The following is a 41152-nucleotide window of genomic DNA, read 5'->3' on the forward strand; positions in this document are numbered from 1 at the left end:
CACGAAGGGTGCGGCGGCGGCGGCGAATTTCGCGTCGCCCGCGCCGATGGCCTGCTGGTCCAGCAGCGCCTGGATCGGCCGCCCCGGCAGGGTTGCATCCAGCCGTGCCAGCGCCGCGTCCCGGCCGGGCCAGTGAAACCGGCGGATGCCAAGGGCGAAGGTGACGATCAGCGCCAGCAGGCTCAGCACCCCGCCGCCCCAGACCAGTTCGACCGGGGCCAGGTCCTGCAACCCCAGCATCAGCACCGCCAGAACCAGCATGGCCACCGTGAAGAACGGCCAGAACCTGCGCAGGATCTGCTCGGCCACCAGCCCCATACGGGTCAGCGCCAACGGCACACGCAGCGATTTCAGGATCGGTTCGGCGCCGAAACGATTGGCCATCCGCAACTCCACGCGGCCCCGCCGCTGGATTGCGTCAAAGCCATGCGGGGATGGTATCTCGATTTATCAGTTCGTCAAAGGTCGGGCGTCGGCGGATTACCGCAAATTGATCACCCTTCACCAGAACTTCGGGCACCAGCGGGCGCGCATTATATTCACTGGCCATCACCGCGCCATAGGCGCCGGCGCTGCGAAACGCCACCAGATCGCCCGCTGCCAGCGGCGGCATCATCCGGTCGCGGGCAAAGGTATCGCCGGTTTCGCAGACCGGCCCGACAATGTCATACGGCCGCTGCTCGACCCCGGCCGCCGGTTCGACCAGCGGGACGATGTCGTGCCAGGCTTCGTACATGGCCGGGCGGATCAGGTCGTTCATCGCCGCGTCCAGGATCAGGAAATCGCGGCCTTCGCCGGCTTTGACATAGATCACCGAGGACACCAGGATACCGGCATTCCCGGCGATCAGCCGGCCCGGTTCGATCTCGATCTCGCAGCCAAGGTCGCCCAGTACCTCTTTGATAAGTTGACCATATTCCGTGGGCAGCGGCGGTGCCTCGTTGCTGCGGGTATAGGGGATGCCCAGCCCGCCGCCCAGATCCAGCCGCCGGATGTCATGGCCATCGGCACGTAACGCCTCGGTCAGTTCCGCCACCTTCTGATAGGCCTGCCGGAACGGCTCCAGCCGGGTCAGCTGGCTGCCGATATGCACGTCGATGCCAACCACCTGCAGCCCCGGCAGCGCCGCCGCCTGGGCATAAACTTCGCGCGCGCGCGCGATCGGGATGCCGAACTTGTTCTCGGATTTCCCGGTGGCGATCTTGGCATGGGTCTGCGCATCGACATCCGGATTCACCCGCACGGTGATCGGCGCAACTGTCCCCAGGGATTGGGCAACCTGGTCGAGCAGCAGCATCTCGGGTTCGGATTCGACATTGAACTGCCGGATGCCGCCCAGCAGCGCGGTGCGCATTTCTTGGGCGGTTTTGCCGACGCCGGAAAACACGATCTTGTCGCCCGGCACCCCGGCGGCGCGGGCGCGGCGGTATTCGCCTTCGCTGACCACGTCCATCCCGGCTCCGGCCTCGGCCAGGGTCTTGATGATCGCCTGGTTGCCGGCCGCCTTCATCGCGTAGCAGACCAGATGCTCGGTGCCCTTCAGCGCCTCGTCGAACAGGCGGTAGTGCCGCAGCAGGGTGGCGGTGGAATAGAGATAGAACGGCGTGCCAACGGTGGCGGCAATCTCGGCCACCGGCACGTCCTCGGCATACAGGGCGCCGTCGCGATACAGAAAGTGATCCATTCCGCGCGTTTAGACGCGATTCGGGGGCCAGATCAAACGGATTTGGCGGCGCTGGCCTATTGTTCGGCGCGGCGCTTGCGGGCGCGGCCTTTCTGCTGCGCCAGTTTCATCTGCGACCAGGCCGCAACCCGTTCGAAGATCGGCAGGAACTCGGCGTTGCGGATGCCGCGTCCGAAAGCGCGCTGGTAAATGGTGTGCAGCGGGTTGTCGCGGCATTCGATGATCACCGGTCCGCTTTCGGTGATGGCGATATCCCAGCCCAGGATGCCGTATTCGGGGAACAGCGCATGGGCGTTCCGCGCCATCTGCCGCAAATCCTCCCAGAACGGCAGCTGGAACCCGGTGATCGCGCGTCCGGTAACCGGATGGGTCTCGATCGCCTCCGCCGACAGGCCAAAGCCGGCACAGGCGCGGCCAACCTGCCCCGTGCAGGTATTCACCGGCGCCACGAGCGCGCCTTGCTGGCGCAGATCGTCGGACATGGTGCCGGGTGCAGGGATTTTCCACACCGAATACAACGCATCGGGCATGTCGGCCTTGCGGATCGTCACCACCCGCACGGTCCCGACCGCACGGCCGGTGATGACCTCGATCTCGGGGTGCTGACGCAGAGCGCTTTGGAACACCACGCCATCGGCGCTGTTGCGCACCACCTGAGCACAGAACTCGTCCAGCGGCACCTTGCGGCCATCGGCAAATTCCAGCACCTCGCCGTCCAGCCGTTCCAGCAGAACGGTCAGCTGGCTGTCGCAGGTCAGTTGCGGCTTGCTGAACAGCGGATAACGCGCCTTGCCCTTGAGAAAGCGGCGCAACTCTTCGACGCTGGTCAGCGCCGGGACCGCACCGAAACGCCGCGCGGTGGTCACCACCGCCTGGGTCTCGGTGGCGGCAAAGCCAAATTGGCGCAGCAGCGAGGAACACATGACCTTGTCGGCGACCAGGCTGCGCAAGGTCAGCAATTCGTCATGGGACAGTTCCGCGTTCAGGTTGCGGCTGCCGCGGGTGCCGACATAGTCCAGCTTGTCCTCGAAGGGGATCGACGGATCGAACAGGCCCGAATCGTAATATTCACGGAAATACAACCGGCCCCGCCCGAATTTGAGACGCAGCATTTCGCTGATCTGGCGCAGCTTGCCAACACCGTGCTTGCGTGCGACCTCCGACGCGAGAGAGGCTGGCGGGATCGTCGGGCGCGGCGCTTCGCCGACAAACGCCTCGTCCAATACGCTGGCTGTCGTCATGCCGGTTTTCCTTTTGCCTGTTCCTGCTCTTTCAACGGCCTTACTGGTTAAAAATGGCCTAAATCTGACAAGAATGCAGGAAATGCCGACCGGCAACGTCTTATGACATCTTCGTGACCGGCGCAGGCGGAGAGGCCACGCGGAGTGGCTAAATTCTGCCCGCGATGCCGAAGCCTGGCGTCAGAACCCCAGGAACAGCGACAGCGGCCCCTGGTGCAGGCCGACCCCACCGCCGACATGGACACCGCTGTCCGACAGGGACAGCCCGGCATTCAGCGTCGGCTGCACCGGCTCGCCATCGGCGCCACATCCAGCCAGAAGGGCGGCAATCAGCATCAGACAGACCTGTTTCACGCGTGTCACGCCAACCTGTCCTTCCACCTCGCGATCTGGGCCCGGACCTGCGCAGGCGCGGTCCCGCCATAGGAGATGCGCGAGTTTACCGAATTTTCGACGCCAAGCACAGCAAAGACATCGCTGGTGATCCCGGCATGGACGCTTTGCATGTCGGCCAGGCTCAGATCCGGCAGGTCGCAGCCCTTGGTCTCGGCCAAGGCGACCAGCGCGCCGGTGACGTGATGCGCCTCGCGGAAGGGCAGGCCCAGCACCCGCACCAGCCAGTCGGCCAGGTCGGTTGCGGTGGAAAAGCCGCTGCCGGCGGCCGCGGCGAGCGCGGCGCGGTTGGCCGACATGTCGCGCACCATGCCCTCCATCGCCGCCAGTGCCAGCATCCAGTTGTCGGCGGCGTCGAAGACCTGTTCCTTGTCTTCCTGCATGTCCTTGGAATAGGCCAGCGGCAGCCCCTTCATCACCATCATCAGCGCGGTGTTGGCGCCAAAGATACGGCCGATCTTGGCGCGGATCAGTTCGGCCGCGTCGGGATTCTTTTTCTGCGGCATGATCGACGAGCCGGTCGAGAACCGGTCGGACAGCACCACGAAGCGGAACTGCGCCGACGACCAGATCACCAGTTCCTCGGCCAGGCGCGACAGGTGCATGGCGCAGATCGACGCGACCGACAGGAATTCCAGCGCGAAATCACGGTCGCTGACCGCGTCGAGCGAATTGGCGCAGGGTGCGTCGAAGCCCAGCGCCTTGGCCGTCATGTCGCGGTCGATCGGGAACGAGGTGCCGGCCAGCGCCGCCGCGCCCAGCGGACTTTCGTTCATCCGCGCACGCGCGTCGCGCACCCGGCCCAGGTCGCGCCCGAACATTTCGACATAGGCCATCATGTGATGGCCCCATGTCACCGGTTGCGCGGTCTGCAGATGGGTAAAGCCCGGCATCACCCAGTCGGCCCCGGCCTCGGCCTGCCCCAGCAGCGCGCGGATCAGGGCGATCAGACCGGCCTCGGCGGCGTCCAGCTGGTCGCGCACCCAAAGGCGGAAATCGGTCGCCACCTGGTCGTTGCGGCTGCGCGCCGTGTGCAGCCGCCCGGCCGGATCGCCGATCAGTTCCTTCAGCCGCGCCTCGACATTCATGTGAATGTCCTCCAGCGCGGCGGAAAATTCGAATTTCCCGGTCTCGATCTCTGACAACACCGTGAGCAGGCCTTCCCGAATGACCTTGGCGTCGGTATCGCTGATCACGCCTGTGGCGGCCAGCATCGCCGCATGGGCCCGCGAGCCGGCGATGTCCTGTGCCGCCATCCGCTGGTCGAACCCGATCGAGGCATTGATCGCCTCCATGATCGCGTCCGGTCCGGCGGAAAAGCGGCCGCCCCACATCTGGTTTGCGGTCTTGTCGTTCATCGGTTTGCCCCAGGAGAAAACATGCGTCTGTTTCGTTTGCTGACCGTTTATATGGCCCTTGCCCTATGTGCAAATGCCGCACTGGCCGACACCGCGGCGCTGGAGGCGCTGCGCGAGGGCGACCTGAAAAAGCTGATGTTCCATCCGACACCCAAGCCCGCATCCGAGGCCGAATTCCAGCTGGCCGACGGCGCCGGCACCGGGACGCTGGACGAGTACCAGGGCAAATATGTCCTGCTGAATTTCTGGGCGACCTGGTGCGCGCCCTGCCGCGAGGAGATGCCGACGCTGTCCGCGCTGCAAACCGAGTTCGGCGATGACAGCTTTGAGGTGGTCACACTGGCCACCGGGCGCAATTCACCCGCGGGCATCGTGAAATTCTTCGACGAGCAAGGCATCACCAACCTGCCGCGCCATCAGGACCAGAAACAGGCCATCGCCCGCGACATGGCGGTGCTGGGCCTGCCGGTCACGGTGATCCTGAACCCCGAGGGCGAGGAGATCGCCCGCCTGATGGGCGAAGCCGACTGGTATTCCGACAGCGCCAGGGCGATCATCAACGCCTTGAAAAGCGGCAGTTAGCGCCGAATGGCGGAAGAGTCGGCACGACCATCGCCGCGGACTTGCTGCAAGTTCGCGGGCTGTACAGAGTGTTTGCCACATGCCCTGCCGCTATACACTCCACCCCGATATCGGCATCCTGCACTGCCGCTTCTCGGGCCATCTTCATCTGGATGACATCCTGGGGTTTGTCGATCGGGCGCTGCGCGATCCCGGCCACCGCGACGGCACCAACATCCTTGCCGATGCCCGCGCGCTGACCCGGCTGGACATCGACGGGCCGGCGCAGCGGCGGCTGTCCGACCGGCTGGTCGCCCTGGAACGGTGGCGCGGGATGCCGCGCAGCTGCGCCATCATCGCCGCGGGCGAGCCGGTCTGGTCGCTGGTCGGCAGCATCGTCGCCACCACGTCGCTCGAGTCTCCGGTGGTGTTCGACCGTTTCCGCAACCCGTCCGGCGCGCTGGCCTTTGTCGGGCTGAACCCGCGCCTGCATAGCGACCGGTTCGGGTATCTCCCGGTGCCCTGACCGGCTCAGCCGGGCTGGGCCAAGTCGGCATGGCGCGGGCAGGTCACGACATGGTCATTCACCATGCCCACCGCCTGCATGAACGCATAGACGATGGTTGGCCCGCAGAACCGGAACCCGGCCTTCTTCAGATCCTTGGAAATCTGTTCGGAAAGCGGGGTGAAGGCCGGCACCTCGGCCAGCGTGGCCCAACGGTTTTGCAGCGGCGCCCCGCCGACATAATCCCACAGGAAACGGTCAAAGCCCTGCGCGGCTTCGATCCGCTGCCAGGCCTGTGCATTGCCGATCGTCGCCGCGATCTTGCCGCGATGCCGGATGATGCCGGGATCGGCCAGCAGCCGTTCGATCTCGGGCTCGCCCCAGCCGGCAATCGCGTTCGGATCGAACCCGGCAAAGGCGCGGCGGAAATTGTCGCGTTTCTTCAGGATGGTGATCCAGCTGAGACCGGCCTGGAACCCGTCCAGGATCAGCTTTTCCCACAGCGCCCGGCTGTCATATTCCGGCACGCCCCATTCGGTGTCGTGATAGGCGATGTAGATCGGGTCTTCGCCCACCCAGCCACAGCGTTTCATCGCCCCTCCTCCGGACATGGCTCAGTCCGGATGCCCCGGCACCTTGCCCGAAGGCGCGCGATAGGGGCGGGTCACGTCCTTCAGCGTCACTTCCAGCGCCTCGATGCGCAGGCGGATCGCCCCGTCCCCGGCCAGGGTCAGCAACACATGGCCGGCACCATCCTCGCCCGGCTCGAAGGTCACCGACAGCAGCGACAGGATCACGTCCTTGTCGCCGCGGTCGATGCCCTGGCTCGCCACCCCCAGCACGTTGTCGACCACCAGCAGCGATTGCACCCGCTCGGCCCCGCGCCGCTGCACCGCCGCGCCTTCTTCCCAGCGGAACCGGTTGACCAGAAGGGCAAAGCGGCGCTGCCGCGCTCGCCAGGAAATCTCGGTGATCGGAAAGATTGCGTCCTGGACCAGCGACGAGATCACCTCCAGATCCGCCACCTCCAGCGCGCCGAGATTCAGCGGCGCCTCGGCACCATCCTCGAATTTGGCATCCTCGGTCACGCGCCCGGCACCCGTTCGATCAGCGCGCCGACTCCCTGCAGCTTGCGCACCACATGTTCATAGCCCCGGTCGAGGTGATAGACCCGGCTGACCGTGGTGGCGCCCTCGGCGGCCAGCCCGGCCAGGATCAGCGAGACGCTGGCGCGCAGATCGGTGGCCATCACCGGCGCACCTTTCAGCCGGTCCACCCCGGTGACCGTGGCGGTGCCGCCATGCACGTCGATCTTCGCCCCCATCCGCATCAGTTCGGGCGCGTGCATGAAACGGTTTTCAAAGATTTTCTCCTCCAGCACGCTCACCCCGTCGGCGGTGGCCAAGAGCGCCATCATCTGCGCCTGCAGATCGGTCGGGAACCCGGGGAACGGTTCGGTGGTGACATCCACCGCCTTGATGTGGTCCTCGCGCCGCTTCACGCTGAGGCCGCGCCCGGTTTCGGTGACCTCAATGCCCGCCTCGTCGAGCTTGTTGCAGAAGGCGCCAACCAGGTCGCGCCGCCCGCCCAGCAATTCGACTTCGCCGCCGCAGATCGCCGGGGCCAGCATATAGGTGCCCAGCTCGATCCGGTCGGTCACCACCGGATGGGTGGCGCCATGCAGCCGGTCGACCCCCTGCACGGTGATCGTGTCGGTGCCCTCGCCCTCGATCTGCGCCCCCATCTTGCGCAGGCACAGCGCCAGGTCGACGATCTCGGGCTCTTTCGCGGCGCTCCGGATCACCGTGGTGCCCTTGGCCAGCGTCGCCGCCATCAGCGCGTTTTCGGTGGCGCCGACCGAGACGAAGGGAAATTCGATCACGCCGCCTTTCAGCCCGCCCGGTGCCTTGGCATGTACATAGCCATCGCGCAGGTCCAGTTCGGCCCCCAGCGCCTCGAGCGCGCGCAGATGCAGATCCACCGGCCGCGCGCCGATCGCACAGCCACCAGGCAGCGACACCACCGCCTGGCCATCGCGCGCCAGCATCGGCCCCAGCACCAGGATCGAGGCGCGCATCTTGCGCACGATATCGTAATCCGCCTTGTGGCTGGTCAGGTCGTGGCTGGACATGGCCAGCACCTTGCCGTCCTGCAGGCTCGACACCTCGGCCCCCAACGAGGCCAGCAGCGCGGTCATGGTGCGGATGTCGCTCAGCCGCGGCGCGTTGGTCAGCGTCAGCGGTTCGTCGCTCAGCAGTGTCGCCGGCATCAGCGTGAGGCAGGCATTCTTGGCGCCCGCAATCGGGATCTGCCCCGACAGCGGCCCGTTGCCGGTGACGATGATCGAATCCATCTGCTTAGTCCTCGCTTCTGCCTGTTTTGTCCGCCTCGGCCCCATCCCGCGCCCGGGCCTGCGCCTTGCGCCGCCCCAGATTGGCCTTCAGCGCCGCCTTCAGCCGCTGCTCGCGGCTTTGCTTTGGTTTCTCGCCTTTGGCGGGGGGGGATTTCTCTGCCATGCCCCCTCTTATATCAGCCGCCAAAATGCGTCCAGATTACCCTTGCACCCCTGCCGGATTGCGTCTAATGACCCGCGCACGATGCTGCCGTAGCTCAGGGGTAGAGCACTCCCTTGGTAAGGGAGAGGTCGAGAGTTCAAATCTCTCCGGCAGCACCATCTCGCAGAACAAGCTGATCGCGATACCGGATTTCGACTCTACCGCCTGCGGCCGGGGCGACGGCGTTTCATTGGTTCATCGTTTTATCGAGGAGAACGCGGGCCGGGATCTTCCCGCCGCGGCTTGGGCGGCTGTGGTATTGAGCCGGTCCCAAGGTATTTTGATCTGGTGGTCTGAGACCGTGCTGGTCGCGCGCTGCCGGGCAGGTCATTGCCGCAGGCTGTGCCCCCTGCCCGCCGCCAGCCGCCATATCGCGACGGCGCTCTTTGCCGGGCCGCTTGGGACAGGCCCGGCAGTGATCTTCAAGGGCGGGCCTGAAACCTGGCGCGTGATCAGCGCCTCGGAGAGGCCCGCAGGGTGGCAGGGCGGGCGCGATCAGCCCGGGGGAATGTCCTGCACGAATTTTGGCTGGTGATAGCCACGCTGCACTGCGGGCCGCTCTCGGATCTGGCGATACCATTGGCGCACATTGGGATAGTCGGCCAGGTCGACCTCGTGGAATTCATAGCGCGAGACCCATGGCCAAACTGCCATGTCGGCAATGGTGTAGGTGCCTGCGCCTTCGCCTGCGACGTATTCGCGTCCGCTCAGCCGGGTATCCAGCACCCGGTAAAGGCGATGTGCTTCCTTGGAAAAGCGCTCCTCGGCATATGGAGATTTGCCGCGATTGTATTTCACGAAATGATGTACCTGGCCCAGCATCGGCCCCAGACCGCCCATCTGCCACATCAGCCATTCGACCATGCGCCAATATTCATCGCCCTCGACCCGGAAGCGGCCGTATTTATCCGCCAGGTAAAGCATGATCGCCCCGCTTTCCATCAGCTGCATGCCGGTCTCGTGATCGACAATGGCGGGGATCCGGTTGTTGGGTGCAATCTTCAGAAAATCCGGTGCGAACTGCTCATCCTTGGAGATATCCACCGCCTTGACGGTAAAGGGCACGCCCAGCTCTTCCAGCAGGATAGAGACCTTGCGCCCGTTCGGCGTGGTCCAGGTATAAAGATCGATCATGGTTGGTCCTGTTCGGTGGCCTGAGATACTGGCCATGTTAAGCGTAAAGGGGGGCAAACGAAAGCATCAATGATCACTTGATAAACAATGCCCGATGCGAGGGCCCCTCACCCCGGCGGGGCCGCATGCGCGCTACTGCACAGCATATACATTTCCAGCGCCTGCCGAATCGCGTGGACACGTCCCGCCTTGTCATCCTCGCCCGTGGCCTGCCGGCGCAGGCCGTAATTCAGCAACCCGCCATGCAACAGCCATGGCATCTCCAGTTCGGCTGGGGTCACGTGAAAGGCCTGGTCGATGCCCAGTTCGATCCGTCGCTCGCGCACCAGGGGCTTCAGGATCTGTTCCTGCACCACCTCGCGATACCAGCCATAGACCTCGGCATCGCGCAGCAGAGCAAAATACCACAGCCGCAGCCAGACCCGTTCGAAGACCGTGTCGGTATAGGCTTCGTAGAAATATTGGAACCGGTCGCGCACCGGCAGGCTGCGGTCCTGCAGGATATCGTCCCACGCCGGATCCCAGCTTTCCAGAAACACCCGGGCATAGACCGCCTCGATCAGGCTCTCCTTGCTGGGAAAATAGCGATAGAGCAGCGGCTGGGTGATACCGGCGCTGCGGGCCACGTCACGGGTGCTACCATCGAAACCGGTTTCCGCGAACAGCGCGACCGCGGCCGAGACGATCTCGTCCCGGCGCGCCTCTGGCGACAGGCGGCGCCGGTTGGGCGCCGCTGCTGCGGGCGTATTGCTTTGCTTTTTTGTCGGCACCTGGACTCCGCCGCTTTCGCATGACCTCTGCCCCTAACAGAAAGCATTCTCCCCTTGCAGTCCAGATATTTATCGTGTGATAATTAAATAATCGGCACAGGAGGGCTTGGCGATGCGGCTTTGGGGACGGAAAACTTCGGTAAATGTTCAAAAGGTTCTTTGGGCGCTCGAAGAACTGGGCCTCGACTATGACCAACGGGATGCTGGCGGCGCCTTTGGCGGCCTGGACACGCAGGAATACCTGGCGCTGAACCCCACCCGCAAGGTCCCGACCCTGCAGGATGGCGAATTGGTCATCTGGGAATCCAACGCCGTGGTGCGCCACCTTGCCCGCGAGCATGGCGGGGGCGTGCTGGCCGGAAGCAATCCGGCGGAAACCGCGCGTGCCGACATGTGGATGGAGTGGTTCCAGAACAACCCCTACCCGCATTTCATTGCGCTTTTCTATCAGCTGGTGCGCCTGCCCGAGGCCGAGCGCGACGCCGCCACCCGAGACCAGGCCATCGCGGCGCTGAGCGGGCATTTTGCCGTGCTGGATCAGCGCCTGAACGACCAGCCCTTCCTGGCCGGTGACCGCCTCACGATGGGCGATATCCCGGTTGGGGCGGCGTTGTACCGGTATTATTCGATGCCGTTTGACCGCCCCGATCTGCCGGCGCTGGCCGCCTATTATCAGCGGCTAAGCCAGCGCCATGCCTATCGGGACACGGTCATGACATCCTATGACAGCCTGCGCCCGGCAGCAGCCTAACCCGCCACCAGATCAAGAAACTTGAGCGTCGCCAGGGCAAAATCGTCGGGGCGATCAACATTGATCACATGTTTGGCCCCAGCCACCACCGCAAAGTCGGAATTGGGGCAGGCATCGGCCATCGCGCGCATCGTGTCCGGGGTGGCGCCACCATCCAGTTCGCCGGCGACAAACAGTGCCGGAACACGCAATTCGCCCAGGTGCCGCAGGTAATCCAGCCGCATCAGCGCATTGGCACAGCCGCGATAACCCTCTTGCCTGGTCTTCAGGAACCCGGCGCGCAGCGCGGCTTCCCGCTCGGGATGTTCCCGGCGCGTTTCTTCAGACAGCCAGAACCCGACCGTGCCTTCCCACACTGCTTCGATGCCGCCGGCCTCCATCTTGGCCAGCCGGTCGTGCCAGCTTTGCACGAAGGGCGGCGGGGCGTCCGAGCGGGCCGCGCAGCAGATCAGCCGCTCGATCCGCTCGGGCGCGGTCAGCCCCATCCCCAACGCGGTCATGCCTCCCAGCGACAGGCCCATCACGGTGGCGCGCTGCACGTCATGCGCATCCAGAACCGCCAGCGCATCGGCGACAATCTCGTCGAAACTATAGGGCGACGGCGGCGTCGGGCTGTCGCCATGGCCCCGCGTGTCGCAGCGGATCACCCGATAATACCGCTCCAGCAGCGGCAATTGTGCGTCCCACATGGCATGGGTTGCGCCAAGGCTGTTGAGCAGCAGCAGCGCCGGGGCCTCGGGACGGCCGCTGGCGACGGAGTGAAGGGTCTGATGGGTCATGCGAGTTCCAGTTTCTTGATTTTGAAGGTCGTCGGGGTTTGGTGAAGTTGCAGAACGGCGTCTGCAAAAAGTGTCATCGAACGGCGCGCCAGGGCCGCATCGGGCCAGGGATGGTCGACAAAAACCAATGTGCCGAACGCGGCGGTCTGTGCCAGGGCTTCCAGCTGCGCCATCACGCTGGCCTGGCTACCATACAGCACGCAGGCATCGATCAGCGCCGCCACCGCCGCATCGCTGGCGCCGGGCGGCAGCGCGTTCCGGTAGTAGGCACGGCACGGGCTGTCCGGGCCCTTGACTGTGGCCTCTGCCCGCAGCGGATCGTCATCGACAACCACGGTGCGCGCCACCCGCCAGTCCCGGCGGCGCGCGCAACGGGCGGCATGGGTAGAACCGGTCACATGTGCGGCCCAATGCCGGGCCAGCAGATCGGCATCAAGCCAACTGACCGACAGCGGGGCGTGGCCCTGACGGGACTGCGCCCTGACGGTGCTGGCGCCGATGGCCGGGGCCACCAGCGCACCGGCGGTCCGCCCGTTCTGGCGGCGTGGATTGCCATCGACGGCCACCAGTTCGGGCAGCACTCTTCCGGGGCGATCGGGCAGGATGCGCAGCAATGCCTGGCGCTCGGGGCCGCCGGGTTCAACGCCGCCGCCGCCAGCGCCGGGCGGCAAGGCGTAGAACTCGGTAAACCCCAGCGCTTCGGCCAGATTGGCACGCGGTGCCGCGAAGAAGCCGTTCGGACCTTGGTGCTGCGCACATGCGGGGGGAATGGACAGATATCCGAGCTTCATGGCGGCCTCCTCCGTTGGTCGGAGGCTTTGCCGACCTCCTGCCCAAGAAAGCTAATGGCAAGGAGGCGAGCATTAGAAATTATATATGCGAGCGGCGGCCATCAAGAAACCTGATGGCCGCCGCGGCGCTCAGTTCAGCTGGTATTCGACCGGCCAGACATGGCCAATTTCCCGCGCGGCATCGAGAAAGTCCTGCATGACCTTGGTGCCCGGCATCCCGCGCGAATCCGCCTCTTGCGCGCTTTTACGGGGAAGCTCGGCAAGGCTCTGGGCCCATTCCGCCCGCACCTCGTCGGGCAGTTCGGTGATAACGGCGCCATTTTCCTTGAGCGCCGCCAGACCGGCGGCCTGGCTGTCATCCATCGCCTGGCCGTTGCGCTGTTCCCATTCCATCCCGACCTCGGTGATGATCTGGCGCAGGTCCTCGGGAAGGCTGGCCATCTTTGCCTGGTTCACCGTCAGCACCACCACCGGCATCGCGCCGAAGCCGATCAGCGTGTAATAGGGCGACGGCTCGTAATATTTGAACCCGTTATAGCCCGCCGGTGTCATCAGCCAGCCATCATAGACCCCGGTCTTCATCGCCATGTAACCTTCCGGCAGGCTCGACTGCACCGGCACGGCACCGGCATATTCCAGCCAGGGCAGGTTGGGCCCGGCGCCGCCGATCTTCACCCCTTTCAGATCCGACACCTGGGTCCATTGCTCCTTGGTGCCCAGGTGGTAGTTGTCCCAGGCGCCAAGACCCAGCAATTGCTGGCCGAATTCTTTCTCGAAGACCTCGGACAGCCACGGGTTGCTGTCATACACGATCCGCACCGCGGCAATCGCGTCGGAGGACGACTGCGGCCCGAACGGCTGGAAGTAGGGGAAATTGTGCAGGTAAAGGTTCGAAGGTTCGAAACACACGCAGTAGCCGCCGAAATCGAGCAGACCGTTCTGCACCGCTTCCAGGGTTTCTGACACGCCGGCAATGCCGCCGCCATAGGACTCGATGAAACTTACCTTGTGCTCGGTCTCTTCCTCGGCGCGGCGCTTTACCTCGGCTGCGAAGAAGTCGGACATGGTGGTGACATAGGGCGCCGGACCCTTGGGATGCCCCGACCCGATTCGAAACGTGAACCGATCCGCCTGCGCGGCAGACGCACACAGCGCGACTCCGAGTGCTGCACCGGCGATTCCGCCGGCAATCCTGGTTTTCTTGGTCATCTGAATGATCCTCCCTTGGGAAACTGTGCCGCGATTTTCTGCACAGGTCACGCCATTTGCGTGGCGCCTGAATCGCGGCGGTAAGGCACTGTTGCATTAATTTATCGTTCGATAAACAAAAATCTTGTGCAATCGAATTTGGCGTCCTACGCTGACGGCGACATCAGCACCGAGGAGGAGTGATGAGACTGCAAACGGCAATCGCGCGATGGGCGCATATTCTTTCGGCTGGGTGGGTCTTCGTGCTTGCCCTGCTGATCATCGCCGACGTTCTGGGGCGCACTCTGTTTCTGCATCCGATCGCTGGCACAAAGGAAATCCTGCAGAACTCGGTGATCGCGGTGACCTTCCTGCAGTTGCCCCTGGCGATCTATTCGGGGTCGATGCTGCGGACCACGCTGTTGCTGGACCACCTGGGACCACGCGGCGCCTTGGTGCTGCGAATCTTCGCCTGGCTGCTGGGCGCGGGACTGTTTGCAGCCATTGCCTATGCCTCGTTCTCTCCGGCGCTTACGGCGGTCCGGTTGGGCGAGTACGAAGGCGAGGGCGCCATGCGCATCTATACCTGGCCGGTGCGTTTCCTGCTGGTAGGCACCAGCGCATTTGCGGCGCTGGCCTATATCTCGGTGCTGATCGCCGATCTGCGGGCCCAGTTTTCGGCCAGCCGCCCCGTTCCCCAGCCCCTGACCGGAGCAGACCTGACATGACACTCACGATTTTCGGAATCCTCGGCCTGCTGATGCTGTTCATCTTCCTGGGCGTCCACCTTGCGGTGGCCCTGGGGGCGGTCAGCTTCGTCGGCGTCACCTGGATGATGGGCAGCATGGATATCGGCCTGTCGATCCTCAGCACCACCGCCTACGAGGCCCTGCGCAAGGATGTCTTCATCATCATCCCGCTCTTCGTGCTGATGGGCGATTTTGTCAGCCGCTCGGGCTCGGCCAACGATCTATATGCCCTGTGCAACCGCGCCTTCCGGCGGCTGCCCGGCTGCCTGGGCGTCGCGACCGTGGCGGGGAATGCGATTTTTGCCGCGATCACCGGCGTGTCGATTGCCGCGGCGGCCACCTTCTCGCGAATCGCCTATCCCGAGATGGTGGCGCTTGGCTATTCCAAGCGCTTTTCGCTGGGAACCGTGGCGGGCAGCGCCTGCCTTGGCATGTTGATCCCGCCGTCCATCCTGATGATCGTCTGGGCGGTGCTGACCGAGCAGTCGATCGGGGCGCTGTTCATCGCCGGGCTGATTCCGGGGCTGATCCTCGCGGTGGCCTTCTGTGGCTATTGCGTGATCTACGCCCTGCGCAATCCTGACTGCGCGCCCTGCCAGCCCGCCCCCGACGTGGCCGGGGAAGACCCCGAGGTGCTGCGGCGGCAGCTGCTGGGCGGGCTGGCGATCCTGGGGCTGATCGGGGTGGTGATCGGCGGCATCTGGGGCGGCTTTCTCACCCCGACCGAGGCCGCAGGATTCGGCACCATGGGTGCCTTCGTGCTGGGCCTTGCCAAGGGCATGAAGCGACAGGATGTGCTGGACGCGATCTATAGCGCCGGGCGCACCACGGCGCCGATCATGATCCTGCTGATCGCCGCCTCGATGTATTCGCGGTTCCTGGCCATGGGGGGCGCCACCCAGGTGATCACCGACCTGCTGTTCTCGGTCAGTGAAAATCCCGCGGTGGTCCTGGGCATGATCTTCACCATCTGGATCCTGCTGGGCATGTTCATCGACTCGACTTCGATCATTCTGCTGACGGTGCCGATCTTCGCCCCCGTCGCCACCACACTGGGAGTCGATCCGCTGGCCTTCGCGATCTTCGGCATCCTGGTGATCGAGGCCGGCCTGCTGACACCGCCCTTCGGGATCCTCGTCTTTACCGTCAAGGCGGCAGTGCCCGGCGGGCAAGTCACCCTGGGCGACATTTTTCAGGGGGCGGTCCCGTTCTGGGTGCTGATCCTGGCGGTGGCGATCATGGTGCTGGTCTGGCCCGAACTGAGCACCTGGTTGCCATATAATTTCATGTAATCCACTCACGGACCCAAGGCACCGCTCGTCAGCTTCGGCTGGCGGGCGGTTTTTTGTTCCCGTTGCACCAGGTCACAGGGGCTGGCTGGGGCGAGATGGAATGGCGGGCTATTCGCTTTCCTGCTACTCTACATCGAATTATATAATTTACTCTGAAGGCAGGATCCCCGGTAATTTGCCCGGGTTGATATCGTTAAAAAGGAGCCTGCCCGTGACCCAGACCCAGCCAAAGCAAACATTGGGGCGCTCCGGCCAACGGGCGGCCAGCCTGACGCCGCTGCCGCGCCTGATGGTTGCACCCAACGGCGCTCGGCGCGGCAAGGCCGATCACCCGGAACTGCCCGTCACCGATGACGAAATGGTGGCCACCGCGCGTGCCTGCCGCGCCGCCGGCGCTGATGGCATCCATTTGCATATCCGCGATGCGGCGGGCCGGCATCTTCTGGATGCAGGCCGCTATCGCGCCCTGCTCGACCGGCTGAAGGAAGAGGTGCCCGGGCTGTACCTGCAGGTCACGTCCGAGGCCGCGGGCCGCTATGAGTCCGCGCAGCAAGATGCGATGATGCGGGCCCTGAAACCGCGGCATGTTTCGGTTGCCCTGCGCGAGATGGTGCGTCGGCCCGCCGATTGGCCGCAAGCGCGCGATTTCTACCACTGGGCAGTGGATCACGGCGTCGAGGTCCAGCATATCCTTTATACACCCGACGAGGTTCGCGCCTTCGTGGCCGCCTGCCGCGACAAGCTGATCCCCGGCAACAGCCACCTGCTGTTGTTCGTTCAGGGCAGCTATGCCAACGGCGCCGCGGACAGCGTACCGCTGGAACATTACCTGGCGCCGCTGGACCGGCTTGACGTTGCAGCGTTCGACTGGATGGCCTGCGCCTTCGGACCGGAAGAGACCAACAGCCTGGTCCGCGCCGCCGAACTTGGTGGCAAGGCGCGCGTCGGCTTTGAAAATTCGCTCTGGCACCCGGATGGCAGCCTTGCGCGCGACAATGCAGATCGGGTCCGCCAACTCGATTCCGCATTGCGCGGCCTCGCGGCCGAACCCGCGCGCGCCTAACCCCCTTCCCTTTTTCCCGACAAAAAAAACCCGACCCGAGACTGATCTCGGGCCGGGACGCTTTCGGTAGCGAATAAGCCGTGCGAGGAGCGTGCACGGCTCTGGAGAGGGCCGAAAGCGATTATCCGATCAGATGGCGCAACACCTGGTTGAACGTGTCGATCTGCGCCGCGCTGAAGCCTGCGAAACTTTCCTCGGCATGGGCATCTGCCACGCGCCAGCACTGGGCGGCCATGTTCTGGCCGGTCTCGGTCAGGTGATAGCGATCCTCCTTGTGCGCGACCAATTTGCGATCTTCCAGATTGACCAGCGCCGCATGCGCTTCGGTTTCCGGCGAATGCAGGTGCACCACCAGTTCCTCGGCCGTCGGACCGGACAGATCGTTCAACACCAGCAGGATGCGCGCTTCGGTCACGCTCAATCCCAATGCGGTGATCTTGGGCTGATATCGCGCCTGATAAGCCCGCACGGCGCGCAGCATCAGGAAAAACGTGTGGTTGCCCATCCGGCCGGTATCGGCATCGGGCAGACCGGCATGGTCGCCCTTGGCGAAGCTGCCGGGATGGTTGAACACCATGGCATAGGAGCCCTGGTGAAAACAGAGCGGCGTCCGGCCGAAATCGTCGAAAGCGATCACCCGCCCGACAAAGATCCAGTGATCCCCGCCATCCAGCTTGGCATAGGTTTCGCATTGGAACCGCCCAGCGCAATCCGGCAGGATGGGTGCGCCGCCGATGCCGATTTCATAGTCGATGCCGTCGAACTTGTCCGGCTGCTGCCGGGCAAAATGGTTCGACAGCTCCATCTGGTCGGCGGCGAGGATGTTCACAGCGAAATGGCTGGCCTCTTCGAAGATCGCGCAGCTGCGAGCCTCTTTCATGCTGCTCCAAAGAACCAGCGGGGGGTCCATCGAAAGCGAGTTGAAGCTGCTGGCGGTCACCCCCACCGTGGTGCCGTCCGGCGCGCGCGCCGTGATGATCGTTACCCCGGTGGCAAAGTTGCCAAGTGCCCGGCGAAAGGCCTTTGGGTCGATAACGGGCTTGGTCATCAGTAAGGTCATGTGTCGTCCTCCCGGTTGGCCCAAGCGGGCGCAGGGCGCCGCGCTGGTGCAGCGGTTACGCAGCGACGGTGATGGGTTCCGCCTTGGTGGCCTCTTGCAGCAAGGGCAGCACCTTCTCGCCCATCAATATCATGCTGCGGCGGCCGAGGTCGTAATCGGTCCAGTCATGGCCGGCATAGACCAGATGTTTGAACGGTCCGGTTTCTTCGCGCAGGGCAAGGATCTGATCGGTCACCGATTGCGGATCGCCATGGATCACCAGCCGGTCCAGGACGTAATCCAACGTGACCGCGTCGTCCGGCATGTTCTGATCCTCTTTGAACAGGTTCAACCGCCCGCCTGCGCGCATCTTGGTCAGCAATTGGGAATAGTACAGCACATAGGGGCTGCCCGGATCGCGCGCATAGGCCCGCGCGGTTTCCTGATCGTCGGCGACGCAAATGTTCTTTGCCACGCGCCAGTCGGCGTAATCCGGGGTGATCCCGGCCTTCTCGCAGCCCTCGACGTATTTCGGCCAGTGGGTGGCGGCCCATTTCGGCAGCAGGAAGTTGCCCGATATCGGCTGCCAGCCGCGCTCGGCCATGGCGCTGACGCCCTTGGAAAACGGCGCGACGGCGGTGCCGACGATCGGAGGATGCGGGTCCTGATAGGGCTTCATGATATCGCCCTGACCGATCTCGGGCATCATCGTGCGGGCGGTGGAAATCTCCCAGAACTTGCCCTTGAGGTCATACGGAGCCTGCCCCTTCCAGATGTCGAGCACCATGTTGATGCTTTCGACGAACATGGCGTTGCGGTCCTTGTCGATCGAACCGAAGACCTCGGCATCCGACATCAGCCCGCCGGGCGAGATGCCGAAATTGAGCCGGCCCTCGAGCATGTGGTCGAGCATCGCCACCTCGGCGGCGATCCGCGCCGGATGCGAGTTCGGCATGTTCACTGTGCCGGTGCCAAGGCGGATCTGCTTTGTCTCGTAGGCCAGGCTGGCCAGGAAGGCCACGCAGGACGTGATGATCTCGGCCTGATCGGTGGTGTGTTCACCGCAATAGGCTTCGGCATAGCCCAGCTGATCGGCCAGGATAAACGCCTCACGGTCTTCCGCCAGGCTTTGGGAATATGGCTTTCCCAGCGGGTGAATCGGCATCGTGAAGAACGACAGTTTCATAAGGGCCCTCCGTGGCTTTGAACGTCACTGTGGCGCAGGCAGGCCATTTGAAAAACTGAAACTTTCTGATGCGCGCCATCTGGTTTTCAGATAGGAAACGGTCCCAAGACAGGGCTGGCACGACGGTGCAATTCGCAGGACCGAACCAGAAGTTGACCAGCTGAGAGTCCCAAAAATCGCAACGGAATAACATTGCAACCCGGTGTGCGCCCCGATCGGCCCGGTTTTGGCCCGTTGACCCTTCAGAGCGACAAATAGTAATCTCCATTTGCTATAAAAAAAACGGATAGGCGTTTCATGAAGCTCCAGCAGCTGCGCTACTTCACGGCGGTCTATGAGCAGGGCTCGTTCTCGGCCGCGGCGGAACAGGTAAACGCCACCCAGTCCGGTCTTTCGATGCATGTCAGCCAGATCGAGAAACGGTATGGTGTGCAATTGTTCGAACGCAGCTCCTCTGGCGTGGCACCAACCGAAGCAGGCCGGTCCTTTTACAAGGAGGCGGTGAAGGTCATAGCCGCGGCCCGCCATGCCGAAGACCGGCTGCAAGTGCTGTCAAAAGCGGTTGTCGGTCACGTGCATGTCGGCCTGATGCCTACCTTCACCCGCGCGGTGCTGTCCTCGGTCCTGCTGCGATTTTCCAAAGAGTATCCAGAGGTGCGCCTGTCGATCTCCGAGGCCTATTCCGGCGCGTTGGCACAGGACGTGTCAGAAGGCCGGCTGGATTTCGCCGTGGTGCCGACCTCGTTCGACCTGAGCGAAACGCTGCTTTCCACGCCGATGGGCACAGATCGCGAATGTTTCGTCTGCGCGGTGGGCCGGCCATTACCGATCCGCAACGGGGGCGTGATCCTGGCGGAACTCGGGGCGCTGAAACTGGTGTTGCCCGGGGCGGCGAATGCGCGCCGCCAAAGAGTCCAGGCCTATCTGGATTTGAACGGGATCGAAGTGCAGGATGTGCTGGAACTCGACACCATGCATGGCACGCTCGACCTGGTGGCGCGGTCGGACTGGGTGTCGATCCTGCCAAGCATCCTGTGCCTGCCCGATCTGGACGGGACGCGACGCCAGGTGGTGCCGCTGGTCGAACCGGCGCTGAACGTGAACTACATGCGCATCCAGACCCGCAAGCGCCCCCTGAACATGGCCGCGCAGGCCTTTGCCGACATCCTGCAGGAAGAGCTCAACTCGGCGCTTGAAATCACCCCGATGGCTGTCAGCTGACCAGCCGGGTCTCATCACCTGACATCATTGGCAACTCGACCGCGGCCGGGCGTTCCCGGGCCCAATCGCCTGAGAAGTGACCAAGCCTTTATTGCGCCGGCCAGAAGCCGCGCGCGGCCTGCGCATGGGCGATCACGCAGGTCGTGAAAGCGCTTTCGCGACAGGCAATTCAACCAATTGGTAAACCAATTTGAGGGAGGAAACCGCTTTCCTCGCCATATTATTCGTGATTTTTCGCGCATATCGCGATAAAATACTTGCCCGAAAGGTCGATTCCACCACATCTGAACTTACCGAAGACAACCAAAATTGGTTGACCAAATCTAGGAAGCCGCAGATGCCTGATGATGCAACCAACACCCCCGATCCCGGACACGCCGCCAAGATCGACCCGTCCGCCCCCCTGCCCGAGACAATGCGCGCCTGGGTTCTGGGCGGCCCGGAGGAATTGAGCCTGCAGGAAAAACCGCTGCCGCGCCCCGGCAAAGCCGAGGTGCTGGTGCGTGTCGACGCGGTGGCGATTTGCGCGACCGACCTGGAGATCCTGAAATACGGCACGCCTGCGCTGATCGAGGGCGGCCCACCGTTCCACAAAAACTTTACGCCCGGCCATGAATACATGGGCACGGTTGCCGCGCTTGGCCCCGGCGTCGACGAATTCGCCGTGGGCGACCGGGTGACGGTCGAGATCCATGCCGGCTGCGGCCAGTGCAAGCGCTGCCGGATGGGCATGTACACCTCGTGCCACAACTACGGAAAGAATTACGGCGACCAGAACAAGGGGCACCGTGCCAATGGCTTTACCACGGATGGTGGCTTTGCCGAATACGCGGTGAACAACATCAACACGCTGATCCCTGTGCCGGACACCATGTCGGATGAGGAGGCAACCCTGGTCGTGACTGCCGGAACCTCGATGTATGGCCTGACCGAGCTGGGCGGGCTGGTTGCCGGCGAGAGCGTCGTGGTGATCGGCCCCGGCGCCATCGGCCTGCTGGCGGTCGCCGTGGCCAAGGCGCTTGGCGCGGCACCGGTGATCCTGGTCGGCACGCGGGAGAGCCGCAACGCCATCGGCCGCAAGCTGGGCGCGGATCACGTGATCGACGCGCGCAACGAAGATGTGGTTGCCCGCGTCAAGGAACTGACCGGAAACGGCGCCGATTATGTGGTCGACTGCGCCGGCACCGAGACGACGGTCAACCAGTCGGTGCACATGACCAATCGCGGCGGACGAATCTGCCTGGCCGCGTTCCCGAAATCGGCGGTCAGCTTTGACCTCGGCGCCCTTGCCGTGAACAATATCTATCTCTACGGCATCCGCGGCGAAGGGAAATCCGCGACGCATCGCGCCATGGCCTTCATGCAGGCCGGGCGGTTCGACGCCAGCCAGATCCACACGCATACCTTCCCGTTGGAAGACCTGCCCGAGGCGCTGCGCTATGCCCGCGACCGGGTGGACGACGCCATCAAGGTGGTAGTTTCGACGCGGCCGGGCCTCGCCGGCGGCGCCAAGGCCAGATGACATCCGGAGACGAGACAATGAGCAAGGCAAGACAGGGCATTTACGCCGCTGCGATCACCCCATTTCAGGAAGACGGCAGCGTCGACCAGGCCAAACTGGTGACCTATTGCCGTCACCTGCTGACCGAGGGCGGCTGCGACGGCGTCGCGCCCACCGGCACCACCGGCGAAGGCACCTCGGTCGCGATGACCGACCGGCTGGCACTGCCCGCAGCCTTTGCCGAGGCCGGCTTCGCCCCCGATCAAGTGATCTTTGGCACGGGCGCGCCCTCGGCACAGGATTGCGTTGCGTTGACCCGCGCCGCCTGCGAGGCCGGTTTTGTCAACGTGCTGGTGCTGCCGCCCTATTATTACAAATCGCCCACGGATGACGGTGTCTTCGCCTATTACGCCAATCTGGTGGACAAGGTCGGCCGCGACGACCTGCGTATCTACCTTTACCATTTCCCGCAGATGTCGGCCGTCCCGCTATCCACCGCGCTGGTCACCCGGCTGCGCGAGGCGTTCGGCCCGGTGATCGCCGGGCTGAAAGACAGCAGCGGCGACTTTGCCCAAAGTCGGGCCTTTGTCGAGGCAACCGGCGGCGTGGCCGCTGGTTTCGACGTCTATCCCTCGTCGGAGGCGTTCCTGTGGGATGGTCTGGACATCGGGACCGCGGGCATCATTTCAGGCTCGACCAACCTGTTCGGCGCATTGGCGCAGAAGGCCTGCCGCGCACCTGCCGGGCCGGCGCGCGACGCCGCAATGCAGGCGGTCAGCGCGGCCCGCGGGGTGGCGTCGAAATATCCCCTGATGGCCGCAATGAAAACCGCCGCCGCCTGGCGCACCGGCGATGATGGCTGGCTGCGCATGGCACCACCGCTGGTGCCGCTGTCTGCCGAGATGAAAGCCGCCTTCCGCGCCGACCTCGACGCGCTGAACGTCACCGCTGATCCCGTTAGTTGAGAGGAGATACAGATGAGCACCCTCACCCACGGCCCCGACCACGTCGAAACCAACCCCGATCCGGCCGCCTTCGCCCACTGGCCCGAAGGGCTGCACGAAGAGATGCTGCGCGATGCCGACAACGGCTGCGTCGGCTCGGTTCTGGTGTCGGAAACGCCGACCATGCGGATCTGGCACCTGCGCATCGCACCGGGCAAGCGCTGCCGCTTTCACCGCCATGTAAACCGCTATTTCTGGACCGCACTGGTGCCGGGCAAGGCGCGCGGATATTTCTCGTCTGGCGAAATCAAGGATGTCGAACACTACCAGGGCGAGACCAAGCATTTCGACTATGGCGAAGGCGACCAGATGCTGCATGCGGTCGAGAATATCGGCGAAAGCGAACTGATCTTCACCACGGTCGAATTCATTGACGGCCCGAACCGTCCGCTTCCCGTTCCCGACAGCGTGCGACTGGCACCGCGCGACGGTCATTGACCCCGACGCCCCGGCCCACTGGCCGGGGCGCTTTTTCATTCTGGGCGGCTGCGCGAGATCGGCAGCAATACCGCGGCATTGTCGAGATCGCCCTCGCCCGCCGCCAGCGCCGCCTGCATCATTTGCAAATAGGTTCGGGCAAAGGGCAACCCCTGCCCCGCCGCCGCCGCGCCATCGAGGATCAGCGTGAAATCCTTGGCCGATTGCGCGATCCGCCCCTGAGGACTGAACTCGCGCCGCGCCATCTTGGCCCCCTTGCTGTCCATCACCGCGGACTGCGCCGCGGACGCCCGCGCAAGGTCAAGAAAGCGCTCGGCATCAAGCCCGAGTTTTTCGGCAAACACCAGACCTTCGGCCAGCGCCGCCCGGTTCAGGCCAAGCACCAGGTTGATCGCCAGCTTGGCGCGATTGCCGTTGCCGATCGGGCCCACATGCCGCCGCGCCATCGCCACCGCGTCCAGCACCGGCGCAATCCGATCTGCCGCGCCGGGATCGCCCGCCAGGATCAGCAGCGCAGTCCCTTCGGCCAGCGCGCGGCTGGTGCCCGAGACCGGCGCTTCGATCAGCGTGATGCCCTTGGCCGCCGCCTGCCCGGCCAAGCCCGGCATCTGATCCGGGTCGCAGGTCGACACAGAGACCAGCACCGCCCTGCAATCCGGCGCGGTTCGGATCAATTCGGCCAGCTGGCCGGTATCGAAGACGCAGGAAAACACGACATCTGATTGCCAGACGTCGCGCGGAGCACCGGCCCTGCCGCCGAGGCCGGCAAGTTCTGCACAGCGCGACGCGTCCGGATCATGGCCGACCACCGGAAAACCCGCCGCGCATAGGCGCCGCGCCACGGCGCTGCCAATCAGGCCAAGCCCGAACAGGCCGACCGTCGGCACCGGATCAGCCATCACGCACCTGTCGCGCCAGTTCGTCGAACATCGGGAACAGGTGGGAAAAGTCGGTTTCGGCCGCGCCCTGGGCAAGCGCCGCGGCCAGCAGATCATGGGTCAGCCCGGTATAGGCCGCCGGCCCTTCCATCGCCGCAGCAAACCGACGGGCCAGGCCCAGATCCTTTTCCAGATTGGCAATCCGCGACCGGGCGTTCATCGTACCGCCCAGGATGTCGCGCGGAAACCGCACCTCGGTCACGAAGCTGCGGGCATTACCGGCATTCAGCACCTCGACCACGCGATCGACCTCCAGCCCTGCTTTGCCGGCCAGCGTCAGCCCCTCACAGGTGGCCATGAACGCACTGTGCAGGATCAGGTTATGCACCAGCTTGGTTGCGTGCCCCGAACCGACCGGCCCCATGTGGAACCGCTTGTGCGAAATCCGGTCCAGCACCGGAGCAATACGCCCGATGGTCTCGGCCTCACCCCCCATCATCAGCGTGAGGTTCCCGGCATCCGCCCCCGCTGCGCCGCCGGTCATGGCGGCGTCAACATAGGCCACGCCGGATCCGGCCAGGCGTGCGGCCAGGGCCGCGCTCTCTTCCGGGTGCGATGTGGTCAGATCGACAATCACCTGCCCGGCGCGGCAGGGCGTTTGCTCCAATATTTCGGCGATCTGCGCGGTGCCCGGCACGACGAACAGCACGATATCAGCCGCCGCGATGTCCGAGCCAACCGCCTGCGACAAGCCGGCCGCGGCCCGCTGATCCGGATTTGCATCCATTGCCGCATGCAGCAAACCGGCCCGATCCAGACAGCGGGCGATCCCCCGCCCCATCTGGCCCAGACCGACGACGGCGCTGGTTGTCATTGCGCCGCCTTGATATCCGCCAGCGTGGCCATGGCGTAATTCGACAGCGGCAGGTCCACCGGCTCGCCGATGGCGGCCGAAATATCCGCCGCCAGATAGCTTTCCATCACCATCCGCGCGTGATCGGCCGAAACCAGCGGATCACGGTCCAACAACACGGATTCAAGGAAATGCAGCGTTTCCGGGCCCATCTGCCCGGCATACATATGGTCGACATGTTCGCCCGGCATCGTCGACATCGGAAACTGGGTGTGCCCTTCGACGGTGTTCAGCCAATTGTCGCGCGAGGTATCGTCAAGGATCAGCGCGCCGTCGGTGCCGGTGATCTCGATCCAGGTGGCGCAATAGTTGGGATAGCTCGGCGGCAGGTTCCAACCGCCGCCGATCACCACCAGCGCGCCGTTGTCCATGTTGACCGTGTTCCACATGCAGTCGTAGGAGCCGTTCAGCTCCTTCATGAAGCCATAGGCGCCCTGCGAGTAGACCTTCACCGGCTTGGCATCCAGCAGCCAGTAAACGAAATCGAGATCATGGGTGGATTCCATCGCCGCCGGTGACAACTTGACCCGATTGGCGATCCGCGACCCGAGGCTGCGCGACAGGTGACGACTGACCATGACATTGACGATCTTGCCCAGCTTGCCTTCGGCGATGGCCTTCTTGGCCCAGGCAATCTTGGGGTTGAAGCGCTGGGAATAGCCGATGGTGAACTTCACCCCTTTCTCGCGGGCGATGTTGATCAGGTCATCGGCTTCGGCCAGCTCCATCGCGATCGGTTTTTCCAGCAGGACATGTTTGCCAGCCTTCAGGCAATCGCGCGCGATCGGGTAATGCGTCGGTTCCGGCGTGGTCGAGATATAGACCACCTCGATTGCCGGGTTGCTGACGATGTCCTGGTAATCCATCGTGGCGCTTGCAGGATTGGTCAAGGCCTTCATCTCGTCCAGCCGCTCGGGCCGGATTTCGCAGATATGCAACTTGTCCACCAACGCCGATTTTGCGAGCGATTCAGCCCGCATACCGCCGCACCAGCCGGTGCCGATCACCGCGACTTCCACCTGTCTCACAAGGCGCCTCCCCTCACGTCAAGTCATTGAAATAGAAACTACGTTCCAAGCCGCACCACCGCCAACAAGCTTTTCTGATGCCGGCCATACGAACTGTTGAAGCGGCGGGCTCAGCCCGCGGCCCCCATCAGGGCCAGCGTGGATTTCAAATGCGCCCGCATGGCCGCCTCCGCCACCGCGCCGTCGCGTTTTTCGATCGCGTTCAGGATCGCATCATGCTCGGCGAAGGAATGATAGTTCGGCTCCGGGCCCGGCGCCGAGGTATTCAGCCGACGCCACACCACCACCAGCCGCACGCCGTTCAGAATGCGGTGCAACGACTGAAGCAGCGCATTACCCGAGGCCACGGCGATGATTTCGTGAAACACCCCATCCAGCGCCTCATAGGCCGACCAGGTCGTGGCGGCGCGCATATCCTGCCCAAGCCGGCGCAATTCGCGCAGATGGCGCGGCGTAGCGTGCATCGCCGCCAGGCGGGCGATTTCGGGCTCGACGGCCAGGCGCGCCTGCATAGCTTCGATCGGGCCGGTGGTCTCGGCCAGCATGGCAATGGTCTGATCGATACTTCCCGACCGGGACGAGCGTGCGGGACGGGCCAGGAAGGTGCCCCGCCCGACATGGCGTTGCAACGTGCCCTCGGCCTCGAGGACCAGCAACGCCTTTCGCAGCTCGGCCCGCGTGACTCCCAGCGTCGCGCACAATTCGCGCTCGGGCGGCAGCCGCGCCCCTTCGGACAGGCCGGCGCCGCCGATCCAGTTGCGAAGGCGGACCAGGATCTTATCACTCATTGGTTTACCAAAACTCCGGCACTTGACTATTTCCGAATGGGTTTTCCTCCATTTTACTTTGATATTTTGTCAAAAGTCGAGGAATTATGCAGCCACGCAATGGGATTCCCCCACAATGGTAAACCTATTTGACCCCCACAACCCACCGTCGCGCGCCGCCGTGTCAGACCTGATCGCGCGGCGACATGTGGGCGACCGTTTCGCCGGTTTCGACGAAAGTGCGCGTCACCTCGCGGGCGCCGTAGATCCAAAGGATCGTCAAGGTGCCGGCGCCGGTATTGCGAAAATAATGCGGCACCTCGGCCGGCACATAGGTGGTGTCCATCGGGCCAAGCTGCATCACCTGGTCGCCGATGCGCGCCTCGGCCTGCCCAGCCAGGATCGTGACCTGCTCTGCACAATTATGGGTATGCAGCGGCGCCGCACTGCCGGCGGGAAACACCGTGGTGCCGGTGGTAAACGGCGCCTCCGGGTCGGTGGCGCGGCCCACCATCAACCGGGTTTCAACGCCATCCCCGCGCGCGAAGGGCGCAATCGCCTCGTATCTCACGATGGTTCCGTTCGTCATCTTTGTCCTTTCCCTTCACCTGACGCCTCCGGCGTCGTTTTCACCTCGAACACGGGAGCATCCCATGCCCAATCTCATTCCTGCGACCGACCTGTCGGCCTTCGTGTCCCGCTGCCTCACGGCCTGCGGCATGCCCGAGGGCGATGCGGCGAAAGTGGCCACCTTGATGACGCGGGCCGATCTGATGGGGCAGGACGGTCACGGGGTGTTCCGCCTGCCGATGTATGTGAGACGCATCCTGGCGGGCGGCATGAACCTGACGCCCAGTTTTGCCCTGCTGCAGGATCGGCCCGCCAGCGCGCTGGTTGATGGCGACAACGGCATGGGCCATCTCGTGATGCAGCACGCAACGGAATTGGCCATGGAAAAGGCGCGTAAAACCGGCGTTGCCTGGGTGGGCGCGCGCCAATCCAACCATGCCGGACCGGCCTCGCTTTATGCGATGCTCCCGGCGCAGGAGAACATGATCGGCCTGTATCTTGCCGTTGGCAGCGCCAACCACATGCCGCCTTGGGGCGGGACCGACTTGCTGCTCAGCACCAACCCGATCGCCGTGGCCGTTCCCGCGCTTCAGTTTCCGCCCATCGTTCTCGACATGGCGACCACGGTCGCCGCCTATGGCAAGGTCAAGACCGCCGCGCAGCGGGGCGAGCCCATGCCCGAGGGTTGGATGATCGACCGTGACGGCAAACCGCTGACCGACCCGGCCCGCGCCGCCGAAGGCTTTCTGCTGCCGATCGGTGGCGCCAAGGGGTACGGGCTGTCGCTGATCTTCGGCATCCTCGCCGGCGTTCTGAACGGCGCAGCCTTTGGACGCGACGTGGTGGATTTCAATGCCGATGCCGAGACGGTCACCAATACCGGCCAAGCAATCTTGGTGCTGGATATCGCAGCCTTTACGGATCCCGCCCGTTTTCGCGCCGATATCGACGATGTCTGGCGGCAAATGAAATCCTCCGAGCGGATGACGGGTGTCGACGAGATCCGGCTGCCGGGGGAACGGCTGCACCGGGTCATGGCAAAGCGCACGGCAGACGGCATCCCCTTGCCGGGCGCGCTGCAAGAAAGATTGGCCACATTGGCAACCGAACTGGGCGTCGCGCCGCTGTAAGCGGGCGTCATGCGAAAGGCGCCGGGCGAACCGCCCGGCGCCTCTGCCGTCACCGTCGCCGGTAAGGCTGCGGCGGCCAGTCATTACTGGGAGGTCAGGTTTTTAACCAGTTCCTGGTAATCCTCGGCCTGCTGCTCGCGCAGTTTCTGATATTCTGCCCCGGTCATATGGTCGACGCTCTCGCCGAGGCGGCTCATCAACTTGGCGAAGGTTTCGTCCTTGCTCATTTCCTCGAAGGCTACGGTCAGCTTGTCCACCACCTCTTGCGGAGTGCCGGCAGGGGCCAGGACAAAGCGGTGCATGAAGCCGATATCGCCGGTGATGCCCACTTCCGAGAAGGTAGGCACACCCTCGTAGAGCGGGGTATCCCCGGCCGTGGCCAGAACGCGGATCTTGCCCGCCTCCAGCAATTCACCGATGGCCGAGGGGAAGGCCAGCGTCACGTCGGAATCGCCCGAAAGCAGCGATTGCAAAGCGGGTCCGCCTCCCTGGTAGGGCACCAGGTTCACGACGAAATCCAGTTTCTTCATGATCTGGGCCGCCGGGACGAAGAAAGCACCCCAGTTGCCGGAATGGCCCAACTGCAGCTGACCAGGCTCGGCCTTGGCCGCCGCCACCAGCTCTTCAAAGGTCTGATAGGGGCTGTCGGCGCGCACGATGATCGACACCGGCGCATAGTTCACGCGCGCAATCGGAACGAAATCCTTCATCGGCTCGTAAGGCACGCTTTCGACATATTGCTGAAGCATGTCGATGTAGTTGTGCGTGAAAAGCAGCGTATAGCCGTCAGCCGGCGACCGCGCCACTTCCTGCGTGCCCTTCTGTCCTCCGGCGCCGGGTGTCAGCCGAACGATCATCGCCTGCCCCAGATAGCTCGGCACGATCGAGGTGATGATGCGCGCGTTCAGGTCATGCGACCCGCCCGCGCCCAGTGGGATCACCATCGTGACCGGCTTCTCGGGATATTCCGCCTGCGCGGCGGATGGCCCGGTCAGAACGACACCGGCCGTGGCGAGCGCGAAAAGCGCGGCTTTGGTCAATGATTTTAGCATGGTTTCTTTCTCTCTCCCTTGGTTATACGGCGGCGCGGACCAACCGCGCCGCCCAGTATCAGTTCAGGCTGCCACGGGCGCCTTGTGGTACAGCCGCTTCCACAGCAGGTACCCCAGCACCGGTGTCACCAGCAGCACGGCCAGCGCCCCGGTCCTTTCCGTTAGGAAGAAACCCAGCGTGTTGCCGTTCGACATCGCCGCGGTCTGACCGAAGGCGTATTCCATCGACGGCCCCAGGATGAAGCCCATCACCATCGGCATGACATCGAATTTCGCGGCCTTGGCGACGATCCCGAACAGGCCGAATGCCACCAGGATCAGCAGGTCGACCGGGTCCGAGCGATAGACATAGGTGCCCGCGAACGAGAACATGATTACCAGCGGGATCAGAACCGAGGTCTTGATGGTCACCAACCGGGAAAAGAACGGGATCGACAGATAGCCGATGATCAGGAACAGCAGGTTCGCGATCACCATGGCCACCAAGATGGCAAAAACGGTGGCTCCCTGCTCTTCGAACAGCTGCGGGCCGGGGCGCAGGCCCTGCGCCACGAAGGCCCCCAGCAAGATCGCCGTCACGTTGTCGCCGGGTATGCCCAGCGTCAGCAGCGGCACCATCGTCGGACCGTTCACCGCGTTGTTCGCGGCCTCGGCGGCGGCAACGCCTTCCAACTCGCCCTCGCCGAACGTCTCGGGATGTTTCGAGGCGTTCTTGGCAGCGGAATACCCCAGCATGGCGGCCACGATCTGGCCCAACCCCGGCACGATGCCCACCGCGGTGCCGATCATCGTGGACCGGCCGATGGTTCTAAAGCAGCGGCGCAGTTCGGACAGGGTCAGCCGCTCGCCCATCAGCGCGGCCAGCTTGCGGCCCTTTTCGTTGCGCAGCACCACCGAGGTAACCTCGGGCAGCGCAAAGACACCGATCAGCATCGGCAGCAGCGGAATGCCGGATTTCAGGTCAAACAGGCCAAAGGTGAACCGTTCGACCCCGCCCAGCGGATCGGTGCCGATAAAGGACAGCCACAGGCCAAGCATCATCATCATGAGGCTTTTGAGCGGGTTTGCCCCCGAGGTAGCGGCGATGATGATCAGGCTCATCAGCAGCACGGCAAACAGCTCGGGCGGGCCGAATTGCATGACCAGATAGGCAATCGGGAAGATCATCAGGATCGTGAAGATGTCGCTGGCCGTGTCGCCAAAGACCGACGCGGTCAGAGCCATGTCCAGCGCCTTTCGCGACTGTCCTTTCTGGGTCAGCTTATAGCCGTCACGCGATGTCGCAACCGAGGCCCCCGTGCCGGGCATCGAGATCAGGATCGCCGGAACGCTCCCGCCAAATATACCGCCCTTGTAGATACCCAGAAGGAAGGGAATGCCGACAATCGGGTCGAGGAAGAAGGACACCGGAAGCAGGATCGCCATTGCCATCAGCGTGGTAAATCCAGGCAAAGCACCTACCAGCATCCCGGCAAACAAGCCGATGCTCATCAACGCAATTGTGTCGAAGCGCATCGCAAGGGCGAGGCCTTGGGTAAATTGTTCGATCATTCGGACCTCCCGGTCACAGCTGGAATTGCGGCGTCAGAAAGGAAGCAGGCGGGCATAGGCCATCTCGATCACGTCCAGTTCGGGCAGCGAGACCACCAGCAGTTGCGTCGCGCCAAGATAGAGCAGCACCGGCGCCACCAGCGCCACCAGCCCGATCTGCACGGGCGACCGCGCGCCCATCTGCAGCGAGATCAGCGTGGTTGTGATCGCGGTCGAGATCAGGAAACCAAATGGCGCCATCGTGACTGCATAGAAAATCATGATTCCGAACAAGGTTGCGGCGCGCAGCCATTCGCCGCGGGTCAACCCTTTGCCGGCCGGCTCGGCCGCGCCAATGCGGATCACCACCAGCGCCAGGGCGCAGATCACCGCAAGCAGAAAAAGAACGATGCTGGGAAACAGGCTGGGCGTGATCGCCGACAGCGTGCGACCGAACAGAACCTTTGGCGCCGCGACGAGCGAGGACATGAAGATCAGCGACAGCGTGGAGGCGACCAGCAGTGACAGGGTGGTCAGGGTTTCCGGTGTCGGAGTAAGAAATTTCCGGCTCATGTCAGGTCTCCTGAAGATATGTCCGGGCGAGGTTGCGGCCGGGCCGCGGTCGGAATTGGTCAGATCGCTCATGACAGGGGCTCCGGTTGCGCGCCACGCGCGGTGTCGAACAGGTCCAGCAGATCGGGGGCAAGCCGCGCGCGGCTGCGGGACAGCTCAGGTGCGAGCGCGTCGCGAAACTTGTCCCGCTCTGCATCGCTCAGCGGCACCAAGACGACCCCTGCCCGCTGCAATTCGCTTGTGCAGACTTCATCCTCTTCCAGCGCCAGCGCGCGTTGAACGCGCTCAGACTCGCGAACGGCCTGGGCGACGGCCTGCCGTATCTCGGCCGGCCAGCCGGACAGCGCCGCACGGTTGAACAACACCAGCGCGATGCCCAGAAGATGCCCGGTCATGGTAACACAACGGTGGGTTTCATGCAGGCCAAAGCGGAAGATGTTGGTAAGCGGGTTCTCCTGGGCGTCGATCTCGCCCCGCGCCACGGCGCCGGCCAAATCTTTGACGTCGATCACCCGCGGCACAAACCCGAGGGCGCGGAACAAACGCTGGTGATCCTCATTGGCAAGCGTGCGCAGGCTCAGCCCTGCGCAATCCACCGGCCGCCGCACCGGCCGCGCTGCGGTCGAGATGTGCCGTAGCCCGTTGTCCCAGACGCCCAGAACGCTGAACCCCGTACGTTCGGCGACATCTGCCCCCAAGCGCGCGCCAAGCGCCCCGTCGAGCAGCGCAAAGGCGCCGGCGCGGTCGGGCACCGCGAAATGCTGATCGAACAGCGACAGCGACGGCACCCGCCCGGCGAGGTAGCTGGAGGAAAAATAGCAGGCATCCAGCTTGCCCCGTTCGGTCAGGTCCAGCAGATCGGCGGCCTTGTGACCCTGTTCGGTCACATTGCGCTGCAGCTCCACCTGGACCTCGCCGCCGGTCAGATCGTCCAGCGCGGCGGCAAAGGCCTCCATACCGCGGGTATGCACCGATTCCGGCCCCTGGTAGCCGCCAAACCGGATGCGAAACGCGGCCTTCATCCGGCAAGTTCCCGCATCAGTTCCTCGGGATCGGCCGGCAGCGCCACCGGCGCACCGCGTTTGGCCGACAGGTCCATCGCCATCGTCATCAGCAGATTGCGATGCCCGTCAGCCGCGGTGGCGTGGGGGGTGCGCTGGCCGGCATAGACGCGCTGGAACCAGGCATTGGTCTCTTCTCGCATCGGCCCCCACAGCTGGCCGATATGCAGATCACCCGGCGGATAGCTGGTCAGGAAATCCACGTGCCGGGGCGGTGCTACAAAACCGTCCGGCACATAGCCGCCACCCTGCGGCACCTCGCTGGCCAGCACCACGTCGCGATGGGTGTCCTCGATGTCGATCACACCCTTGTCGCCGACGATTCCGATCTCGATGCCATAGACGGCACCGGGCCAGACTTCGGGCAGCGCCCAGCTGATGTTCATCGACCAGATGGTGCCATCGGTCATCGTGAACACGCCAAAGGTCGAATCCTTGGTGCCGTGCTTGCTCAGCACCTTGTCGCAGGACTGGGCGAAGACCGACGCGGGGGTCTTGCCCTCCATCAGCCACATCGACATGTCCAGGCTGTGCGTTCCCGACACCACCATCGGTGTCAGCGTCGCGCGCTCCTGGGTGCGGCGCGTGGTGGCGATCGGCACCATGCGGTTCATGAAGGCGCGGGTCACGACGGAATGCACATCGCCGATCTGCCCGGTGATCAGCTTTTCCTTGATCGCCAGAAACCGGCGGCGGAACCGCTGGGTATAACCAACCACCGCGTCGATCTCCGCCGCCTCGATCGCGGCCAGGATCTGCGCGGATTGCCGCGCGTCGGTCGCCAGCGGCTTCTCGATGAACAGGTCATGGCCCTTCTCGATGGCCAGCATCGTCGGGTCGAAATGAAAGTTTTCGTCCGTTGCGATGATCGTGGCGGTCACCTCGGGGCGGTTCAACAGCTCCCGGTAGTCATTGGTGAAGAAATCGGCCGAGATGTCATCGGCCAGCTTTCGCCCGATATCCGACTTCACATCGCACAGCCCGATCCAGCCCACCCCGGGAAAGGCGCGCGCCAGTTCGGCGCGGATTCTGCCGATGGTGCCGCATCCAACGACGGCAAGTCCGATTTCCTTACGTTTCGATGTCATGTTGTCTTTCCTTTTTGCCGCAGGCTGTTCAAGCGGCTGCAGTCTGTTGTCTTGATGCGCGCAGGCCGCGCAGGATGCCTTCGATCACCACGAACAGGACCCCTGCCATCAGCACGGTTCCAATCCACTGCGAGAGGATGAAGCCGACGCTCTTGTCTTCGAACACAAGCAGGGCGCGGCGCAGGTTTTCATCCGCGAGCGGGGCGAGGATGACGCCCAGAACAATCGGTGCCACGGGGAAGTGGAACCGCGTCAGCCCCCAGCCGGCGATGCCCGCCGCGAACATCACCCAGACGTCGAACATCGACAGCTTTACCGAATAGGCGCCGACCACGCAGACCGGGATGATCAGCGGCATCAGGATGCCACGCGGCAGGCTGAACAGCTTGATGCAGGGTTTGATCAGGGCAAAGGCGGCCAGGTACATCAGCACGTTGGCGATGATCAGCGCGCCGTAGATGAAGTAGATCAGCCCCGGATGGTCGACCTCGATCGTGGGGCCCACGGTGACGTTCTTTAATGTCAGCGCAGCCAGCAGGGCGGCCGCCGCGGCGTTGCCGGGGATACCGAGCGCCAGGGTCGGCAACATCGATCCGCCGATATTGGCGTTGTTCGAGGTCTCGGCGCAGACCAGCGCCTGGTAACTGCCCTTGCCCCATTGCGCCGCCTCCTCGCGCGAGGCGCGGCGGCGACCGATGTCATAGGCCAGGAACGAGGCGACATTGGCACCCGCTCCCGGGATCGCACCGATCACCGCGCCCATCACGCCGGAACGCAGCGCCGCAGGGGAATAGCGCGCCAGCCGCCGCAGCGGCGGAAAGATGCGGCCAACCTCGCCCGGGATGGTCGGCGCGCTGTCCGAGGGCAGAGTCCGCAGGATCTCGGCCAGACCGAACAGGCCGATCAGCACGGCAACATAGGAAATCCCGTCATACAGCATCGGGCTGCCGAAGGTGAAACGCGGCACCGCGTGGATCTCGTCCAGCCCGACCAGCGCGATGAGAATACCCAACCAGCCTGCGATCCAGCCCTTGAGCGGCATTGCCCCCGCCGCCATCGACCCGGAAACCATGATCCCGATCACGGCAAGCCAGAACATCTCCCACGAACGGAAATTCAGCGCGAAACTCAGGATCAGCGGAATGAACAGGATCAGCAGCACGATGCCCACGGTGCCGCCGACAAACGAGGCGGCGATCGACATGCCAAGCGCCTGCCCGCCTTCGCCCCGCTGAGCCAGGGTGTGGCCCTCGATCATCGTCGGCACCGCGTCGGGCGTGCCGGGGATGTTGATCAGGATGGCAGAAATCGCCCCGCCGAAAACCGACCCGGTATAAACCCCCAGCATGAAGCAGATCGACACCTGCTGTGACATGCCCGCCGACAACCCGATGAGAAGCCCCATCGCCATCGTGGTCGACAAGCCCGGAAGCGCGCCCCAGATGATGCCCAGACAGACCCCCGCGAGGGTCATCGCCAGCAGCACCGGCGACATGAGCTGAAAAAATGCGTCCAACATCGATTAGAAGCCTCCCGGCAGGGGAATGTGGAACAGAACCTGGAAGGCGAGTGACAGCGCCAGTGTCCAGCCGACCGAAACCAGCGAGGTGATCCAGAGCGGCCCGCGCCAGCTGGTATGAATAAGCGCCGTCAATGCGATGATGGTCACCGGCTCGAAGGCGGACAGCGTCAGCGGCACGCTGCCAATGTCGAAGTACAACTGGAAGGCCAGCAGTTGCAGCGCCAGAAGATAGGTGGCGATGGTCAACGCCAGTGCCAGCGTGCGACGGTCCTCGGCACGGTTTCCGAAGTCACTTTCGCCGGTTTCCCCGGCACGGTGACGCCGCAGTGCCGACAGGCCCAGAAGTCCCGCCATCACCGCCAGCGAGGCGGCCGCGAGGAACGGCAGCAGGCCCGGTGCGGTCAGCACCGCACCCGGCACCGGAAGCAGCAGAGACGCCACCATGACCAGGCCGGAGAGCGCCAAAAGCACGCCCGCCGCGATGAGATCGAGAAGCGGCGCTGCATATCCTGCATTGGCGTCCTCGCCCTCGAACGAAACGGTCTGCGGCTGAGACTGCGACATAAAAACAGCTCCTTGCTGGAGGTGCGGCATGTGCCGGGCCAGGCCAGTTGCGAGGCCCGGAACATGGTTGCGAACAGATCAGGAAATCGGCGGCGGCGTGTAATCCGCGGGCGGCCACCAGCTTTCGAAATCTTCTGGCGCCGGCAGGCCCAACTCGGCCGCGGTTTTGACCTCGGCTCCGATGGCTTCCTTGTTCTTGTTGAAGATATCGACGGTGACCGTCTCCATCAGCGCGCCCTGACGGTCAGCAGCTTCACCGACCAGCACGTCCAACTCGAAGAACTGCCGTTCCATCATCTCGCGGAACCCCTCCGAGGAAGCGGCGGCGCGGAAGGCATCGGCCAGTTCCTGGAGAATTTCAGGCGGCAGGTTGCGCTGAACCATGAAGTTGTAGGTCGCACCCACCGGCAGCAGCTTCTGAGCTTCGGGGATGATGCCCCCGATCGACGGCAGCACGGTTCCGTCCGGCAGGGTGACATCCGAGGCACGGGCGTGGCACAGGTTGCGCAGCTCGCCCGTCCGGATCAGATCTATATGTTCGTGCAGGCCACCGCCGGCGATATCCACCTCGCCCTGAAGCCCGGCCAGGGTGGCCGGCTGCCCCCCTTTGTAAGGCACATATTTCAGCTCGATCCCGGCAATATTGGCCAGGATCAGCGACACTTCGTGCCAGACGCCGCCAGTGCCCGAGGTCGAGATGGTGACCGAACCGGGATTGGCGCGCGCGGCGTCGATCACGTCCTGCATCGACTGGAACGGAGAATCCTTGCGCACCGACCAGCTGGCCGGGGCATTGGCCGCCTTCATCGGCAGCCAGTCCCGCCACGGCACGAATTCCGCATGCCCCAGCACCCGGACGAACCGGTTGTAATTGGCCGCGCCCAGCAGGGTATAGCCATCGGGGCGCGCGGCGGCGACGAATTGCGTCGCCACGCCGCCGACCGCACCCGGTTTGTTGATCACATTGATCGTCCAGCCCTTGGCGCGCGACATCTCTTCGGCCAGCTTGCGCATGATGGCATCGGTGCCGCCCCCCGCGGCATACATCACCACCAGGGAGATCGGGCGCCGCGGCCAGGTCTGCGCCCACGCCGGCGCCGGGATGGTGATACTCAACGCGCCCATGCCCGCCATTGCCGCACCCCCTGCCAGGAATGCGCGGCGGCCTGCCGCTGTCTTTTTGTCCTTCGTCATGTTGTCCTCCCATGATGATCGGGCGCTTGAACCGCCCACCGCAACTATGCGGAATATCTTCCCCTAAGCAGGCCTCCGGATCTTATTGGTCTACCATTTTCCAGATTCCTCCCATCTCATTCTTACCCCAGCTCAGGGTTATCGCATAATTATTTGTCTTTTTCGGCGGCGTTTTTGCATGATTTGGTCCGAGCGGGCTCAGATTGGTTTACCAATGCAAGCCAGCCCCATCCGAAATCGCCAAAGCCGCCCAGATCAGCACCGGCAGGCAGGCAAAGGTCAGCAGCGTGGACACCACGACCGAACCGGCGACCTGCCCAGGGTTGCGGCCGAAGCGCTCGGCGAAGACATAGCTGACGATCGCCGTTGGCATCGTGGCCAGCAGGAACACCGTGCCGGCCGCCGCCCCGTTCAGATCCAGCACCGCGATGACCACGATGGCCGAGATCAACCCGATCACCAGCCGCCCGGACGCGACCAGCAGCGCCGGGCGCAGGTCGGTGATCTGCAACGAGGCCAGCGAACTTCCCAGCAGCAGCAGCATTGCGGGAATCATCATGCCGCCCAGCAGGCTGGTCGTGGTCAGCACCACCTGCGGCACCGGAATGGCGAACCAGGTGACCAGCAGCACTGCCAGCACCGAGTAGATCAGCGGCTGGCGCAGCAGTGCCCCAATCCGCAGCGACCCCGCATAGATCGACAGGCCCAGCGAATGCTGCACCAGGGCGACGACGAAGAAATACGCCACTCCCAGGCGCGAGCCCTCCTCGCCAAAGGCCAAAACCACCAGCGGCAGCCCCAAATTGCCCGAATTGGGCAGCATCAGCGGTGGCAGAAAGCTGCGCAGCGGCCCGCCTATCAGCTTGAGCGCGAGAATGCCCAACCCACCGGCCAGGCCGAGGCAGAACAGCGCCGCACCCGCCATCATGCCGATCGTTTCCACCGGCACCTGCAGCCCGGTCAAAGTGCTGAAGATCAGCGCCGGAGTGGCAACCATGATGACCAGGGTGCTGACCGTGCGGGCCTCGATATCGACCCCGAACCGCTTCATCACCCAGCCGATGGCGGTGATCGCCAGGGTGGGCAAGAGGATGTCGAGCATCTGAATCAGCATCGCCGCGGGGTCTCGCTCTGGATCGCAACGGGGGGACCGGCATCGCGCGGCGCGTCAGGCGATTCCGACATTCCCAGCCGCTCCGCACATGATCGGAGCAGATGCGAATGGACCTGCGCTGGCGGGCAATGCACCCGGCGCCAAAGGCGCGCGCGGCGAATACGGGCTTGCCCCGCTCGCATCGACTTCCCCGCCGGGTGTTTCCTTGACAGACATCAACGTGGCTCCTCCACTTGGCCCGGTGCCCCTCTGGCTCAGGTATGGAACCCGCCAGCGAGCATCAGAGCAGGGCTCGGTCTGCGACCCCGCGTGGAGTGAGAATGGCGATGAAAGGCCTTAAAGGGAAAATGTGTTTTATCGTGATAACTATCAATTTTCCTGATAGCGCCGAAGGCCCTGCAGTATCGGATTAATCAATGGAAGCCATCAGGTTATTTCATTTGTTCCGGTTGTTTCGGCACCGCTAACCTTAACGCGCGCCCGCACCGGAGGAGAGCGGACAGGCGCCCCTTTCCCTCAATTCCTGGAGAGCCTCATGACCGAAGCCGATCGAAACTTCACCGTCGCAATCGCCGGTTTCGGATGGTGGGGCCGTCATATCGCCCGTCGACTGGCCGGCCACGACTGGCTGAGGGTTGCCGGAATCGTGGAGCCTGCCACCGGCAACCATGCCGACATTTCGGAAATGGGCCTCGCGATCTGGACCGACCTGGCGGAACCGCTGGCGCTGGACGAGGTCGATGCAGTCATTCTGACCACCCCCAACACCCTGCACGAGGCGCAGATCGCGCAGGTCGCTGCCGCGGGCAAGCACGTGTTTTGCGAAAAGCCCCTGGGCCTGACCGCCGACAGCGCCCGCCGCTCGGTCCAGGCCTGCACCGAGGCCGGCGTGCAGCTGGGCATCGGGCACGAGCGCCGCTATGAACCCGCGATGCGCGCCCTGCGCGAAGCGCTGGACGCGGGTGAACTGGGTACGCTGATGCATGCCGAGGCCGCCTTCAGCCACGATAAGCTGATCCACGTCCCGGCCGATGACTGGCGCACCCGCAAAGATGTCTGCCCGGCCGCGGGGATGACCGCGATGGGGATTCATCTCAGCGATCTGATGCTGTCCTTCTTTGGTCCGGTTCGCGCCCTGCACGCCTTCACCGCCGACCGCTCGCTGGGCTGGGAAACCGGGGATGTGGTCAGCGTGCAGATGCAGTTCGAAACCGGGATGACCGCCACATTCAGCGCCGTGCTGCACACGCCCCATTTTATCCGCCTGCATGTGTTCGGCACCAGGCGCTGGGTCGAGATCCTCAACGACACCCACCCCGACACGCCCGGCGGCAAGGTTCGGATGCTGACCGCCGAGAGCGGCCAGCCGACCCGCCAGACCGATTTTGACTGGGACGACTCGGTCACCGCGAATATCGAAGCCTTCGCCCGCGCCGCCCGTGGAGAGGCGGAGTATCCTTTCACCACTGAGCAGATGGTGCACAATATCCAGATCCTCGAAGCGATTGCCCGCTCGGCCGAAACCGGCCAGGCGGTATTGCTGGCGGATGTCTGAGCAGCGTTTGCAGCGCGACGGCCGCGACGGCGTCCGGCCGGGCGGCCGATACCCCGAACCGCCCGCGGCCTGACACCGCCATCGCCGAGAACCGCGCGCCTGGTCGTCGTCAATCAGCCCGGCCCCGACAATCCGCGGCCGAGCGTGGCCGGGATCTCCCCGGGAAATGGCCCAAGAATTGCATGCGACGGCAGATGTTGCATTTGCCTAAAGCGCCAGGGCCGCCCGTTTGGGGCGGCCCTGGTGTTTGGTTTGGCCTGGTTCTGGTTCAGGTGAAGAAGAAGTCGTCGACGGAGAGGTCGGCCATGCGGGTGTTGAGCAGGGTGATGGTGCCGTCGCCGGTGTCGATGACGGTGTCATTGCCGACCTGGGAGATGCCGAGATCGTCGTAATCCAGCGCCGCGGTGGCGGTGCGGTCGATCCAGATCAGGTCCTCGCCGATGGTGAAGTCGGTGATCACGTCATTGCCATGGCCGTCGCCGAAGACGAAGATGTCGTCGCCGCCGCCGCCGTCGAGCCGGTCATTGCCGGCGCCGCCCTCCAGCAGGTCGTTGGACTTGCGGCCCAGCAGCGTGTCGTCGCCGTCGCTGCCCTCCAGCGCATCGGCGGCCTCGCTGCCGGTCAGGGTCAGGTTCGCCGGCGCCTCGGCCTGCTGCACCGCCGCCGTCACCGGCGCGGTGGCGGCGATGGTGACATCCGAGATGGTGCCGTCGAAGGTGCCCTTGTGGCCGGCGCTGCCGGTCTCGCTGGACCAGCCGATGGCGCCGATCTGCAGGTATTCGGCATTGCCCTGCCAGCTCATCTCCGAGGCGGCGGTGCCGATCAGCGTGCCGTTCAGCCAGGCCGCGACCTCGCCGTCGCCGAACTCGACCTGCAGGTCATAGCTGGTATGGGCGGTGATATCGGCCTCCAGGATCACGTCGCTGCTGCCATCCTGGAAGCGGATGCCGAGGCTGCCATTGGCGATGAAGATGGTGAAGTGATTGCCGTCGCCGCTGTAGCCGGCGGCATCCTTGGACAGGAGGCCGGTCCAGCCGCTGACCGTGTCGGCATTGAAGCTGAGCGCGATGATGCCCGCCTCCAGCGCCAGCTCCGCGGTCGGCGCCAGTTCGACCACGTCGATCGCGGTGCTGACCTCCAGCGCGCCGGCGCGGCTGAACACCACCTGCTCGCTCGCGATCTCGGCCGGGGCGCGGCTGCCGCCGCTGCCGCTGTCGGTGCCGGTGCCGGTGCCGGTGCCACTGTCGGTACTCGTGTCGGGCTCGGCAACCGGCTCTTCGGCGACCGGCGCGATGGTCGGGCCACTGCCGGTGTCCACCGCCAGCGGCGTCGTCGAGGCGATGGTGACATCCGAGATGGTGCCGTCGAAGGTGCCCTTGTGGCCGGCGCTGCCGGCCTCGCTGGACCAGC

The 41152-nt window shown here is 64.2% G+C and carries 43 protein-coding genes and 1 tRNA gene; 13 read left to right on the forward strand and 31 right to left on the reverse strand.

Annotated elements, in window-relative coordinates:
* From CVM52_RS08770 to argH, 5 genes are all read right to left on the reverse strand, one after another.
* On the reverse strand, positions 1-384 hold a 384-nt coding region (locus tag CVM52_RS08770; protein ID WP_133119816.1), incomplete at its 3' end, for a DUF4175 family protein.
* Positions 385-418: 34 nt separating this feature from the next.
* The gene (gene lysA, locus CVM52_RS08775; protein ID WP_100162137.1) at positions 419-1684 is read right to left on the reverse strand and encodes a diaminopimelate decarboxylase; all 1266 of its coding nucleotides are present in this window, start codon (positions 1682-1684) and stop codon (positions 419-421) included.
* A 56-nt stretch (positions 1685-1740) separates the two neighbouring features.
* Positions 1741-2925 carry a sugar-transfer associated ATP-grasp domain-containing protein gene (locus CVM52_RS08780; protein ID WP_100162138.1) on the reverse strand — a complete coding sequence of 395 codons (1185 nt, stop codon included), beginning with the start codon at positions 2923-2925 and terminating at the stop codon, positions 1741-1743.
* 180 nt (positions 2926-3105) lie between these two features.
* A complete protein-coding gene (locus CVM52_RS08785) occupies positions 3106-3288 on the reverse strand; it encodes a hypothetical protein (protein ID WP_100162139.1) in 183 nt (60 codons plus the stop codon).
* A complete protein-coding gene (argH, locus tag CVM52_RS08790) occupies positions 3285-4676 on the reverse strand; it encodes an argininosuccinate lyase (protein WP_100162140.1) in 1392 nt (463 codons plus the stop codon). Before argH ends, CVM52_RS08785 begins: the two co-directional genes overlap by 4 nt.
* Before the next feature lie 21 nt (positions 4677-4697).
* Between argH and CVM52_RS08795 the strand changes: the two genes are divergently transcribed.
* A complete protein-coding gene (locus CVM52_RS08795) occupies positions 4698-5258 on the forward strand; it encodes a TlpA family protein disulfide reductase (protein WP_100162141.1) in 561 nt (186 codons plus the stop codon).
* A 79-nt stretch (positions 5259-5337) separates the two neighbouring features.
* A complete protein-coding gene (locus CVM52_RS08800; protein WP_100162142.1) occupies positions 5338-5763 on the forward strand; it encodes a hypothetical protein in 426 nt (141 codons plus the stop codon).
* A gap of 5 nt (positions 5764-5768) precedes the next feature.
* Here CVM52_RS08800 and CVM52_RS08805 read toward each other — a convergent pair whose 3' ends face one another.
* From CVM52_RS08805 to CVM52_RS26860, 4 genes are read right to left on the reverse strand one after another with little or no spacing between them, the layout of a single operon-like run.
* The gene (locus CVM52_RS08805) at positions 5769-6335 is read right to left on the reverse strand and encodes a DNA-3-methyladenine glycosylase I (protein ID WP_100162143.1); all 567 of its coding nucleotides are present in this window, start codon (positions 6333-6335) and stop codon (positions 5769-5771) included.
* A 21-nt stretch (positions 6336-6356) separates the two neighbouring features.
* The gene (locus CVM52_RS08810) at positions 6357-6830 is read right to left on the reverse strand and encodes a DUF2948 family protein (RefSeq protein WP_100162144.1); all 474 of its coding nucleotides are present in this window, start codon (positions 6828-6830) and stop codon (positions 6357-6359) included.
* Positions 6827-8095: a UDP-N-acetylglucosamine 1-carboxyvinyltransferase gene (gene murA / locus CVM52_RS08815; RefSeq protein ID WP_100162145.1), complete on the reverse strand. Its 1269-nt coding sequence runs from the start codon at positions 8093-8095 to the stop codon at positions 6827-6829. The genes CVM52_RS08810 and murA overlap by 4 nt, the downstream gene beginning before the upstream one ends.
* A 4-nt stretch (positions 8096-8099) precedes the next feature.
* The gene (locus tag CVM52_RS26860) at positions 8100-8258 is read right to left on the reverse strand and encodes a hypothetical protein (RefSeq protein WP_172720956.1); all 159 of its coding nucleotides are present in this window, start codon (positions 8256-8258) and stop codon (positions 8100-8102) included.
* Positions 8259-8341: 83 nt separating this feature from the next.
* Here CVM52_RS26860 and CVM52_RS08820 point away from each other — a divergent pair.
* Positions 8342-8416: transfer RNA gene (locus CVM52_RS08820), tRNA-Thr, on the forward strand.
* 376 nt (positions 8417-8792) lie between these two features.
* On the opposite strand, the gene CVM52_RS08825 is transcribed toward CVM52_RS08820, so the two are convergent.
* Complete coding sequence (locus tag CVM52_RS08825) at positions 8793-9431, reverse strand: glutathione S-transferase family protein (protein WP_100162146.1); 639 nt, start codon at positions 9429-9431, stop codon at positions 8793-8795.
* Positions 9432-9538: 107 nt separating this feature from the next.
* Positions 9539-10201 (reverse strand): TetR/AcrR family transcriptional regulator, encoded by a 663-nt coding sequence (locus CVM52_RS08830; protein WP_100162147.1) that lies wholly within the window; start codon positions 10199-10201, stop codon positions 9539-9541.
* Positions 10202-10313: 112 nt separating this feature from the next.
* On the opposite strand from CVM52_RS08830, the gene CVM52_RS08835 reads away from it, so the two are divergent.
* Complete coding sequence (locus CVM52_RS08835) at positions 10314-10952, forward strand: glutathione S-transferase family protein (protein ID WP_100162148.1); 639 nt, start codon at positions 10314-10316, stop codon at positions 10950-10952.
* On the opposite strand, the gene CVM52_RS08840 is transcribed toward CVM52_RS08835, so the two are convergent.
* The 3 genes from CVM52_RS08840 to CVM52_RS08850 all read right to left on the reverse strand — a co-directional run bounded on the left by CVM52_RS08840 (position 10949) and on the right by CVM52_RS08850 (position 13731).
* A complete protein-coding gene (locus CVM52_RS08840) occupies positions 10949-11731 on the reverse strand; it encodes an alpha/beta fold hydrolase (RefSeq protein ID WP_100162149.1) in 783 nt (260 codons plus the stop codon). The two genes, CVM52_RS08835 and CVM52_RS08840, sit on opposite strands and share 4 nt — an antisense overlap.
* The gene (locus tag CVM52_RS08845) at positions 11728-12522 is read right to left on the reverse strand and encodes a hypothetical protein (protein ID WP_100162150.1); all 795 of its coding nucleotides are present in this window, start codon (positions 12520-12522) and stop codon (positions 11728-11730) included. Before CVM52_RS08845 ends, CVM52_RS08840 begins: the two co-directional genes overlap by 4 nt.
* 129 nt (positions 12523-12651) lie before the next feature.
* Positions 12652-13731 carry a C4-dicarboxylate TRAP transporter substrate-binding protein gene (locus CVM52_RS08850; RefSeq protein WP_100162151.1) on the reverse strand — a complete coding sequence of 360 codons (1080 nt, stop codon included), beginning with the start codon at positions 13729-13731 and terminating at the stop codon, positions 12652-12654.
* A 182-nt stretch (positions 13732-13913) separates the two neighbouring features.
* On the opposite strand from CVM52_RS08850, the gene CVM52_RS08855 reads away from it, so the two are divergent.
* The 3 genes from CVM52_RS08855 to CVM52_RS08865 all read left to right on the forward strand — a co-directional run bounded on the left by CVM52_RS08855 (position 13914) and on the right by CVM52_RS08865 (position 16814).
* Entirely contained in the window at positions 13914-14438 is a 525-nt protein-coding gene (locus tag CVM52_RS08855) for a TRAP transporter small permease (RefSeq protein WP_100162152.1), read from the forward strand.
* The gene (locus CVM52_RS08860) at positions 14435-15751 is read left to right on the forward strand and encodes a TRAP transporter large permease (RefSeq protein WP_100162153.1); all 1317 of its coding nucleotides are present in this window, start codon (positions 14435-14437) and stop codon (positions 15749-15751) included. The genes CVM52_RS08855 and CVM52_RS08860 overlap by 4 nt, the downstream gene beginning before the upstream one ends.
* Positions 15752-15962: 211 nt before the next feature.
* Positions 15963-16814, forward strand: a complete 852-nt coding sequence (locus CVM52_RS08865) for a beta-keto acid cleavage family enzyme (protein ID WP_240620907.1) — start codon at positions 15963-15965, stop codon at positions 16812-16814.
* Between the two features lie 121 nt (positions 16815-16935).
* Here the strand turns inward: CVM52_RS08865 and CVM52_RS08870 are convergent, their stop codons facing one another.
* Together CVM52_RS08870 and CVM52_RS08875 are read right to left on the reverse strand one after the other, a co-directional pair.
* Entirely contained in the window at positions 16936-17862 is a 927-nt protein-coding gene (locus CVM52_RS08870) for a p-hydroxyphenylacetate 3-hydroxylase reductase component (RefSeq protein ID WP_100162154.1), read from the reverse strand.
* Between the two features lie 67 nt (positions 17863-17929).
* Entirely contained in the window at positions 17930-19039 is a 1110-nt protein-coding gene (locus CVM52_RS08875) for an LLM class flavin-dependent oxidoreductase (RefSeq protein WP_100162155.1), read from the reverse strand.
* Between the two features lie 297 nt (positions 19040-19336).
* Between CVM52_RS08875 and CVM52_RS08880 the strand changes: the two genes are divergently transcribed.
* From CVM52_RS08880 to CVM52_RS08895, 4 genes are all read left to right on the forward strand, one after another.
* Positions 19337-20260: a LysR family transcriptional regulator gene (locus tag CVM52_RS08880; protein WP_100162156.1), complete on the forward strand. Its 924-nt coding sequence runs from the start codon at positions 19337-19339 to the stop codon at positions 20258-20260.
* A gap of 337 nt (positions 20261-20597) precedes the next feature.
* Positions 20598-21782 (forward strand): zinc-dependent alcohol dehydrogenase, encoded by a 1185-nt coding sequence (locus CVM52_RS08885; RefSeq protein WP_100162157.1) that lies wholly within the window; start codon positions 20598-20600, stop codon positions 21780-21782.
* Positions 21783-21799: 17 nt separating this feature from the next.
* Positions 21800-22726, forward strand: a complete 927-nt coding sequence (locus CVM52_RS08890) for a dihydrodipicolinate synthase family protein (protein ID WP_172720957.1) — start codon at positions 21800-21802, stop codon at positions 22724-22726.
* Positions 22727-22738: 12 nt separating this feature from the next.
* Entirely contained in the window at positions 22739-23203 is a 465-nt protein-coding gene (locus CVM52_RS08895; protein WP_100162159.1) for a cupin domain-containing protein, read from the forward strand.
* Positions 23204-23238: 35 nt separating this feature from the next.
* On the opposite strand, the gene CVM52_RS08900 is transcribed toward CVM52_RS08895, so the two are convergent.
* From CVM52_RS08900 to CVM52_RS08920, 5 genes are all read right to left on the reverse strand, one after another.
* The gene (locus CVM52_RS08900; protein ID WP_172720958.1) at positions 23239-24102 is read right to left on the reverse strand and encodes an NAD(P)-dependent oxidoreductase; all 864 of its coding nucleotides are present in this window, start codon (positions 24100-24102) and stop codon (positions 23239-23241) included.
* Positions 24095-24955: an NAD(P)-dependent oxidoreductase gene (locus CVM52_RS08905; protein WP_100162161.1), complete on the reverse strand. Its 861-nt coding sequence runs from the start codon at positions 24953-24955 to the stop codon at positions 24095-24097. The genes CVM52_RS08900 and CVM52_RS08905 overlap by 8 nt, the downstream gene beginning before the upstream one ends.
* Positions 24952-26022: a Gfo/Idh/MocA family protein gene (locus CVM52_RS08910; protein WP_100162162.1), complete on the reverse strand. Its 1071-nt coding sequence runs from the start codon at positions 26020-26022 to the stop codon at positions 24952-24954. Before CVM52_RS08910 ends, CVM52_RS08905 begins: the two co-directional genes overlap by 4 nt.
* A 110-nt stretch (positions 26023-26132) precedes the next feature.
* A complete protein-coding gene (locus CVM52_RS08915) occupies positions 26133-26810 on the reverse strand; it encodes a FadR/GntR family transcriptional regulator (RefSeq protein WP_100162163.1) in 678 nt (225 codons plus the stop codon).
* A gap of 163 nt (positions 26811-26973) precedes the next feature.
* Positions 26974-27378, reverse strand: coding sequence for a cupin domain-containing protein (locus tag CVM52_RS08920; protein WP_100162164.1), 405 nt, complete (start codon positions 27376-27378; stop codon positions 26974-26976).
* Between the two features lie 64 nt (positions 27379-27442).
* On the opposite strand from CVM52_RS08920, the gene CVM52_RS08925 reads away from it, so the two are divergent.
* Positions 27443-28489, forward strand: coding sequence for an Ldh family oxidoreductase (locus CVM52_RS08925; protein ID WP_100162165.1), 1047 nt, complete (start codon positions 27443-27445; stop codon positions 28487-28489).
* An 83-nt stretch (positions 28490-28572) separates the two neighbouring features.
* Here the strand turns inward: CVM52_RS08925 and CVM52_RS08930 are convergent, their stop codons facing one another.
* From CVM52_RS08930 to CVM52_RS08970, 9 genes are all read right to left on the reverse strand, one after another.
* On the reverse strand, positions 28573-29541 hold the full coding sequence (locus CVM52_RS08930) for a Bug family tripartite tricarboxylate transporter substrate binding protein (RefSeq protein ID WP_100162166.1): 969 nt from the start codon (positions 29539-29541) through the stop codon (positions 28573-28575).
* Positions 29542-29604: 63 nt separating this feature from the next.
* Positions 29605-31092, reverse strand: a complete 1488-nt coding sequence (locus CVM52_RS08935) for a tripartite tricarboxylate transporter permease (RefSeq protein WP_100162167.1) — start codon at positions 31090-31092, stop codon at positions 29605-29607.
* Between the two features lie 33 nt (positions 31093-31125).
* On the reverse strand, positions 31126-31644 hold the full coding sequence (locus CVM52_RS08940) for a tripartite tricarboxylate transporter TctB family protein (RefSeq protein WP_172720959.1): 519 nt from the start codon (positions 31642-31644) through the stop codon (positions 31126-31128).
* Between the two features lie 68 nt (positions 31645-31712).
* A complete protein-coding gene (locus CVM52_RS08945; protein WP_100162169.1) occupies positions 31713-32666 on the reverse strand; it encodes a TRAP transporter substrate-binding protein in 954 nt (317 codons plus the stop codon).
* Complete coding sequence (locus CVM52_RS08950; protein ID WP_100162170.1) at positions 32663-33793, reverse strand: Gfo/Idh/MocA family protein; 1131 nt, start codon at positions 33791-33793, stop codon at positions 32663-32665. The genes CVM52_RS08945 and CVM52_RS08950 overlap by 4 nt, the downstream gene beginning before the upstream one ends.
* A gap of 28 nt (positions 33794-33821) precedes the next feature.
* Positions 33822-35312, reverse strand: a complete 1491-nt coding sequence (locus CVM52_RS08955; RefSeq protein ID WP_100162171.1) for a tripartite tricarboxylate transporter permease — start codon at positions 35310-35312, stop codon at positions 33822-33824.
* A 3-nt stretch (positions 35313-35315) separates the two neighbouring features.
* Entirely contained in the window at positions 35316-35879 is a 564-nt protein-coding gene (locus tag CVM52_RS08960) for a tripartite tricarboxylate transporter TctB family protein (RefSeq protein WP_172720960.1), read from the reverse strand.
* A 78-nt stretch (positions 35880-35957) separates the two neighbouring features.
* Positions 35958-37073, reverse strand: a complete 1116-nt coding sequence (locus CVM52_RS08965; RefSeq protein ID WP_100162173.1) for a tripartite tricarboxylate transporter substrate binding protein — start codon at positions 37071-37073, stop codon at positions 35958-35960.
* A 208-nt stretch (positions 37074-37281) separates the two neighbouring features.
* Positions 37282-38187 (reverse strand): AEC family transporter, encoded by a 906-nt coding sequence (locus CVM52_RS08970; RefSeq protein ID WP_100162174.1) that lies wholly within the window; start codon positions 38185-38187, stop codon positions 37282-37284.
* Positions 38188-38722: 535 nt separating this feature from the next.
* Between CVM52_RS08970 and CVM52_RS08975 the strand changes: the two genes are divergently transcribed.
* Positions 38723-39742: a Gfo/Idh/MocA family protein gene (locus CVM52_RS08975; protein ID WP_100162175.1), complete on the forward strand. Its 1020-nt coding sequence runs from the start codon at positions 38723-38725 to the stop codon at positions 39740-39742.
* A 268-nt stretch (positions 39743-40010) separates the two neighbouring features.
* Here CVM52_RS08975 and CVM52_RS27445 read toward each other — a convergent pair.
* On the reverse strand, positions 40011-41152 hold a 1142-nt coding region (locus CVM52_RS27445), incomplete at its 5' end, for a calcium-binding protein (RefSeq protein WP_370741448.1).

The organism is Pseudooceanicola lipolyticus (genome assembly GCF_002786325.1).
GTDB classification, from domain to species: Bacteria; Pseudomonadota; Alphaproteobacteria; order Rhodobacterales; family Rhodobacteraceae; genus Pseudooceanicola_C; species Pseudooceanicola_C lipolyticus.

What these genes read in the sequence shown, in the direction of transcription:
- lysA (WP_100162137.1), bottom strand. Translation starts at nt 1,684, where the DNA reads ATGGATCACTTTCTGTATCGCGACGGCGCCCTGTATGCCGAGGACGTG.
- CVM52_RS08780 (WP_100162138.1), bottom strand. Translation starts at nt 2,925, where the DNA reads ATGACGACAGCCAGCGTATTGGACGAGGCGTTTGTCGGCGAAGCGCCG.
- argH (WP_100162140.1), bottom strand. Translation starts at nt 4,676, where the DNA reads ATGAACGACAAGACCGCAAACCAGATGTGGGGCGGCCGCTTTTCCGCC.
- CVM52_RS08795 (WP_100162141.1), top strand. Translation starts at nt 4,698, where the DNA reads ATGCGTCTGTTTCGTTTGCTGACCGTTTATATGGCCCTTGCCCTATGT.
- CVM52_RS08800 (WP_100162142.1), top strand. Translation starts at nt 5,338, where the DNA reads ATGCCCTGCCGCTATACACTCCACCCCGATATCGGCATCCTGCACTGC.
- CVM52_RS08805 (WP_100162143.1), bottom strand. Translation starts at nt 6,335, where the DNA reads ATGAAACGCTGTGGCTGGGTGGGCGAAGACCCGATCTACATCGCCTAT.
- murA (WP_100162145.1), bottom strand. Translation starts at nt 8,095, where the DNA reads ATGGATTCGATCATCGTCACCGGCAACGGGCCGCTGTCGGGGCAGATC.
- CVM52_RS26860 (WP_172720956.1), bottom strand. Translation starts at nt 8,258, where the DNA reads ATGGCAGAGAAATCCCCCCCCGCCAAAGGCGAGAAACCAAAGCAAAGC.
- CVM52_RS08825 (WP_100162146.1), bottom strand. Translation starts at nt 9,431, where the DNA reads ATGATCGATCTTTATACCTGGACCACGCCGAACGGGCGCAAGGTCTCT.
- CVM52_RS08835 (WP_100162148.1), top strand. Translation starts at nt 10,314, where the DNA reads ATGCGGCTTTGGGGACGGAAAACTTCGGTAAATGTTCAAAAGGTTCTT.
- CVM52_RS08840 (WP_100162149.1), bottom strand. Translation starts at nt 11,731, where the DNA reads ATGACCCATCAGACCCTTCACTCCGTCGCCAGCGGCCGTCCCGAGGCC.
- CVM52_RS08845 (WP_100162150.1), bottom strand. Translation starts at nt 12,522, where the DNA reads ATGAAGCTCGGATATCTGTCCATTCCCCCCGCATGTGCGCAGCACCAA.
- CVM52_RS08850 (WP_100162151.1), bottom strand. Translation starts at nt 13,731, where the DNA reads ATGACCAAGAAAACCAGGATTGCCGGCGGAATCGCCGGTGCAGCACTC.
- CVM52_RS08855 (WP_100162152.1), top strand. Translation starts at nt 13,914, where the DNA reads ATGAGACTGCAAACGGCAATCGCGCGATGGGCGCATATTCTTTCGGCT.
- CVM52_RS08860 (WP_100162153.1), top strand. Translation starts at nt 14,435, where the DNA reads ATGACACTCACGATTTTCGGAATCCTCGGCCTGCTGATGCTGTTCATC.
- CVM52_RS08870 (WP_100162154.1), bottom strand. Translation starts at nt 17,862, where the DNA reads ATGACCAAGCCCGTTATCGACCCAAAGGCCTTTCGCCGGGCACTTGGC.
- CVM52_RS08875 (WP_100162155.1), bottom strand. Translation starts at nt 19,039, where the DNA reads ATGAAACTGTCGTTCTTCACGATGCCGATTCACCCGCTGGGAAAGCCA.
- CVM52_RS08880 (WP_100162156.1), top strand. Translation starts at nt 19,337, where the DNA reads ATGAAGCTCCAGCAGCTGCGCTACTTCACGGCGGTCTATGAGCAGGGC.
- CVM52_RS08885 (WP_100162157.1), top strand. Translation starts at nt 20,598, where the DNA reads ATGCCTGATGATGCAACCAACACCCCCGATCCCGGACACGCCGCCAAG.
- CVM52_RS08890 (WP_172720957.1), top strand. Translation starts at nt 21,800, where the DNA reads ATGAGCAAGGCAAGACAGGGCATTTACGCCGCTGCGATCACCCCATTT.
- CVM52_RS08895 (WP_100162159.1), top strand. Translation starts at nt 22,739, where the DNA reads ATGAGCACCCTCACCCACGGCCCCGACCACGTCGAAACCAACCCCGAT.
- CVM52_RS08900 (WP_172720958.1), bottom strand. Translation starts at nt 24,102, where the DNA reads ATGGCTGATCCGGTGCCGACGGTCGGCCTGTTCGGGCTTGGCCTGATT.
- CVM52_RS08905 (WP_100162161.1), bottom strand. Translation starts at nt 24,955, where the DNA reads ATGACAACCAGCGCCGTCGTCGGTCTGGGCCAGATGGGGCGGGGGATC.
- CVM52_RS08915 (WP_100162163.1), bottom strand. Translation starts at nt 26,810, where the DNA reads ATGAGTGATAAGATCCTGGTCCGCCTTCGCAACTGGATCGGCGGCGCC.
- CVM52_RS08920 (WP_100162164.1), bottom strand. Translation starts at nt 27,378, where the DNA reads ATGACGAACGGAACCATCGTGAGATACGAGGCGATTGCGCCCTTCGCG.
- CVM52_RS08925 (WP_100162165.1), top strand. Translation starts at nt 27,443, where the DNA reads ATGCCCAATCTCATTCCTGCGACCGACCTGTCGGCCTTCGTGTCCCGC.
- CVM52_RS08930 (WP_100162166.1), bottom strand. Translation starts at nt 29,541, where the DNA reads ATGCTAAAATCATTGACCAAAGCCGCGCTTTTCGCGCTCGCCACGGCC.
- CVM52_RS08935 (WP_100162167.1), bottom strand. Translation starts at nt 31,092, where the DNA reads ATGATCGAACAATTTACCCAAGGCCTCGCCCTTGCGATGCGCTTCGAC.
- CVM52_RS08940 (WP_172720959.1), bottom strand. Translation starts at nt 31,644, where the DNA reads ATGAGCCGGAAATTTCTTACTCCGACACCGGAAACCCTGACCACCCTG.
- CVM52_RS08945 (WP_100162169.1), bottom strand. Translation starts at nt 32,666, where the DNA reads ATGAAGGCCGCGTTTCGCATCCGGTTTGGCGGCTACCAGGGGCCGGAA.
- CVM52_RS08950 (WP_100162170.1), bottom strand. Translation starts at nt 33,793, where the DNA reads ATGACATCGAAACGTAAGGAAATCGGACTTGCCGTCGTTGGATGCGGC.
- CVM52_RS08955 (WP_100162171.1), bottom strand. Translation starts at nt 35,312, where the DNA reads ATGTTGGACGCATTTTTTCAGCTCATGTCGCCGGTGCTGCTGGCGATG.
- CVM52_RS08960 (WP_172720960.1), bottom strand. Translation starts at nt 35,879, where the DNA reads ATGTCGCAGTCTCAGCCGCAGACCGTTTCGTTCGAGGGCGAGGACGCC.
- CVM52_RS08965 (WP_100162173.1), bottom strand. Translation starts at nt 37,073, where the DNA reads ATGACGAAGGACAAAAAGACAGCGGCAGGCCGCCGCGCATTCCTGGCA.
- CVM52_RS08970 (WP_100162174.1), bottom strand. Translation starts at nt 38,187, where the DNA reads ATGCTGATTCAGATGCTCGACATCCTCTTGCCCACCCTGGCGATCACC.
- CVM52_RS08975 (WP_100162175.1), top strand. Translation starts at nt 38,723, where the DNA reads ATGACCGAAGCCGATCGAAACTTCACCGTCGCAATCGCCGGTTTCGGA.